Annotated in this window: 58 protein-coding genes and 1 pseudogene (2 of these 59 only partly in view); 30 read left to right on the top strand and 29 right to left on the bottom strand. The window is 66.0% G+C overall.

Annotated features, from left to right (window positions below):
- A protein-coding gene (locus tag ACO2Q5_RS07695; protein WP_423289590.1) for a sulfatase-like hydrolase/transferase crosses the window boundary here: on the top strand, positions 1–125 show its 3' end. Its footprint begins 2,230 nt before the window's first position; the window shows 125 of its 2,355 coding nt (coding positions 2,231–2,355); its start codon lies beyond the left edge, outside the window; it ends in the stop codon at positions 123–125.
- 36 nt (positions 126–161) lie between these two features.
- On the opposite strand, the gene lpdA is transcribed toward ACO2Q5_RS07695, so the two are convergent.
- The 13 genes and pseudogenes from lpdA to ACO2Q5_RS07630 form a co-directional block, all read right to left on the bottom strand.
- Entirely contained in the window at positions 162–1,550 is a 1,389-nt protein-coding gene (gene lpdA / locus ACO2Q5_RS07690; protein WP_423289588.1) for a dihydrolipoyl dehydrogenase, read from the bottom strand.
- An 80-nt stretch (positions 1,551–1,630) separates the two neighbouring features.
- Positions 1,631–2,026, bottom strand: a complete 396-nt coding sequence (locus ACO2Q5_RS07685) for an MAPEG family protein (RefSeq protein WP_423289586.1) — start codon at positions 2,024–2,026, stop codon at positions 1,631–1,633.
- On the bottom strand, positions 2,023–2,418 hold the full coding sequence (locus ACO2Q5_RS07680) for an MAPEG family protein (RefSeq protein ID WP_423289584.1): 396 nt from the start codon (positions 2,416–2,418) through the stop codon (positions 2,023–2,025). Before ACO2Q5_RS07680 ends, ACO2Q5_RS07685 begins: the two co-directional genes overlap by 4 nt.
- Position 2,419: 1 nt before the next feature.
- Entirely contained in the window at positions 2,420–2,659 is a 240-nt protein-coding gene (locus ACO2Q5_RS07675; RefSeq protein ID WP_423289582.1) for a hypothetical protein, read from the bottom strand.
- A gap of 95 nt (positions 2,660–2,754) precedes the next feature.
- A pseudogene (odhB, locus tag ACO2Q5_RS07670) lies at positions 2,755–3,975 on the bottom strand (2-oxoglutarate dehydrogenase complex dihydrolipoyllysine-residue succinyltransferase); the annotation flags it as partial.
- 60 nt (positions 3,976–4,035) lie between these two features.
- A complete protein-coding gene (locus ACO2Q5_RS07665) occupies positions 4,036–7,002 on the bottom strand; it encodes a 2-oxoglutarate dehydrogenase E1 component (protein WP_423289580.1) in 2,967 nt (988 codons plus the stop codon).
- Positions 7,003–7,114: 112 nt separating this feature from the next.
- Complete coding sequence (gene sucD / locus ACO2Q5_RS07660; protein WP_423289578.1) at positions 7,115–7,999, bottom strand: succinate--CoA ligase subunit alpha; 885 nt, start codon at positions 7,997–7,999, stop codon at positions 7,115–7,117.
- An 84-nt stretch (positions 8,000–8,083) separates the two neighbouring features.
- The gene (locus ACO2Q5_RS07655; protein WP_423289577.1) at positions 8,084–8,266 is read right to left on the bottom strand and encodes a hypothetical protein; all 183 of its coding nucleotides are present in this window, start codon (positions 8,264–8,266) and stop codon (positions 8,084–8,086) included.
- Positions 8,267–8,351: 85 nt separating this feature from the next.
- Complete coding sequence (gene sucC / locus ACO2Q5_RS07650) at positions 8,352–9,545, bottom strand: ADP-forming succinate--CoA ligase subunit beta (protein WP_423289575.1); 1,194 nt, start codon at positions 9,543–9,545, stop codon at positions 8,352–8,354.
- A gap of 220 nt (positions 9,546–9,765) precedes the next feature.
- Positions 9,766–10,962, bottom strand: a complete 1,197-nt coding sequence (locus ACO2Q5_RS07645) for a hypothetical protein (RefSeq protein WP_423289573.1) — start codon at positions 10,960–10,962, stop codon at positions 9,766–9,768.
- Between the two features lie 171 nt (positions 10,963–11,133).
- The gene (locus ACO2Q5_RS07640; RefSeq protein WP_423289571.1) at positions 11,134–11,802 is read right to left on the bottom strand and encodes a class I SAM-dependent methyltransferase; all 669 of its coding nucleotides are present in this window, start codon (positions 11,800–11,802) and stop codon (positions 11,134–11,136) included.
- A 70-nt stretch (positions 11,803–11,872) separates the two neighbouring features.
- Entirely contained in the window at positions 11,873–13,126 is a 1,254-nt protein-coding gene (gene pepT / locus ACO2Q5_RS07635) for a peptidase T (protein ID WP_423289569.1), read from the bottom strand.
- Positions 13,127–13,129: 3 nt separating this feature from the next.
- The gene (locus tag ACO2Q5_RS07630; RefSeq protein WP_423289567.1) at positions 13,130–13,294 is read right to left on the bottom strand and encodes a hypothetical protein; all 165 of its coding nucleotides are present in this window, start codon (positions 13,292–13,294) and stop codon (positions 13,130–13,132) included.
- A 129-nt stretch (positions 13,295–13,423) separates the two neighbouring features.
- On the opposite strand from ACO2Q5_RS07630, the gene ACO2Q5_RS07625 reads away from it, so the two are divergent.
- Positions 13,424–14,167: a 2-keto-4-pentenoate hydratase gene (locus ACO2Q5_RS07625; RefSeq protein WP_423289565.1), complete on the top strand. Its 744-nt coding sequence runs from the start codon at positions 13,424–13,426 to the stop codon at positions 14,165–14,167.
- 59 nt (positions 14,168–14,226) lie between these two features.
- Here the strand turns inward: ACO2Q5_RS07625 and mdh are convergent, their stop codons facing one another.
- Positions 14,227–15,189, bottom strand: coding sequence for a malate dehydrogenase (gene mdh, locus ACO2Q5_RS07620; protein ID WP_423289563.1), 963 nt, complete (start codon positions 15,187–15,189; stop codon positions 14,227–14,229).
- Positions 15,190–15,355: 166 nt separating this feature from the next.
- Between mdh and ACO2Q5_RS07615 the strand changes: the two genes are divergently transcribed.
- The 14 genes from ACO2Q5_RS07615 (at position 15,356) to ACO2Q5_RS07550 (ending at position 24,347) form a co-directional block, all read left to right on the top strand.
- A complete protein-coding gene (locus ACO2Q5_RS07615) occupies positions 15,356–16,111 on the top strand; it encodes a sulfite exporter TauE/SafE family protein (protein WP_423289561.1) in 756 nt (251 codons plus the stop codon).
- A gap of 92 nt (positions 16,112–16,203) precedes the next feature.
- Positions 16,204–17,064: an HpcH/HpaI aldolase/citrate lyase family protein gene (locus ACO2Q5_RS07610; RefSeq protein WP_423289559.1), complete on the top strand. Its 861-nt coding sequence runs from the start codon at positions 16,204–16,206 to the stop codon at positions 17,062–17,064.
- A gap of 38 nt (positions 17,065–17,102) precedes the next feature.
- Positions 17,103–17,648, top strand: a complete 546-nt coding sequence (locus ACO2Q5_RS07605; protein WP_423289557.1) for an NnrU family protein — start codon at positions 17,103–17,105, stop codon at positions 17,646–17,648.
- Positions 17,649–17,652: 4 nt separating this feature from the next.
- Entirely contained in the window at positions 17,653–17,856 is a 204-nt protein-coding gene (locus ACO2Q5_RS07600) for a DUF1737 domain-containing protein (RefSeq protein ID WP_423289555.1), read from the top strand.
- A 25-nt stretch (positions 17,857–17,881) separates the two neighbouring features.
- Positions 17,882–18,910, top strand: coding sequence for a MaoC family dehydratase (locus ACO2Q5_RS07595; RefSeq protein WP_423289553.1), 1,029 nt, complete (start codon positions 17,882–17,884; stop codon positions 18,908–18,910).
- A 333-nt stretch (positions 18,911–19,243) separates the two neighbouring features.
- A complete protein-coding gene (gene sdhC / locus ACO2Q5_RS07590; RefSeq protein WP_423289551.1) occupies positions 19,244–19,633 on the top strand; it encodes a succinate dehydrogenase, cytochrome b556 subunit in 390 nt (129 codons plus the stop codon).
- An 11-nt stretch (positions 19,634–19,644) separates the two neighbouring features.
- Entirely contained in the window at positions 19,645–20,016 is a 372-nt protein-coding gene (gene sdhD, locus ACO2Q5_RS07585; protein WP_423289549.1) for a succinate dehydrogenase, hydrophobic membrane anchor protein, read from the top strand.
- A gap of 46 nt (positions 20,017–20,062) precedes the next feature.
- Positions 20,063–21,868, top strand: coding sequence for a succinate dehydrogenase flavoprotein subunit (gene sdhA, locus ACO2Q5_RS07580; RefSeq protein WP_423289547.1), 1,806 nt, complete (start codon positions 20,063–20,065; stop codon positions 21,866–21,868).
- Entirely contained in the window at positions 21,868–22,278 is a 411-nt protein-coding gene (locus ACO2Q5_RS07575; protein WP_423289545.1) for a hypothetical protein, read from the top strand. The genes sdhA and ACO2Q5_RS07575 overlap by 1 nt, the downstream gene beginning before the upstream one ends.
- A complete protein-coding gene (locus tag ACO2Q5_RS07570; protein WP_423289543.1) occupies positions 22,259–22,612 on the top strand; it encodes a succinate dehydrogenase in 354 nt (117 codons plus the stop codon). Before ACO2Q5_RS07575 ends, ACO2Q5_RS07570 begins: the two co-directional genes overlap by 20 nt.
- Positions 22,612–22,929, top strand: a complete 318-nt coding sequence (locus ACO2Q5_RS07565) for a hypothetical protein (protein ID WP_423289541.1) — start codon at positions 22,612–22,614, stop codon at positions 22,927–22,929. The genes ACO2Q5_RS07570 and ACO2Q5_RS07565 overlap by 1 nt, the downstream gene beginning before the upstream one ends.
- A complete protein-coding gene (locus ACO2Q5_RS07560; protein ID WP_423289539.1) occupies positions 22,929–23,219 on the top strand; it encodes a hypothetical protein in 291 nt (96 codons plus the stop codon). The genes ACO2Q5_RS07565 and ACO2Q5_RS07560 overlap by 1 nt, the downstream gene beginning before the upstream one ends.
- A gap of 3 nt (positions 23,220–23,222) precedes the next feature.
- Positions 23,223–24,002 carry a succinate dehydrogenase iron-sulfur subunit gene (locus ACO2Q5_RS07555; protein ID WP_423289537.1) on the top strand — a complete coding sequence of 260 codons (780 nt, stop codon included), beginning with the start codon at positions 23,223–23,225 and terminating at the stop codon, positions 24,000–24,002.
- Between the two features lie 123 nt (positions 24,003–24,125).
- Positions 24,126–24,347: a hypothetical protein gene (locus tag ACO2Q5_RS07550; protein ID WP_423289535.1), complete on the top strand. Its 222-nt coding sequence runs from the start codon at positions 24,126–24,128 to the stop codon at positions 24,345–24,347.
- On the opposite strand, the gene ACO2Q5_RS07545 is transcribed toward ACO2Q5_RS07550, so the two are convergent.
- Entirely contained in the window at positions 24,322–25,290 is a 969-nt protein-coding gene (locus tag ACO2Q5_RS07545; RefSeq protein WP_423289533.1) for an aldo/keto reductase, read from the bottom strand. The genes ACO2Q5_RS07550 and ACO2Q5_RS07545 overlap by 26 nt on opposite strands.
- Positions 25,291–25,343: 53 nt before the next feature.
- Positions 25,344–26,663 (bottom strand): serine hydroxymethyltransferase, encoded by a 1,320-nt coding sequence (glyA, locus tag ACO2Q5_RS07540; protein ID WP_423289531.1) that lies wholly within the window; start codon positions 26,661–26,663, stop codon positions 25,344–25,346.
- Between the two features lie 100 nt (positions 26,664–26,763).
- On the opposite strand from glyA, the gene ACO2Q5_RS07535 reads away from it, so the two are divergent.
- Positions 26,764–27,633, top strand: a complete 870-nt coding sequence (locus ACO2Q5_RS07535; RefSeq protein WP_423289529.1) for a LysR family transcriptional regulator — start codon at positions 26,764–26,766, stop codon at positions 27,631–27,633.
- Between the two features lie 3 nt (positions 27,634–27,636).
- Here the strand turns inward: ACO2Q5_RS07535 and deoD are convergent, their stop codons facing one another.
- The gene (gene deoD, locus ACO2Q5_RS07530; RefSeq protein ID WP_423289528.1) at positions 27,637–28,338 is read right to left on the bottom strand and encodes a purine-nucleoside phosphorylase; all 702 of its coding nucleotides are present in this window, start codon (positions 28,336–28,338) and stop codon (positions 27,637–27,639) included.
- Positions 28,339–28,567: 229 nt separating this feature from the next.
- On the bottom strand, positions 28,568–29,014 hold the full coding sequence (locus ACO2Q5_RS07525; RefSeq protein WP_423289526.1) for a hypothetical protein: 447 nt from the start codon (positions 29,012–29,014) through the stop codon (positions 28,568–28,570).
- Positions 29,015–29,202: 188 nt separating this feature from the next.
- Here ACO2Q5_RS07525 and ACO2Q5_RS07520 point away from each other — a divergent pair, with 188 nt between their 5' ends.
- Positions 29,203–29,595: a RidA family protein gene (locus tag ACO2Q5_RS07520; RefSeq protein WP_423289524.1), complete on the top strand. Its 393-nt coding sequence runs from the start codon at positions 29,203–29,205 to the stop codon at positions 29,593–29,595.
- A complete protein-coding gene (nagB, locus tag ACO2Q5_RS07515) occupies positions 29,592–30,371 on the top strand; it encodes a glucosamine-6-phosphate deaminase (RefSeq protein WP_423289522.1) in 780 nt (259 codons plus the stop codon). Before ACO2Q5_RS07520 ends, nagB begins: the two co-directional genes overlap by 4 nt.
- Here nagB and ACO2Q5_RS07510 read toward each other — a convergent pair.
- The 6 genes from ACO2Q5_RS07510 to ACO2Q5_RS07485 all read right to left on the bottom strand — a co-directional run bounded on the left by ACO2Q5_RS07510 (position 30,341) and on the right by ACO2Q5_RS07485 (position 37,526).
- The gene (locus ACO2Q5_RS07510; RefSeq protein WP_423289520.1) at positions 30,341–31,081 is read right to left on the bottom strand and encodes a copper homeostasis protein CutC; all 741 of its coding nucleotides are present in this window, start codon (positions 31,079–31,081) and stop codon (positions 30,341–30,343) included. The genes nagB and ACO2Q5_RS07510 overlap by 31 nt on opposite strands.
- Positions 31,078–32,358, bottom strand: coding sequence for an MFS transporter (locus tag ACO2Q5_RS07505; RefSeq protein WP_423289518.1), 1,281 nt, complete (start codon positions 32,356–32,358; stop codon positions 31,078–31,080). The genes ACO2Q5_RS07510 and ACO2Q5_RS07505 overlap by 4 nt, the downstream gene beginning before the upstream one ends.
- A gap of 1 nt (position 32,359) precedes the next feature.
- Positions 32,360–33,793, bottom strand: coding sequence for a M81 family metallopeptidase (locus ACO2Q5_RS07500; protein ID WP_423289516.1), 1,434 nt, complete (start codon positions 33,791–33,793; stop codon positions 32,360–32,362).
- Positions 33,794–33,851: 58 nt separating this feature from the next.
- Positions 33,852–35,747: a beta-N-acetylhexosaminidase gene (locus ACO2Q5_RS07495; protein WP_423289514.1), complete on the bottom strand. Its 1,896-nt coding sequence runs from the start codon at positions 35,745–35,747 to the stop codon at positions 33,852–33,854.
- 7 nt (positions 35,748–35,754) lie between these two features.
- A complete protein-coding gene (locus tag ACO2Q5_RS07490; RefSeq protein ID WP_423289512.1) occupies positions 35,755–36,525 on the bottom strand; it encodes an SDR family oxidoreductase in 771 nt (256 codons plus the stop codon).
- 65 nt (positions 36,526–36,590) lie between these two features.
- Positions 36,591–37,526, bottom strand: coding sequence for a MurR/RpiR family transcriptional regulator (locus ACO2Q5_RS07485; RefSeq protein WP_423289510.1), 936 nt, complete (start codon positions 37,524–37,526; stop codon positions 36,591–36,593).
- A gap of 191 nt (positions 37,527–37,717) precedes the next feature.
- On the opposite strand from ACO2Q5_RS07485, the gene ACO2Q5_RS07480 reads away from it, so the two are divergent.
- From ACO2Q5_RS07480 to ACO2Q5_RS07435, 10 genes are all read left to right on the top strand, one after another.
- Entirely contained in the window at positions 37,718–38,224 is a 507-nt protein-coding gene (locus tag ACO2Q5_RS07480) for a hypothetical protein (RefSeq protein ID WP_423289508.1), read from the top strand.
- A gap of 2 nt (positions 38,225–38,226) precedes the next feature.
- Positions 38,227–39,738 carry a M81 family metallopeptidase gene (locus ACO2Q5_RS07475; RefSeq protein WP_423289506.1) on the top strand — a complete coding sequence of 504 codons (1,512 nt, stop codon included), beginning with the start codon at positions 38,227–38,229 and terminating at the stop codon, positions 39,736–39,738.
- Positions 39,735–40,823, top strand: coding sequence for a D-TA family PLP-dependent enzyme (locus ACO2Q5_RS07470; RefSeq protein ID WP_423289504.1), 1,089 nt, complete (start codon positions 39,735–39,737; stop codon positions 40,821–40,823). Before ACO2Q5_RS07475 ends, ACO2Q5_RS07470 begins: the two co-directional genes overlap by 4 nt.
- A 9-nt stretch (positions 40,824–40,832) precedes the next feature.
- Positions 40,833–41,951, top strand: coding sequence for an N-acetylglucosamine-6-phosphate deacetylase (gene nagA / locus ACO2Q5_RS07465; protein ID WP_423289502.1), 1,119 nt, complete (start codon positions 40,833–40,835; stop codon positions 41,949–41,951).
- Positions 41,948–42,862, top strand: a complete 915-nt coding sequence (locus tag ACO2Q5_RS07460; RefSeq protein ID WP_423289500.1) for an ROK family protein — start codon at positions 41,948–41,950, stop codon at positions 42,860–42,862. The genes nagA and ACO2Q5_RS07460 overlap by 4 nt, the downstream gene beginning before the upstream one ends.
- A gap of 152 nt (positions 42,863–43,014) precedes the next feature.
- Positions 43,015–44,172 carry a Gfo/Idh/MocA family protein gene (locus ACO2Q5_RS07455; protein WP_423289498.1) on the top strand — a complete coding sequence of 386 codons (1,158 nt, stop codon included), beginning with the start codon at positions 43,015–43,017 and terminating at the stop codon, positions 44,170–44,172.
- A gap of 3 nt (positions 44,173–44,175) precedes the next feature.
- On the top strand, positions 44,176–45,063 hold the full coding sequence (locus ACO2Q5_RS07450) for a carbohydrate ABC transporter permease (protein WP_423289496.1): 888 nt from the start codon (positions 44,176–44,178) through the stop codon (positions 45,061–45,063).
- Between the two features lie 11 nt (positions 45,064–45,074).
- The gene (locus tag ACO2Q5_RS07445) at positions 45,075–45,947 is read left to right on the top strand and encodes a carbohydrate ABC transporter permease (protein WP_423289494.1); all 873 of its coding nucleotides are present in this window, start codon (positions 45,075–45,077) and stop codon (positions 45,945–45,947) included.
- 27 nt (positions 45,948–45,974) lie between these two features.
- Entirely contained in the window at positions 45,975–47,192 is a 1,218-nt protein-coding gene (locus tag ACO2Q5_RS07440; RefSeq protein ID WP_423289492.1) for an ABC transporter substrate-binding protein, read from the top strand.
- 108 nt (positions 47,193–47,300) lie between these two features.
- Positions 47,301–48,422, top strand: coding sequence for an ABC transporter ATP-binding protein (locus tag ACO2Q5_RS07435; RefSeq protein WP_423289490.1), 1,122 nt, complete (start codon positions 47,301–47,303; stop codon positions 48,420–48,422).
- 68 nt (positions 48,423–48,490) lie between these two features.
- On the opposite strand, the gene ACO2Q5_RS07430 is transcribed toward ACO2Q5_RS07435, so the two are convergent.
- Both ACO2Q5_RS07430 and polA read right to left on the bottom strand, forming a co-directional pair.
- Complete coding sequence (locus ACO2Q5_RS07430; RefSeq protein ID WP_423289488.1) at positions 48,491–50,449, bottom strand: methylmalonyl-CoA mutase family protein; 1,959 nt, start codon at positions 50,447–50,449, stop codon at positions 48,491–48,493.
- A gap of 113 nt (positions 50,450–50,562) precedes the next feature.
- Positions 50,563–53,376, bottom strand: coding sequence for a DNA polymerase I (polA, locus tag ACO2Q5_RS07425; protein WP_423289486.1), 2,814 nt, complete (start codon positions 53,374–53,376; stop codon positions 50,563–50,565).
- A 78-nt stretch (positions 53,377–53,454) separates the two neighbouring features.
- Here polA and ACO2Q5_RS07420 point away from each other — a divergent pair, with 78 nt between their 5' ends.
- Positions 53,455–53,661: a hypothetical protein gene (locus ACO2Q5_RS07420; protein ID WP_423289484.1), complete on the top strand. Its 207-nt coding sequence runs from the start codon at positions 53,455–53,457 to the stop codon at positions 53,659–53,661.
- Positions 53,662–53,668: 7 nt separating this feature from the next.
- Here ACO2Q5_RS07420 and ACO2Q5_RS07415 read toward each other — a convergent pair whose 3' ends face one another.
- From ACO2Q5_RS07415 to ACO2Q5_RS07405, 3 genes are all read right to left on the bottom strand, one after another.
- Positions 53,669–54,343 (bottom strand): DUF2459 domain-containing protein, encoded by a 675-nt coding sequence (locus tag ACO2Q5_RS07415; RefSeq protein ID WP_423289482.1) that lies wholly within the window; start codon positions 54,341–54,343, stop codon positions 53,669–53,671.
- Between the two features lie 19 nt (positions 54,344–54,362).
- Complete coding sequence (locus ACO2Q5_RS07410; protein WP_423289480.1) at positions 54,363–54,548, bottom strand: zinc-finger domain-containing protein; 186 nt, start codon at positions 54,546–54,548, stop codon at positions 54,363–54,365.
- Between the two features lie 164 nt (positions 54,549–54,712).
- On the bottom strand, positions 54,713–55,140 hold the 3' portion of the coding sequence (locus ACO2Q5_RS07405) for a hydroxypyruvate isomerase family protein (protein WP_423289478.1). Its footprint extends 346 nt past the window's final position; the window shows 428 of its 774 coding nt (coding positions 347–774); the start codon falls outside the window, past its right edge; it ends in the stop codon at positions 54,713–54,715.

The raw sequence follows: 55,140 nt of genomic DNA, 5'->3' as shown, positions 1-55,140 counted from the left end.
CCGTGCTGTTGGAAGGGGTGGCGGATGCCGCTGCGGTGGCCGCGCGTGTGGCGCAGGGCAGTGCCAGCGACGCGGTGGAGCGCCCGGGCAAGCGCCGCAAAGCCATGGTCGAGGAAGACGAGTAGGGCCGGACCCCCCGGAAGGGACCGGCCCGAAGACGCTCAGGCGTGGATCGCGCCCAGACCGCAGGCAAGGGCGGCTTCGCGCACCGCCTCGGAATAGGTCGGGTGGGCGTGGCAGGTCAGCGCCAGATCCTGCGCGCTGGCGCCGAATTCCATTGCCACGCAGACCTCATGGATCAGGTCGCCCGCGCCCGGCCCGATGATGTGGCAGCCCAGAATGCGGTCGGTTTCCTTGTCGGCCAGCAGCTTGACGAAGCCGTCGGCCTGAAACACCGCCTTGGCGCGGGCATTGCCCATGAAGGGGAACTTGCCGACCTTGTAGGCGCGGCCTTCGTCCTTCAGCTGCTCTTCGGTCTTGCCGACGCTGGCCACCTCGGGCGTGGTGTAGACGACGCCGGGGATCACGTCATAATTCACATGGCCGTGCTTGCCCGCGATGACTTCGGCCACCGCCATGCCCTCATCCTCGGCCTTGTGGGCCAGCATCGGGCCGGGCACCGCATCGCCGATGGCATAGACGCCGGGCACGCTGGTCTGCCAGTGGCTGTCCACCTTGATCTGGCCGCGGGGCAGTATCTCGACGCCAAGCGCCTCCAGCCCCAGACCGGCGGTATAGGGCTTGCGGCCGGTGGCGACGAGGACGGCATCGGCGGTGATCTCGCCGGCGCTGTCGTCCTTGCGCAGCTTCCACGACACCTTGGCGGTGTCGCCCGTGCGTTCCACCGACTGGACCGCCGCGCCGAGCACGAAGGTGAAGCCCTGCTTGGTCAGGATCTTCTGGAAGGACTTCGCCACTTCGCCGTCCATGCCGGGGGTAATGGCGTCCAGATATTCCACCACGGTCACCTTTGTGCCGAGGCGGGCATAGACCGAGCCCATTTCCAGCCCGATGACGCCCGCGCCGATGACGACCAGCGTTTCCGGGATCTTGCCCAAGGCCAGCGCGCCGGTGGAGGTGATGACGACCTCCTCATCCACGGTGATGCCCGGCAGGACCGAGGGTTCCGAGCCGGTAGCGATGATGATATTCTTGGCGTTGTGGACCTCGTCCCCCACCTTGACCTGACCGGCGGCGGGGATCGAGCCCCAGCCCTTCAGCCAGGTCACCTTGTTCTTCTTGAACAGGAATTCGATGCCCTTGGTGTTGCCGTTCACCACATCCTGCTTGTAGGCCTGCATCTTCGTCCAGTCGACCGTGGGCGCGCCGCCCATCAGGCCCATCTTTTCAAAGTTCTCATGCACCTCATGCAGGTGGTGCGTGGCGTTCAATAGCGCCTTGGACGGGATGCAGCCGATGTTCAGGCAGGTGCCGCCCAGCGTCTCGCGCCCTTCGACGCAGGCGGTTTTCAGCCCCAGCTGGGCCGCATGGATGGCCGCGACATAGCCGCCGGGGCCGCCGCCAATCACGATCACGTCGAAGTCTGCCATGGTGGTCTCCTTTGGAACCGCAGGCCGGGGGCTTCGCGCCCCCGGACCCCCGCGGGATATTTATGAACAGATGAATGGAGTCAGAAGAGGGCTGACACCAGAAGCACAAGGGTTGCGGCAAAGCCCGCGGCCCAGATGGCAGACCGCCACGGGACCCAGGCAAAGGCATAGGCGGGCAGATAGAGGATGCGGGCCGCGACATAGACCCAAGCGGCCGTTGCGGTCAGCGTGGTGGATTGGCCCGAGACGGCGATGATCAGCGCGGCCGGGGCGAACATCGCCAGCCCTTCGAAGCCGTTCGTCACCGCGCGCATCAGCCGGCCCAGCCGTTTCGGGATCGGCGGCAGCGGGCCGTCGCGGGGACCGGCGGTGATGCGGGTGCCGAGGTGCAGGTTGGCAACAAGGGCCATGATGACCAGAGTGGCGATCTGCACCAGAACGGCGGCGGCAAGGGCGGTCAGTTCTGCTGTCATCATCCGAAAAGCCCCAGGAATAACAGCGCCAGCGTGGCGAAAAAGCCCGCGGACCAGATCAGGCTGCGCCCCGGCACCCAGGCGAAGGCATAGGCGGGCACATAAAGGATGCGGGCCACGACGTAGGCCCAGGCCAGCGCCGCGGTCAGAGCGGAGGTCTTTTCCGCCAGCACCACCACGACCACGGCGATGATGAAGGGGCCGATATTCTCGGTGAAATTGGCATTCGCCCGGCGCAGGCGCAGGGTGACGGGGGAAAGCCGCTCCTCCATCCCCTCGCGCGTGCCCATATTGCCGTCCCGTCCGATGTCGCGGGTCAGCGACCGTTGTGCCACCATCACGCTGGCGAAATGCACCAGCGCGGTGGCGGAGAGGGCGGCAAGTTCGGGCGTCATGTCAGGCGGTTTCCAGAAACAGCGGGCTGAGCGGATGGCCGAGGGCGGATTCCTTCGCCAGCCAGTCCTCGGCGCGCTTGCGGTTGACCACCTCGAACAGCACCAGGACGCGGCTGCCGTCGGCGGTCCAGATCTGCAGGGTGTTCAGCCCGGCGCTGTCGATATCTTCGGCCTTGGCGTCGAAGGTGGATTTCCAGGCAGTGAAGTCGGGGGCGGTGGTCTGGATCAGAAGCTGGGTCATGGCAAGGCTCCGGCCGGTTGCGGGGCGGGCAGGATTGCCCGACCTGCGGAAGGAGCGTCCGGCGCAGGGATATGGTTCCCTGCGCCGGTCCGGGATCACAGATCCATCAGCAGGCGGCGGGGGTCTTCCAGCGCTTCCTTGACGCGGACGAGGAAGGTCACGGCGCCTTTGCCGTCAACGATGCGGTGGTCGTAGCTGAGGGCGAGATACATCATCGGGCGGATGACGATCTGGCCGTTCACCACCACCGGGCGGTCCTGGATCTTGTGCATGCCAAGGATGCCCGACTGCGGCGGGTTCAGGATCGGCGAGGACATCAGCGAGCCATAGACGCCGCCGTTCGAGATGGTGAAGGAGCCGCCGGTCATTTCCTGCATGGTCAGCTTGCCGTCGCGGGCACGCAGGCCGTATTCGCCGATCTTCTTCTCGATCGCGGCAAAGGACATCTGGTCGGCGTCGCGCACCACCGGCACCACAAGGCCCGAGGGCGTGCCGACGGCCACGCCCATATGGACGTAGTTCTTGTAGACCACATCGGTGCCGTCGATCTCGGCATTGACCTCGGGCACTTCCTTCAGGGCATGCACGCAGGCCTTCACGAAGAAGGACATGAAGCCCAGCTTGACGCCATGCTTCTTCTCGAACTGGTCCTTGTAGGCGTTGCGCAGTTCCATGATGCCGGACATGTCCACCTCGTTATAGGTGGTCAGCATGGCTGCGGTGTTCTGCGCGTCCTTCAGGCGGCGGGCGATGGTCTGGCGCAGGCGCGTCATCTTCACGCGCTCTTCGCGGGCGGCGTCATCGGCCGGGACGGGCGCGCGCGGGATCGACACCGGGGCGGCAGGCGCCGCAGCCGCGGGGGCGGCGACCGCACGGGCCACGTCTTCCTTCATGACGCGGCCATCCTTGCCGGTGCCCTGCACGGCATCGCGCGACAGGCCGGCTTCGGCCATGGCCTTCTTGGCCGAGGGCGCGTCTTCGACATCCTTCGCGGCCGGAGCTGCGGCGGGGGCCGGGGCCGGGGCTGCTTCGGCCTTGGCGGCGGGGGCCGGGGCGGCGCCCACGGCGCCTTCGGTCACGATGGCCAGTCGGGCGTTCGCCGCGACCGTGGTGCCTTCGGGCGCCAGAATCTCGGCCAGAACACCGGCCACCGGCGAGGGCACTTCGACCGAGACCTTGTCGGTCTCCAGCTCGCACAGCATTTCGTCCTGCTTGACCGTATCGCCAACCTTCTTGAACCAGGTCGAGACGGTGGCTTCGGACACCGATTCACCCAGGGCGGGGACCATCACGTCAGTCATCTTTTCACTCCCAGCCCTTGGCGGGCGTCAGTCAGAAATTTCGGGTGCGCCCCCGGGGCAGGGGGCGCAAAGGGTTCAGATCGTCAGCGCGGCATCGACCAGTGCGGCCTGTTCGGCCTTGTGGCGGCTGGCCAGACCCGTGGCGGGCGAGGCCGAGGCGACACGACCGGCATAGCGGGCGCGGGTGGTGGCACCGCCGCGGGTCTTGGTCAGCAGGGTTTCCAGCTCCGGCTCGATGAAGGACCAGGCACCCTGGTTCTTCGGCTCCTCCTGGCACCAGACGAAATCGGCATTCGGGAAGCGCGACAGTTCCACTGTCAGCGAGACGGTCGGCACCGGATAGAGCTGTTCGACGCGCAGCAGGTAGACATCGTCCAGACCGCGGGCATCGCGTTCGGCCAGAAGGTCGTAGTAGACCTTGCCCGAGCACAGGACCACGCGGCGGATCTGATCGTCGGCCTTCAGCTTCAGCTCCGAATTGCCCTTCTGCGCATCGTCCCACAACACGCGGTGGAAGGTGGAGCCGTCAGTGAAATCCGCAGCCTCGGAGACACAGAGCGGATGACGCAGCAGCGACTTCGGCGTCATCAGGATCAGCGGCTTGCGGAAGTCGCGGTGCAGCTGGCGGCGCAGGATGTGGAAATAGTTCGCCGGGGTCGAGCAGTTGGCGACGATCCAGTTATCCTCGGCCGAGAGTTGCAGGAACCGTTCCAGACGCGCGGAGGAATGCTCTGGGCCCTGACCTTCGAACCCGTGCGGCAAGAGGACCACAAGGCCCGACATCCGCAGCCATTTCGATTCCGACGAGTTGATGAACTGGTCGAACATGATCTGCGCGCCATTGGCGAAATCGCCGAACTGGCCTTCCCACAGCGTCAGTGCATTGGGTTCGGACAGCGAATAGCCGTATTCGAAGCCCAGAACCGCATATTCCGACAGCATCGAGTCGATGACCTCATACCGCGCCTGGCCGGGACGGATGTGGTTCAGCGGATAGTAACGCTCTTCGGTGTTCTGTTCGACAAAGGCGGAATGGCGCTGGCTGAAGGTGCCGCGGGTGCAGTCCTGACCGGACAGCCGCACCGGGAACCCTTCGACCTGAAGCGAACCGAAGGCCAAAGCCTCGGCCGTGGCCCAGTCAAAGCCTTTGCCGGATTCGAACATCTTCTTCTTGGCTTCCAGCTGACGGGCCACCGTCTTATGGATTTCGAACCCGTCGGGCACGCGGGTCAGCGCGCCGCCGATTTCGGCCAAAGTCTCCGGCTTGATCCAGGTTTCGCCACGCTGATAGTTGTCGGCGCCCTGCGGTTGCAGCGACTTCCACCGCCCGTCCAGCCAGTCGGCCTTGTTCGGCTTGAAGTTCTTCCCGGCCTCGAACTCTTCGTTCAGGCGGGCCTGGAAGGCGGCCTTCATATCCTCGATCTCGCCCTCGGGGATCAGGCCGTCCTTGACCAGACGTTCGGTGTAAAGCTGAAGCGTGGTCTTCTGCTTGCGGATGTGCTGATACATCACCGGGTTGGTGAACATCGGCTCATCGCCTTCGTTGTGACCGAAGCGGCGGTAGCAGAAGATGTCCAGCACCACATCCTTGTGGAACTTCTGGCGGAATTCGGTCGCCACGCGGGCGGCATGGACCACCGCCTCGGGGTCGTCGCCGTTGACGTGGAAGATCGGCGCCTCGACCATCAGGGCGATGTCGGTCGGATAGGGCGACGTGCGGCTGAAGTGCGGCGCGGTCGTGAAACCGATCTGGTTGTTCACAATGATATGGATGCAGCCGCCGGTGCGGTGCCCCTTGATGCCCGAAAGCTGCAGGCATTCCGCCACCACGCCCTGACCGGCAAAGGCCGCGTCGCCGTGCAGCAGGATGGGCAGAACGGCGACACGTTCAGCCGCGTCATTGTACTGGTCCTGCTTGGCGCGGACTTTACCCAGAACAACCGGGTTCACCGCCTCAAGGTGGCTGGGGTTCGCGGTCAGCGACAGGTGGACCGTCTGGCCGTCGAAGGTGCGGTCCGACGAGGCGCCGAGGTGATACTTCACATCGCCCGAGCCTTCGACTTCATCCGGTTTGTAGCTGCCGCCCTGGAATTCGTTGAAGATCGCCTTGTAGGGCTTGGCCATCACATTGGCCAGAATGTTCAGGCGGCCGCGGTGTGGCATGCCGATGACGATTTCCTTCACGCCAAGCGCGCCGCCGCGCTTGATGATCTGTTCCATCGCCGGGATCAGTGCCTCGCCGCCGTCCAGACCGAAGCGCTTGGTCCCCATGTATTTCACATGCAGGAACTTCTCATAGCCCTCCGCCTCGACCAGCTTGTTCAGGATGGCGCGGCGGCCTTCGCGGGTGAAGGCGATTTCCTTGCCGTAACCCTCGATCCGTTCCTTCAGCCAGGCGGCCTGTTCCGGGTCCGAGATATGCATGTATTGCAGCGCGAAGGTGCCGCAATAGGTGCGCTTCAGGATGTCGATGATCTGGCGCATCGACGCATGGGTCAGTCCCAGAACGTTGTCGATGAAGATCGGCCGGTCCATGTCGGCTTCGGCAAAACCGTAGGAGGCGGGGTCCAGTTCCGGGTGCGCGGCCTCGTCCCGCATCTTCAGCGGGTCGAGATCGGCCGCCAGATGGCCGCGGATCCGGTAGGCGCGGATGATCATCAGCGCGCGGATGCTGTCGATCACGGCGCGTTGCAGCTGCGCCTCGGTCAGGGCGACGCCCGCATCGGCGGCCTTGTCGGCGATCTTCTTCGCCGCGGCCTTGGTCTCTTTCACCGGGGCGGCGGGCCATTCGCCCGTCAGCGCGCCGGTCAGATCGTCCGAGGGCACGGGCGGCCAGTCGGCCCGGGCCCAGCTGGGACCGGCGGCGGCCTTCTTCGCATCGGTTTCAGCCTCGCCCAGGGCGCGGAAGAACTCTGCCCATTGCGCATCGACGCTGGCCGGGTCCGCGGCATAGCGCGCCTGCAGCTGATCGATGTAATCGGCATTGGCCCCATCCATGAAGGACGAGGCGTTGAAAGCGGCGTTGGGGCTCTGATCGGTCATCTTTGCCTTCCCAGACGGGAGCGGGTTTCATGTCGGAAAGGCGCGGCCTCCCGTCCGCGCCCTTCGGGAGGTAGGAACCGGACCTGTGAAGGCCCGGTTAAAGCATGGGCGTTCAGCCCTTGATCGCCTTCAGCACGGCTTCGCCAAGGCCCGCCGGGCTGTCGGCCACGACGATGCCTGCGGATTTCATCGCTTCGATCTTCGACCCGGCATCGCCCTTGCCGCCGGCCACGATGGCACCGGCATGGCCCATGCGGCGGCCCGGAGGGGCAGTGCGGCCCGCGATGAAACCGGCGGTCGGCTTCCAGCGGCCGCGCTTCTTCTCATCGGCCAGGAACTGCGCGGCTTCCTCTTCGGCCGAGCCGCCGATTTCGCCGATCATGATGATCGAATGGGTTTCCGGATCGGCCAGGAACATCTCCAGCACGTCCAGATGCTCGGTCCCTTTGATCGGGTCGCCGCCGATGCCCACGGCCGAAGACTGGCCCAGACCCACGTCGGTGGTCTGCTTCACGGCTTCATAGGTCAGCGTGCCCGAACGCGACACCACACCCACCGACCCCGGAGAGAAGATGGAGCCCGGCATGATGCCGATCTTGCACTGGTTCGGGGTCATGACGCCCGGGCAGTTCGGCCCGATGAGCCGCGACTTCGAATTGATGAGGGCGCGCTTGACCTTCATCATGTCCAGAACCGGGATGCCTTCGGTGATGCAGACGATCAGCGGGATTTCCGCATCGATCGCCTCAAGGATCGAGTCGGCCGCAAAGGGCGGCGGCACATAGATGACGCTGGCATCGGCGCCGGTCTTTGCCACCGCGTCATGGACGCTGTCGAACACCGGCAGGCCCAGATGCTCGGACCCGCCCTTGCCCGGGGTCACGCCGCCGACCATCTGGGTGCCGTAGGCAATGGCCTGTTCGGTGTGGAAGGTGCCCTGGCTGCCGGTGATGCCCTGGCAGATCACCTTGGTTTGCTTGTCAACGAGAACGGCCATCCGGGCCTCCTTGCAGAATGTTCTGTTCAACCGGCGGTGCGGATGCGCGGGCCGCCGTCAGGTTTCGGTCGGGTCATCCGCCCCTTACGGGCAGATGATGCGGATTTCGCGCCCGTCGCTGCGGCCCTGGGTGGCCAGCGCGGATTGCTCGGCGCAGACGGCGGGGATTTGCGGAACATTGCCCGGATGGGCCGTCAGCAGATCCGCGCCGCAGCCCGACAGGGCAAGGGCCATCAGAAGGGCAGGAACGGTGAGTGTCAGGCGCATGAGGAGCTTTCCTTGTCTGCGATGACGGAACGAAATCAGCTGTCGGCGGGGCGGGCCAACCCGCCGCCGCCCCGTATAGTGCGGATCAGCCCTTGACCGCCTTGACGATCTTCTGTGCCGCATCCGACAGGTCGTCGGCGGCGATCACGTTCAGACCGCTGTCATTGATGATCTTCTTGCCCAGATCGACATTGGTGCCTTCCAGACGGACGACCAGAGGAACCTTCAGGCCGACTTCCTTCACCGCGGCCAGCACGCCTTCGGCGATGATGTCGCAGCGCATGATCCCGCCGAAGATGTTGACCAGAATGCCTTTGACGTTCGGGTCCGAGGTGATGATCTTGAACGCCTCGGTCACCTTCTCTTTCGTCGCGCCGCCGCCCACGTCCAGGAAGTTGGCCGGTTCCGCACCGTAAAGCTTGATGATGTCCATGGTGGCCATCGCCAGACCGGCGCCGTTCACCATGCAGCCGATCTCGCCGTCCAGCGCGATATAGTTCAGGTCGAACTTCGACGCTTCCAGTTCCTTGGCATCCTCCTCGGTCTCGTCGCGCAGGGCGGCGATGTCGGGATGGCGGTAGATGGCGTTGCCGTCAAAGCCCATCTTGGCGTCGAGCAGCTTCAGGTTGCCGTCGGTCATCACCACGAAGGGGTTGATTTCCAGCATGTCCATGTCTTTGTCGATGAACAGCTGATACAGCTTCTTGACGATGGACACGCATTGCTTGACCTGCGCGCCCTTCAGGCCAAGCGCAAAGGCCACGCGGCGGCCATGGAAATCCTGCAGGCCGGTGGCCGGATCGACGGTGATCGTCAGGATCTTTTCGGGGGTCGAATGGGCGACCTCTTCAATGTCCATCCCGCCCTCGGTCGAGGCGACAATCGAGATGCGGCTGGTCTTGCGGTCGATCAGCAGCGCCAGATACAGCTCGCGCTCGATGTCCGAACCGTCTTCGATATAGATGCGGTTCACCTGCTTGCCGGCCGGGCCGGTCTGGATGGTGACCAGCGTGCGGCCCAGCATCTGGCGGGCGAATTCGGCGGCTTCCTCGACCGACCGGGCCAGACGGACACCGCCCTTTTCGCCGGCTTCCGGCTCGACGAACTTGCCCTTGCCGCGGCCGCCAGCATGGATCTGCGATTTCACGACCCAGAGCGGCCCGTCCATCTCGCCCGCGGCGGTCTTGGCCTCTTCGGCCTTCAGCACGACGCGGCCGTCCGACACCGGAACCCCGTAGGACCGGAGCAGCGCCTTGGCCTGATATTCGTGAATGTTCATCTGAGCGTCCCGTATTCGGTGATGAATTTGCGGGCTTTCTGGCATGGAACCGCCTCCGCGACAAACTCAATCGCCCAGCTGCACAGCAATGGCGGCAAAAATCCGCGCTTTGTGATCACAGGTTTTCAGGGTGTGATCACAGTTCGGAATCCTGTGATCACCTGTCCGTGGAAACCGGCTGCGGCTTGTTTGCGCCAACATGATTCGCCGCATCGCGGCATCAGTTCAGCAGCACCGCGAACAGCATCGCATCGCCCTGCACCAGCCGCGAAAACTCGTTCCACGACAGGGGCGAGGCGAGGAGGCCCTTCCGCGCATAGGGCAGCAGCGCCGCCCCCTGCACCACGCCCACCAGATCCACCCGTGGCGGGTTTTCGAACAGAAGCCGCAGGTCGATTCCCGCCTCTGCGCCATAGCGCCAGTGCGGGATCAGCAATTCCCCCTTCAGCATCTTTTCGGCATCGGCCAGCACCGCCTGCCAGCGTTCGCCCAGACCCGGCGGCATGGCGATGCCCAGCCCCGAGATTTGCCGGTCGTTCGGAATCCACTCCCGCTCATTGTCGGTTTCGGCCTCCACCAATGCCCAGAACCGGCGGTTTTCCTCGACCATGGCCAGAAGATGGGCATGGGCGCTGCGGGTCCGCTCGGGGTCGGGCTGCTGGGCCAGCGCATTCAGCACCATCGCCACCCGGTCCACCTGCCGCCCGAACATGAAATCCCAAGCGTTGGACGGCGGTGTCTCGCCCCAGAGGTCATACATCGCCGCCGAAGAGGCCATTACTCCGTCCACGGCCGGGGCCGGATCATAGGCCAGCGCCAGTTCGGCAAAGGCCGACAGGAAATGGGTATAGGCCGACAGCCAGGCCGCATCGGCGGTGTCAAAGCGGATGACGGGCGAGGCCACATCCGCCCCGGTCATGCCCCGCCCGCCAAGCGCAAGCCCGGCGACCTCGGCCAAAGACTCCCCCGGATCGCGCGCGGCATTGGCATTGATGTCGAACCACAGGTCATCCACCGCGATTTCCAGCACAAAGTCGCGCGGCCCCAACTGGTTCAGCGCCACCTGTGCGGCGGTCATGTCCACCGCAAGGCCGGTCAGCAAGGCCTCCAGATCGGCGCCGGAAAACGGTCGCGGCGCGGGGTTCTCCGGGATGGGCAACCGCAGCACCGGCAATTCCGACCAGTCCGACCGGGCGCCGGTCTGCCAGCGCAGCTGCAGCGCCGCCTCGATCCCGGTCAGGAACCGCAAGCCCGCCAGCGCGAAAAGATCCGGCGGCGCGGGGTCGGTCAGCGCCGCCAGCCGCGCCTCGGTCGCAGACAGGCCCTGCGCGGCAATCTCCGCCGAAAGGGGCGCAGGATCGGCCAGAAGGGGCAGGGGCATCAGGGCTAAAGCGGCAGCAAAAACAGCGTGGCGCATGGAAACCTCCCAAGCTTTTCCCGGACTACGCGCCTTCCGGGCGGAGAGGTCAAGTCCGGCCAGCCTTTTCCAGTTTGCCCAAATATCCCCGCCGGAGGCACGGTCCGAGGCGGTTGGCCGCAGGCCAGAGCCGAGAAACAAGCGTGCAGCCGCCCTTGCGGCTGCTCCGCTTTACAGCGGCTGCATCCGGGCCAGACGCTGGCCGCGGGGAAGTCGCGCCTCGGGCCAGTCGATCTGCCAGCCGGCGGCCCGCGCATCGGCCTCAACCGCGGCAGCCGGACGGTGCCAGGGCGTGCGGTCGGGATGGGTCACCACGCCATCGGGCTGGCGCAGCGGGCCCTGATGCCCCTCGGGTACCAGAAACACCGTGACCAGCAGCATCTCCAGCCGGGGGAATTGCCGCAGCCGCGCCAGCGCCGGGCGCAGCGGTGCCGCGGGCAGATGGGTGAAGACGCCCCAGGCGATGGCATGGGTGATGTCGTCGGGCACGTCCGGAAAGGCGAAATCCGCATCCTCGATCAGCTGGCTCAGCGGCAGGCGGCTGCGGTCGGCGTCGGTCAGCTCCACCTCCCATCCGCGCCGCATCAGCCCGGCCGAGGCATCGGTGCCCCAGTAATGCCCGGGGTTCAGATAGGGCACCGCCATATAGCCCAGCCGCAGACAGCCGCAGCCGATATCCAGAAGCCGGTGATGCGGCTGAAGCCCCGCCTTGTGCAGGACATCCATCTGCGCCAGCGCGGTTTCCTCCCAGCGTCCGCCCACGATGTCACGGTGTTTGCCCTGTGACAGCGCGGTCTCATAAAAGCCGGGGATCAGATAGGGGGAGGCATGTCGTGTCATTCAGCGCGGACCTGGGGTTTCACACCCCCGGACCCCCGTGGGATATTTTCAGACAGAAAATGACCACGATTCAGGTCCTTGCGGCTCGTGCAGCCACCCGCAGCATCAGCTGGGCCGCGCGTTCCATATCCTGTACCGAGATCCATTCCAGAGGCCCATGGATTTCCTGCATCCCGGTAAAGAGGTTGGGGCAGGGCACGCCCATTTCCGTCAGGCGGGAGCCGTCGGTGCCGCCGCGGATCGGGACGGAGACCGGCTCGATCCCCAGATCGCGGGCCGCATCGCGGGCCAGATCGACAGGCGTCATGTCCTGTTCCAGCCAATAGCGCATATTGCGGTATTGCGGGCGGATGGCACAGGTGATCTCGGCCCGCGGCTCGCCCGCCTGAACGGCCGCGCAGACGGCGCGCAGGATCTCTCCCTTCTGCGCCAGCCCGTCGCGTTCGAAATCGCGCAGGATGAATTTGATCTGCATCTCCGACGATCCGCCGGTCATCTCGGTCGCGTGGATGAAGCCGTCGCGTCCATCGGTCACTTCGGGCTGCATCGTGGATTGCGGCAGAGCGGCGATGATCTTTGCGGCAAGGGTGATCGCATTGACCATCTTGCCCTTGGCGGTGCCGGGATGGATCGACACGCCCTTGACCGTGACCACCGCGCCATCGGCGGAAAAGCTTTCGTATTCGATCTCGCCCACGGCGCCACCGTCGAAGGTGTAGGCGAAATCGGCGCCCAGATCCTTGGGCAGGCGCGGATCGACGCCGCGGCCGATCTCTTCATCCGGGGTAAAGGCCAGCCGCAGGGTGGGGCGGGGGGCGCCGCTTTCGATCAGCCGTCGCGCGGCGGTCAGGATGACGGCGATCCCGGCCTTGTCATCGGCGCCCAGAAGCGTGGTGCCGGAGGCGGTGATGATGTCATGCCCCCGCTTTTCCGCCAGATGCGGGGCGGTGTCCGGCGACAACACCAGTGCGGGATTGTCCGGGAAGGTGATGGCCCCGCCGTTGTAGCCGCGGATCACCCGCGGTTTGACCCCTGTCGCATTGAACTGAGGGGCGGTGTCCATATGAGCCAGAAAGCCCACCACCGGCCCCGGTGCCGTGCCCGGAATGGTGGCCAGCACCGCGCCGTAATCGGTCAGCCGCACATCCGCGGCGCCGATCGCCTCCAGCTCGCTGACCAGCAGCCGGGCCAGATCCAGCTGGATCGCGGTCGAGGGGCTGGAGGGGCTGTCCTCGTCTGACTGGCTGTCGATGGCGCAATAGCGCAGGAGCCGCGCCGTCAGCTCTTCGTGCAGTTCGGGATCGGGCCGGGGGGCTTCGGACATGCCTCAGTCCTTTTTCTTCGCTTCGGCCGCGGCCTTCATCCGGGCCAGCAGCGCCGCCTTCTTCTCCTCCGCCGCCGACTTGTCCTTGGGCGCGCCGCGGCGGGGCAGGTCCAGCGCGTGATGGCTGTCCTTGGCGTTCTTGGGATTGCCGGATTTCGAATAGTCCATGGCGACCTCCTGTTCTGTCCGCTTTGGGATGCCGGAAGCGCGGTCCGGGGGCAAGGGGGTTCTCGGGAGGGGTTGCAATCGCGGCCCCGGCAGATAGGCCTTGCCGGGCCTGCAGGAAAGGAAGCTGCAATGACCCGACCGACAAAGATTGCCGATGCGCTGCGCGCCGCTTGGACCACCGGCCCGGTGCCGGGTCTGCCCGCCGATCTGACCCCCGCGGATGAGGCAGAGGCCTATGCCGTGCAGCTGGCCATGCTGGAGGGCGCGCCGGTGGCAGGCTGGAAGGTGACGCCGAAGGCGCCCTATACCGGCGCGCTGCTGGCGCAGGCGCGGCTGGTGGCCGATGGCGACCGCCTGCCGGGGGATATGCCTGCGCCCGAGGTTGAGGTCGAGATTGCGGTCATCTTCGCCCGCGATCTGCCGCCCCGGGCCACGCCTTATGCCGAGGCCGAGGTGCTGGCCGCCTGCGGCGGCCTGCGCGCCGCGTTCGAGATCGTCCAGTCGCGTTTTGTGGACCGCAAGGCGATGCCGCCGCTGGCGGTGCTGGCGGACGCCATGTCGAACGGAGCTTTCGGACTGGGCACCGGCACCGGGGCTGCCGCCGCGGACTGGACCGGCACCGAACTGGGGGAGGCCACGGCCACCCTGTCGCGCAACGGCCAGCTGCTGGAGGAAAAGGCGGGCGGTTTCACCACGGCGCAGGTGGTGGGACAGCTGGTCTGGCTGGCGAACCACGCCTCGTCACAGGGCCTTGGGCTGAAAGCCGGGCAGGCGCTGATCACCGGCGCGCGGATCGGTCCGCGGCTGCTGACCGAAGGCGGCCGCTACACGGTATCGATCTCGGGCGTGGGTGAGGCGTCCTTCGTCCTCTGATCCGCCAAAGAAAAAGGGCGCGCACAGCGGCGCGCCCTTTCGCGAAAGCTCTGACCCGATCAGGCCAGCGAGGAGTCGATGCCCTTGCAGGCGGCGACAAGGCCCTTCACCGCGTCGATCGACTTGTCCAGCATGGCCTTTTCGTCGGCGTTCAGCTTGATCTCGACGACCTTTTCGATGCCGTCCTTGCCGATGATCGTCGGCACGCCGACATACATGCCGTCCAGCCCATAGGCGCCGTCCACATAGGCCGCGCAGGGCAGCAAGCGCTTCTGGTCCTTGAGGTAGGCTTCGGCCATTTCGATGGCCGAAGTGGCGGGCGCATAGAAGGCCGAGCCGGTCTTCAGCAGGCCCACGATTTCGGCGCCGCCGTCACGGGTGCGTTGGACGATGGCGTCCAGCTTTTCCTGCGTGGTCCAGCCCATTTCCACCAGATCCGGCAGCGGGATGCCCGCGACGGTGGAGTAACGGGTCAGCGGGACCATCGTGTCGCCGTGGCCGCCCAGAACGAAGGCGGTGACGTCCTTCATCGAGACGTTGAATTCCAGCGACAGGAAGTGACGGAAGCGGCCCGCGTCCAGCACGCCCGCCATGCCGACAACCTTTTCCGGCGGCAGGCCCGAGAATTGCTGCAGCGCCCAGACCATGGCGTCCAGCGGGTTGGTGATGCAGATCACAAAGGCGTTCGGGGCATATTGCTTGATGCCTTCGCCGACCGACTTCATCACCTTCAGGTTGATGCCCAGAAGGTCATCGCGCGACATGCCCGGCTTGCGCGGCACACCGGCGGTGACGATGCAGACATCGGCGCCCGCGATATCGGCGTAGGAGTTGGTCCCCTTCAGGGCGGCGTCAAAGCCTTCGACCGGGCCGCATTGCGCCAGATCCAGCGCCTTGCCCTGAGGCGTGCCTTCCGCGATGTCGAACAGGACGACATCGCCCAGTTCCTTGGTTGCCACCAGATGGGCGAGCGTGCCGCCGATCTGGCCCGCGCCGATGAGGGCAATCTTGGGTCGTGCCATGGGGGTCTCCCTTTCGCATTGAGTCGCGCGATGGCTACCCCCTTGACGGGATTCTGTCCAGCGTGGCGAATTGGTTCGGTATGCCATTGCATGCAGAAAATCGCCCTTTCGGCGGCTGCCGCACGGGTTTAGCGGTAACGCGCCGAGATGCCGGAAAGGATGCGGGATGGAGATGCTGGGTTTCTGGGCGGCGGCGGTGATCGCGGCCGTTCTGGTGGGCATGGCAAAGGGCGGGATTCCGGTGATCGGCATGCTGTCGGTGCCGGTCCTGTCGCTGGTGATTTCTCCGGTGACGGCGGCGGGGCTTTTGCTGCCGGTCTATATCGTGTCCGACATGTTCGGCCTCTGGGCCTACCGGCGGTCCTATGACCGGAGGGTTCTGGCGATCATCGTGCCCGCGGCCATGGTGGGCATCTTCATCGGCTGGCTGCTGGTGCGCATCGTGCCGGAACAGGCGCTGGCGCTGGTCATCGGGACGGTGGGTGCGGCTTTCGCGCTGAACCTGATGCTGCGCCGCCCCGCGGGTGGGCCACCGCGGCAGCCGAAACTGGCGCCGGGCCTGTTCTGGGGCGCGGCCACCGGCTTCACCAGCTTTGTCAGCCATTCCGGCGCGCCGCCCTATCAGATTTATGTCCTGCCGCTGCGGCTGGAGAAGGCGGCCTATGCGGGCACGGCAACCATCGCCTTCGCCTTCATCAACGCGGCCAAGCTGATCCCCTACTGGCAGCTGGGGCAGGTCAATCTGGAGAACCTGCAGACCGCGCTGATTCTGGCCATTCCCGCCTCGGCCGCGGTGTTCCTTGGTGTCTGGTTGGTCAAGGTCATGCCCACACATGTGTTTTTTCGCTTCATCGTCTGGTCGCTGCTTCTGGTCTCGCTCAAGCTGATCTGGGATGGGGTTCACGGTCTGGGCTGGGTCTGACCGCAAAATTTCTGCGTTGCGGCAGAAGGGGTCTTGCCGAAAGTGCCAATCTTGTGCTTCCTCGCGCAAGATTGTTTCACGGAGACTCGCCCATGGCTTGCCCCTACCGCTCGGTCCTCTATATCCCCGGCTCGAAAGAGCGGGCGCTGGAAAAGGCGCGCGATCTGGCTTGTGACGCCATCATCTTCGATCTGGAAGATGCTGTCGCGCCTGACGAGAAGCCCGCGGCGCGCGACCTGCTGGCGCGGGTGCTGCGCGATGTCGACTATGGCGGCCGGGCGCGGATCGTGCGGATCAACGGGTTCGACACCGAATGGGGCGCAAAGGATGCCTGGGCGATGGCGGATGCCATCGGCGCGGGCGCGCGGATTGATGCGGTGCTGGTGCCCAAGGTGAACAGCCCGGCCGATCTGGATGTGGTGGCCGCGGCGGTGCCGAATGCCGACCTGTGGGCGATGATGGAGACCTGCATCGGCATGCTGAACGCTGCCGCCATCGCCGCACACCCGCGGCTGAAGGGCATGGTGATGGGCACCAATGACCTTGCCAAGGAGCTGAACAGCCGCTTCCGCCCCGACCGTCTGCCGATGCAGGCGGGGCTGGGCCTGTGCCTTCTGGCCGCCAAGGCGCATGGCAAGGTGATCGTCGATGGCGTCTACAACGCCTTCAAAGATGACGACGGCTTGCGCGCCGAATGCGATCAGGGCCGCGACATGGGCTTTGACGGCAAGACGCTGATCCACCCCGCGCAGCTGGAGGTGGCGAACGCCGCCTTTGCGCCCTCGGATGCCGAGATCGACCTGGCCCGCCGCCAGATCGCCGCCTTTGACGAGGTGACGGCCAAGGGCGGCGGCGTGGCCGTGGTGGATGGCAAGATCGTGGAAAACCTCCATATCGTCACCGCGCGGGCCACGCTGGACAAGGCGGCGGCCATTGCAGCGCTGGCGCAATGATGGGAATGTGATCCGCATTCACATTTTCGGAGCCAGCCATGTTCCTGCTCGCCCTTGGGGTCTTTCTCTGGATCGCCGCGCATCTGTTCCGCCGCCTTGCCCCTGAGCTGCGGGCCAGGATGGGGGACCGGGGGAGGGGCGCCGTCGCGCTGGTGCTGTTCCTGTCCGTCGTCCTGATGGTGATCGGCTACCGTCAGGCGGATGGCGCCGTCTATTGGGGGCCGATGCCCGCCATGGTGCATCTGAACAACCTTTTGATGCTGGGGTCGGTCTATCTGTTCGCGGCTTCAGGGATGAAGACCTCGCTCGCGCGGGATGTGCGGCACCCGATGCTGTGGGGCGTGGTGGTCTGGTCGGTGGCGCATCTTCTGGTGAACGGCGATGTGCCGTCCTTCCTGTTGTTCGGCAGCCTTGGCCTTTGGGCGCTGGTCGAGATGGTGGTGATCAACCGGGCCGAGCCGGTTTGGACCCCGCCCCCGGTCAAGCCGAAGAAAACCGAGGTCTTTGCCCTGATCGGCACCTTTGCCGTGTTCATCGCCGCCGTCGCGGTGCACATGGTGCTGGGCTATTCGGTCATAGGGTGACGACATGAAACTTTACCGTTTTCTCAGCGACGACGACACCAGCGCGTTTTGCCACAAGGTCTCGGCCGCGCTGTCCAAAGGCTGGGCGCTTTACGGCGACCCGACCTATGCCTTCGACGCCGCCCATGGCGTGATGCGCTGTGGTCAGGCGGTCACCAAAGAGGTGCCCGGCGACTATTCGCCCGATCTGAAGCTGGGCGAGCAATAGGCGGGGCCATCCCGCGGGAGGGGATATGAAGACCAACGCAGGCCGGTTTTTCGAGGATTACCGCATTGGCGAGGTGATCGCCCATGCGGTGCCGCGCACCCTCTCGGGCGGGGAGCGGGCGCTCTATCACGCGCTCTATCCGGCACGGGGGGCGCTTTACTCCTCGGACGCATTTGCCCAGTCCTGCGGTCTGGCGGCCAGCCCGCTGGATGATCTGATCGCCTTCCATACCGTCTTTGGCAAGACGGTGCCCGATATCAGCCTGAATGCAGTGGCGAACCTTGGCTATGCCGAGGGGCGCTGGCTGGGCCTCGTCTGGCCGGGCGACACCCTGCGCGCGGAATCCGAGGTTATAGGGCTGAAGGAAAACTCCAACGGCAAATCCGGCGTGGTCTATGTCCGCACCCGCGGGCTGAATCAGCACGAACAGCCGGTGCTGGAATACGTCCGCTGGGTGATGGTGCGGAAGAACCGCGCCACCCCCACGCCCGATCCGGTGGTGCCCGTGCTGAAACCCGCGCTGGCGGCGGCCGATCTGGTGGTGCCTGCGGGGCTGGATTTCACCCGCTACGACTTCACCCTTGCCGGAGAGACGCACCGCTGGGGCGATTATGCGGTGGGCGAAAAGATCGACCATGTCGACGGCGTCACCATCGAAGAGGCCGAGCATATGCTGGCCACCCGCCTGTGGCAGAACACGGCGAAGGTGCATTTCGACGCCACCTTCCGCGAGGATGGCAAGCGGCTGATCTATGGCGGTCATGTGATCTCGCTGGCGCGGGCCTTGTCCTTCAACGGGCTGGCCAATGCGCAGATGATCGTGGCGCTGAACGGCGGGGCGCATGCGAACCCCTGTTTCGCGGGCGATACGGTCAAGGTCTGGTCCGAGGTGCTGGACCGCGCCGAGACGGCGGCGCCGGGCGTGGGTGCGTTGCGGCTGCGGCTGGTGGCGGTCAAACAGGGTGCTGCACCCTTCGCGTTGAAAGGCGCGGACGGGAAGTATCTGCCCGAGGTGCTGCTGGATCTGGATTACTGGGTGCTGGTTCCGGTCTGATCTGTCGCGGCGGGGGCCAGGCCCCGCAGAGCATCGGTTCAGGGAACCGATGCTCTTTCCCCCGGGATATTTATGAACAGATGAATGCAGCTTTCTGATGAAAATAATCGGAAATCGGGCGCCCCCTGACTGTGATCACACGCTGGAAAATTGTGATCACGTCATCCCGAAAAAAGCGCCCGTTAGCGGGAACAGGCTGCAATTGCGGCATGAGCCCCCGTGACTCGGCCAAAAAAGACGCTATGACGAAACCGTATCGAAGCGCGCTCTGCCCGGATGGCCGCCTCTGGCGCTGAGGGACGGGGCAAGCCAGCGACGAAGGGACACGAAGCCATGTCTGCACCGAAGCGGGTCGAACGACCCCTCTCCCCGTTCATGATCGGCCCCTATTACCGGCCGCAGATGACCTCGATCTCGTCCATCATGGTGCGGATCACCGGCATCGCCACGCTGGGGACGGTCTTTCTTGTGGTGGCCTGGCTTCTGGCCGCGGCCACCTCGGCCGATGCCTTTGCCGTGGTGAACGGGCTTTTGACCAGCATCGTCGGCGACATTCTGATGACGGCCGCCGCCTGGGCCATCTGGTATCACGTTCTGGGCCGGCTGCGGCACCTGATCTGGGATCTGGGCTATGGCGTGAACGTCAAGGCGAACGAGACGATGGGCATGATCATGTTCATCGGCGCCACTGTCCTGACCGTCGTCACCGTGCTTGTGGTGTAAGGAGAACTTCCATGCGTTTCATCACTGACCGCAAACGCGCCGAGGGGCTGGGTTCGGCCCGGGCCGGGACGCATCACCACTGGAAGATGATGATCAGCTCGGCCGCGCTGGTCGTGCTGGTGCCGCTGTTCGTCTTCACCTTCGGGCTGGGACTGGGTGGCAGCCATGCGGAGGTTCTGGCCTATTTCGCCCGGCCCTTCCCGGCCATCGTCACCGCGCTTACCCTGATCGCCGTCACCCTGCATTGCAAGGCAGAGGCGGATGAAGCGATCATCGACTATGTTCACGGGGTGAAGGGCAAGCTTCTGCTGGTCGCGGTGACGGTGCTCGCCTGGGTGATGATCGCGGCGGGGCTGTTCGCCCTTGTCAAACTGGCCCTCTGATCTGGCCGGCGCCAGTTCGCAATACGCGCGATAAGGATAAACGGAAATGACTGCTGCATACGCATACGAGACGCATGACTATGACGTGGTCGTCGTCGGCGCGGGCGGCGCGGGTCTGCGCGCCACGCTGGGCATGGCCGAACAGGGCCTGCGCACCGCCTGCATCACAAAGGTGTTCCCCACCCGCAGCCACACCGTGGCCGCGCAGGGCGGCATCGCGGCCAGCCTTGGCAACATGGGGCCCGACAGCTGGCAGTGGCACATGTATGACACGGTGAAGGGCTCGGACTGGCTGGGCGACACCGATGCGATGGAATACCTTGCGCGGGAAGCGCCGAAGGCCGTCTATGAGCTGGAGCATTACGGCGTTCCGTTCAGCCGCACCGAAGAGGGCAAGATCTACCAGCGCCCCTTCGGCGGCCATACCACCGAATTCGGCGAAGGCCCGCCCGTGCAGCGCACCTGCGCCGCGGCGGACCGCACCGGCCACGCCATCCTGCACACCCTGTACGGTCAGTCGCTGAAGCAGCGGGCCGAGTTCTACATCGAATATTTCGCCATCGACCTGATCATCACCGACGGCGCCTGCACCGGCGTGGTGGCGTGGAAGCTGGATGACGGCACGATCCATGTCTTCAATGCGAAGATGGTGGTGCTGGCGACCGGCGGCTATGGCCGCGCCTATTTCAGCGCGACCAGCGCCCATACCTGCACCGGCGACGGCGGTGGCATGGTGGCCCGCGCGGGCCTGCCGCTGCAGGATATGGAATTCGTGCAGTTCCACCCGACCGGCATCTATGGCTCGGGCTGCCTGATCACCGAAGGCGCCCGCGGCGAGGGCGGCTATCTGACCAACGCGAACGGCGAACGGTTCATGGAGCGCTATGCGCCCCATTACAAGGATTTGGCCCCGCGCGACTATGTCAGCCGCTGCATGACGCTGGAGATCCGCGAAGGCCGCGGCGTGGGGGCGCACAAGGACCACATCCACCTGCACCTGAACCACCTGCCGCGCGAAACGCTGGAGGCGCGTCTGCCCGGCATCACCGAAAGCGCGCGCATCTTCGCGGGAGTGGACCTGCACAAGGACCCGATCCCGGTGCTGCCGACCGTGCATTACAACATGGGCGGCATCCCCACGAACTATTGGGGCGAGGTGCTGAACCCGACCGCCGACAATCCCGACGCTATCTTCCCGGGCCTGATGGCCGTGGGCGAGGCGGGTTGCGCCAGCGTGCACGGGGCGAACCGCCTCGGCTCGAACTCGCTGATCGACCTCGTGGTATTCGGCCGCGCCGCTGCGATCCGCGCGGGGCAGATCGTCGATCCGAAGACCGCGGTTCCCGCGACCAACAAGGTTGAGGTGGACAAGGCGCTTGGCCGGTTCGACGGGCTGCGCCATGCCTCGGGCGCCACGCCGACGGCAGAGTTGCGGCTGGAGATGCAGCGCACCATGCAGCGCGACGCTGCCGTGTTCCGCACCGAAAAGACGCTGGCCGAGGGCGAGCGCGCGATGACCGAGATTGCCGGCAAGATGGGCGACATCAAGGTCACCGACCGCAGTCTGGTCTGGAACAGCGATCTGATGGAGACGCTGGAACTGACCAACCTGATGCCCAATGCGCTGGCCACGATCTACGGCGCCCATGCCCGCACCGAAAGCCGCGGCGCCCATGCGCATGAGGATCACCCGAACCGCGACGATGCCAACTGGCGCAAGCACACCCTTGCCTGGGTCGACGGCGACAAATGCACGCTCGGCTACCGCGCGGTCCATGTGGACCCCCTGACCACCGAGGCCGAAGGCGGCATCAGCCTGAAGAAGATCGCCCCGGCGGAGCGGAAGTTCTGATGCCTCTGCGGTTGGTGCTGGTGATGTCCCTTGTTGCTTTGGCAGGCTGCGGTGAGCAGGCGGTGCTGAGCTATCAGGGCCGCCCGGCGCAGACCGCACAGGAATGTCAGGCCGCCTATCAGGAGGCGAAGGCGCGTCCCGTTGCCACCGATTATTCCAGCCGCGGGGCCATGATCGGCTCCGCCCTCGGCAAGGGCATTGCCGAGGGGATGATCGACCAGCACTATCAGACCTGCCTTGCGCGGGTCGGTAGCGCGTCCGGTGCTGCGGCGCGTCCGGCTGTGGCTTCGGCTCCGAAAGTGACGGCGGACCCGTTTGCTGTGGCATCCGCACGGACGGGGTATGGTGGTGTGCCTTCTTGTGGGCTGAAGATGGTGGGAGGAAGCGGTTATGCCTGTGCAGATCGTTAAGGCCGCACTTCTTTGCCTTGCGCTTTCCGGCTGCGTGGCCGGTCAGTCGGTGATGCAGGAAACCACCCGCAGCCTTGCGCGCAATGCGGTGGATGCCGCGGCCGCGCGCTATGTGCCGGGCGTCAACGTCACCCCCTATACGGACTGCATCATCAACAATGCCACCACGGCCGAGCTTCTGGATCTGGCGAAGGTCGCCGGGGCCGGGGCTGCGCAGGATGTGGCCAACCGGGCTTGGCCCGTGGTGCGCGGCATTGCGGGTCGCCCCGAAGCCGCCGAATGTCTTGTGGCCGCCGTATCGGCGGGCGGGATGTTTGCGGCAGGAGGGCTGTGATGCTGCGTCTGGGAATGGCTTTGGCTTCGGTTCTGGCACTGTCGGCCTGCGATCCGCAGGCGCTGGCGGACAAGACCGCGCGCAACATGGCGCAGGATGTCGTGCTGCGTGTGGTGTCGATCGACCTGCAGGGTCCGACGGCGCAGGCCGCGACCGAATGCATCCTGAATGCCGCCGACATGCCCGAAGTGCGCATGCTGGCCCGCGATTACGGGGTCGAGGCGGGCAGCCAGACCAAGGAAAATATCCGCAATATCGCCCTGCGTCCGGCGGCGCAAAGCTGCTTTGCCGGGCGTGGCGTGCCGCAGGTGCGATGATGAAACGCGCCGCTGCCCTTTTCCTTCTGCTGGCCGCCTGCGGTCCGATGACTCTGGAACGGGCCGAACAGGAATGCTTTGAGCGCGCCCGGCTGGCCGCGGGTCCCCGCGGTGAAATCGGCATCGGCATGGCCAGCAATGGCAAGGCCCACGGCAGCGTGGAACTGGGCATTTCCTCCGACTGGATCGGCGGCAAGGACCCGGCCGCGGTCTACGACACCTGCGTTATGGCAAAATCCGGCGAGGCGCCCCGGCGTCCGCTTTATGACAGACCCGACTGGAAAGGCTGATCCATGGTTCAGTTCTCGCTGCCCAAGAATTCCACGGTCCGCACCGGCAAGACCTGGCCCCGGCCCGCGGATGCCAAGAATGTGCGCGCCTTCCGCATCTACCGCTGGAACCCCGATGACGGGAAGAATCCGCAGGTGGATACCTATTTTCTGGACATGGACAAATGCGGTCCCATGGTTCTGGACGCGCTGATCAAGATCAAGAACGAGATCGACCCGACGCTGACCTTCCGCCGGTCGTGCCGCGAAGGGATCTGCGGCTCCTGCGCGATGAACATCGACGGGATCAACACGCTGGCCTGCATCTACGGGCTGGATGAGATCAAGGGTGATGTGAAGATTTATCCTCTGCCGCATATGGCGGTGGTGAAGGATCTGATCCCGGATCTGACGCATTTCTACGCCCAGCATGCCAGCATCATGCCCTGGCTGGAGACGAAGACCAACACCCCGGCCAAGGAATGGCGGCAGTCGATTGAGGACCGCAAGAAGCTGGACGGTCTTTATGAATGCGTGATGTGCGCGTCCTGCAGCACCTCCTGCCCCAGCTACTGGTGGAACAGCGACAAATACCTTGGCCCGGCGGCGCTGCTGCATGCCTATCGCTGGATCATCGACAGCCGGGACGAGGCGACGGGCGAGCGTCTGGACGAGCTGGAAGACCCGTTCAAGCTCTATCGCTGCCACACGATCATGAACTGCGCCAAGACCTGCCCGAAAGGGTTGAACCCGGCGAAGGCGATTGCCGAGATCAAGAACATGATGGTCGAACGCGCGGTCTGATCCGCAACCGGGCGGGGGCGCTGCCCCCGTCCTTCGGACTCCCCCGGGATATTTGGACAAAGTGGAACGGGGTTTTTCGCGGGCTGCGGCTGATGGTGCGCCGCCACGGCGGGGACTTTGGCGGTGATCCTTCTCTATCCGCTTGGCCTGCTGCTGCTGTTTCTGGGCCTTTGGTATTACCGGCGCGGGTCCACGTTGACGCGCGCCTGCCGCTGGCGCGAGGATCGCGCGGCGGGAGAGGGGCACTGGCGTTGCGCGGCCTGCGGGGCAGAGATGGTGTTGCCCGCCCGGCAGGAGCCGCGCGCCTGCCACCGTCCGCTCAGCAATAACGCTCCACCCCGATGAGCTGATCATCGCCGTAGCGGTCGCCATAGGCCCAGCCGGGCGGCAGCAGCCGGTCGATTTCGGCAAGGTCTTCGGGCGTGAAGCGGATGGTTTCGGCACCCAGCCATTCCCGCAGATTGCCGGCAAAGCGGGTGCCGGGGATCGGCAGCAGATGGTCACCCTGCGCCAGGACCCAGGCCAGCGCGGTGGCGGATGTCGTCCAGCCGCGGCTGTGGCAGAAGCTGCGGAACGCAGCCACCTGTGCCTGATTGCGGGTGAAGTTCTGACCGGTGAAGCGGGGGTTGCGGCTGCGGAACCCGTCCTGCGGCGGGGCTAGCGGCACATCGCCCAGCATCCCGCGCGCAAGCGGCGAGAAGGGCACGAAGGTCACGCCCAGTTCGGCGCAGCTGCGGATCAGCCCCAGCTCGGGCAGCCGGGTCCAGAGCGAATATTCGTTCTGGACCGCCATACAGGGCAGCATTTCATGCGCCAGCCGCAGCGTCGAAGGCGCGACTTCGGACAGGCCATAGCCGCCGATCTTGCCCTCTTCGATCAGGCGCGAGATCGTTTCGATCACCTCTTCCAGCGGGCGGTCCTGTTCGCGGCGGTGGATGTAGAACAGGTCCACATGATCGCGGCCAAGGCGGCGGAGCGAGGCTTCAAGCTCACCCCGCAGATAGGCCGCGGAATTGTTGACCGCCCGGGGCGGGCCGGGCACGATGCCGGCTTTGGTGGCAATCACCGGCCGGTGGCCGCGCAGCCGCAGCCATGACCCGATCACCTCTTCCGCGACGCCCATGCCATAGATGTTGGCCACATCGAAATGGGTCATCCCGGCGTCCCATGCGGCATCCAGCGCGGCATGGCCGGTGGCTTCATCGGTGACGCCGAAGGCACCGCCGATGGACATGGCGCCAAAGCCGATGGCCCCCACGCGGTGAGGTCCGAGGTGTCTGATCTGCATGGGGGGCTCCTGTCGCAAGGCGGGGGCCATACGACAGGAGCGAATCGGATCGTTCAAGGGGTCATGTAATGCAGGCCGGTGAATTTCTGCCGCAGCGCAGCGGTGCGCGGTGCCACCGTCTCGGGCGCGTTTGACCGCAACCCATCGGCGATAAGGGCGGCAAGGGCTGGGGCATCGACGGGGGTCACCCCACGGCGCACCAGTTCCGGCGTGCCGATGCGCAGCCCGTTCAGGTCGCCCGGCACCTCGGCGATTGGCAGGCCGATGCCGCAGGCCAGAAAGCCCGCCTTGCGCAGCGTCTTGGACGCCGCCTGCCCGCCGCCGAAACCCGCCGCCTCGATGGCGAATTGATGCGATTGCGTCATGCCGCGGGCGGCGCCGAAGACCGGCAGACCCAGATCGGCCAAGGCGCGGGCCAGCGCCTGCGACAGGTCCACCATGGCCTGCGCATAGGCCCGGCCATGGTCGCGCCAGTCCAAGAGGGTCAGTGCCAGCCCGGCGGATTTCGCGGCATCGAAATTGGCCGTCAGCCCGGGAAAGGCGATCCGGTCCAGCCGTTCGGCAATCGCGGCATCGTTCGTCACGATCAGCCCGCCCGCCGGGCCGCCCAGCGATTTATAGGTACTCATCGTCATCAGATGCGCGCCCTCGGTCAGCGGATTGGCCCAGACCCCGCCCGCGATGATGCCGCATTGATGGGCGGCGTCGAACAGGACATGGGCGCCCACCTCATCGGCAATCGCCCGGATCTCGCGCACGGGATGGGGGAACAGGTTCAGGCTGCCGCCGATGCTGATGATCTTCGGCTGCACCCGATGGGCCAGATCGCGCAGCGCGGGCAGGTCGACGGTATAGCCGTCGGCATTCACCGGCGCGGGATGGGTCACCAGCCCGTAAAGGCCGGCGCAGCCCGCGGCATGGTGGGTGACATGGCCGCCCACGGTGCCGGGCGGGGCAATGATCGCATCGCCGGGTTTGGCCAGCGCCATGAAGCCGTAAAGATTGGCCAGCGCGCCCGAGGCAACGCGGATTTCCGCATGGTTGGCGCCGAAGACTTCGGCCGCCAGTTCGGCGGCGATCACCTCGATTTCCTCGATCGCCTCCAGCCCCATTTCATATTTGTCGCCCGGATAGCCAAGGCTCGGGCGCGAGCCGAGGCCACGGGCCAGCACCGCCTCGGCCCGCGGGTTCATGATGTTGGTGGCGGGGTTCAGGTTGAAACAATCGCGGTCGTGGATGTCCAGATTGCGCTGAACCAGCGCCTCGATCCGGCTGGCGACATTGGACGAAGGCGCGGCGGTCTCGGCGGCCAGCGTCTGGATATAGGTTTCACATTGGGCGGGGACCCAGGGGCGGGGGGCAAGATGGGGCATGGCAGTCTCCTTTGCGGCCAGACTGCGGTCCGCGGGCCTTGCGCGCAAATCAGTTCTGCGAAAAATGAGGGTCAGGAAAATTGACCCTCAAGGCCGCTCCATGCCCGTCGCCCCGCCCCCCGCGAAATCCTTGCCTCTGGGCGCCCTGCGCGCGTTTGAGGCGGCGGCCCGGCTGGGCGGGTTCAAGGCGGCGGCGCTTGAACTTGGCGTCAGCCCCGGCGCAGTGACCGCCCATATCAAGACGCTGGAGGCGGAACTGGGCGCACCGCTGTTCGAACGCACGGCGCGCGGGGTGCAGCTGACGGCGCTTGGGGCCGGGGCGGCGCCGGGATTCATCGCCGCCTTCGATGCGCTGGCGCAGGCGGCGGCCAGCTTGCGGGCACAGGCCGCGCCGCAGGTGGTGCATATCGCCACCCTGCCGGCCATTGCGCAGCTGTGGCTGTCGCCGCGCCTGCCGGTGCTGCGCGCCGCGGCGCCGGAAATTGCCGTGTCCATCACTGCGCTGGAGGCGCCGCCGAACCTGAAGCGCGCGCCCTTTGACCTGAGCCTGTTTCCCTCCGAAAGGGGCGGCATCCTTGTGGCCGAGGACATGATATTCCCGGTCTGCACCCCGGCACTGGCGGCGCGGCTGATGCGGCCCGAGGATCTTGGGTCCGTGGCCTGCCTGTCCGATGCCAGTTGGCAGGACGACTGGCCCCGCTGGCTGCGTGCTGCGGGGGTTGATCTGCCGCTGCGCGGGCCGGTCTATTCGCTGTATGCGCTGGCGGTGGAAGAGGCGGTGAATGGCGCGGGCGTGCTGATGGGGCACGGCCCCCTTGTGGCGGGGCATCTGGCGCGGGGCACGCTGGTCGCGCCCTTTGCCCTGCGGGTGCCGCTGGCCGCGGGGCTGCGGCTGTGGTCGGCCCGCCCCATGGTCCGGGGCGGGGCGGTGGCGCGGGTGGCGGCGTTTCTGGCCAGCCCGCCTGGCTGAGCCTCAGGCGAAAGCCGCTTCCAGCGCGATCTCCACCATGGCGCCGAAGCTGCGTTCGCGCTGGTCGGCGGGCAGCGCCTCCTGCGTCAGGATATGGTCCGAGATGGTCAGCACCGCCAGCGCGCGGGCACCGTAGCGCGCGGCCAGCGTGTAAAGCTCTGCCGCCTCCATCTCCACCGCCAGACAGCCATGGCGTTGCAGCGCATCGGACAGGTCCTGCCGTTCGTCATAGAACGTGTCCGAGGAATAGATCATCCCCACATGCACCGGCGCCTTGCCCTGTGCCGCGGCATGGGCGGCGGCCAGCAGGCCGAAATCGGCGGTCGGGGCATAGTTCAACTCGCGCAGGATGCTGCGCGAGGGCGAGCCGAGGGTCGAGGCCGCCATGCCCAGCACCACGTCGCGCACCTTGATATGGGGTTGCAACGCGCCTGCGCTGCCGATGCGGATCAGGGTTTTTGCGCCATAGTCCCGGATCAGCTCATTCGCGTAGATCGACATGGACGGCATGCCCATGCCGGTGCCGTGGATGGTCACGCGATGGCCGCGCCATGTGCCGGTATAGCCCAGCATGCCGCGCACCTCATTCACCAGAACGGGGCTTCCAAGGAAGTTTTCCGCAGCCCAGCGGGCACGGTAGGGATCGCCGGGCAGAAGAACGGTTTCTGCAATATCGCCCGCACGGGCACCAATATGAAAGGTCATGGATCTCTCTTCCTGCAATTTCGGGATGTCCCGTCCTGCGGAGCCTTCAAGGTTCCTTTGTCCTGCCGTTCCGTCCGTCCCGTCGGCCTGTCCTTCGGGAAGGGCAAAACAGCAGCGTTGCCAAAGCGCCGCGCTTTATGGCGGCTGCACATCGAATAATTTTACCGTATGGTCAAGTATCGTGGCCCCGGTCAGGTTCCGGTGTGCCGTAACGTCACTTGGCATGCAATCAGGGTTGGGTGTTCCAGCGTCCCTGAAACCACACCATCGCCCGCACGCAGGGGGCGGCATCGGCCTGGCCGCAATCTGCGCCGCCCACATCGACCAGCAGCACCGGGCCGAACCGGCTGGCAACCACCTCCCAGCCATAGCCGAAGATATCGGTGGTGACCCCGTCCACCAGCAGCGTACTGCTGCACCCGCCCGAGCCGCAGAAATAGGCGGCATCCGATGAGCATTGCAGACCGGACTCGTCCAGAATCCAGTCCGGGGTGCCATCGCCGTTCAGATCCGGACGCGACACGGCCTGATCGGTCACCGTCAGCTTGCCCCCGTCCAGTGAAGCGCAATTCTTGGCGGACTTTTCCACCACCGCCTGCAGCTCGGGCGGCAGGGCGGTTTCGGCGCGTGCAAGCGCGGGAAGCAGCGTCAGGGCAAGGATCAGGACAAAGCGCATGGGGGTGCCTTTCCGTTGGACGTCCCCTTGCCTAGCGGGCTCAGGCCCTGTGCGGCAAGTGCAGAATATCCTCTGTATGATGGTGAAACTGAATTACAATACACTGACAATTACCGGCTGTAATTCTTGTGATCGGCATTAAAAATGCAGTATGATGAAATCAATTTTCCTGACTCCGAGGTTCTTCCATGGCTGAGTCCCGCCTGATCCGCTATGATACCGCCGATCCGCAGGCTGGCGGCCAGAAACGCCCCTTTGCCAAGGCGGTGCGGGCCGGGGATTACGTCCATGTCTCCGGTCAGGTGCCCACGGTCGGCGGAGAGGTGGTGCAGGGCGGCATCGTCGCGCAGACCGAGCAGGTGATCGAGAACATCAAGGCGGTGCTGGCCTTGGCCGGCTGCGGGCTGGAGGATGTGATCAAGGTCACCTGCTGGCTGGATGATCCGCGCGATTTCTCCAGCTTCAACGCGGTATTTGAACGGCATTTCAGCGCCCATCCGCCCGCGCGGTCCACCGTGCAGTCGCGGCTGATGGTGGATGCCAAGGTCGAGATCGACGCCATCGCGTGGAAGCCGCTGTGAGGGTTCTGATCCTGCCCGATGCCGCCGCCGCCGCCGACCGGGTGGCCGGGCTGATCGCGGCCCGGCTGCGGGCCGATCCTGCGGTGGTGCTGGGCCTTGCCACCGGGGGCACGATGGAGGCGGTCTATGCCCGGCTGATCGCCGCGCACCGTGCGGGGCAGGCCAGTTTCGCGCAGGCGACCTCGTTCAATCTGGACGAATATGTCGGGCTGGCACCGGACCACGCCTGTTCCTACTGGCGCTATATGCGCGAACATCTGTTTTCGCAGGTGGACATGCGTGCGGAAGCTGCCCATCTGCCCCGGGGCGATGCCCCCGACCCCGAGGCCGAGGCCGATCGCTATGAGGCGGCGATTGCCGCGGCGGGGGATATCGGCCTGCAACTCCTTGGCCTTGGCGCGAACGGGCATATCGGCTTCAACGAACCGACCTCCAGCCTGTCCTCGCTGACGCGGATCAAGACGCTGACCCGCTCCACGCGTGACGCGAATGCGCGGTTCTTTGACCGGGCCGAGGATGTGCCGCGGCTGGCCATCACCATGGGTATCGGCACCATCCTCCGGGCGCGTGAGGTGCTGCTCTTGGCCTATGGTGCGGGCAAGGCCGATGCGGCGGCGGCGATGATCGAAGGCGCGCTGTCGGCGGCCTGCCCGGCCAGCGCGCTGCAGCTGCACCGCAAGGTGACGGTGGTGCTGGATGAGGCGGCCGCGGCCAAGCTGACGCTGCGCGATTATTTCGACTGCGTTCACCCCGGCGGGCGCGACGCGGAAATCTGATCCAGAGCGTGGCGCAGTGCCCGGACCTTTGCGGCATCGGTGCCGCGGGCGCCCGGCGGCTGAAACCCGAACTCCCGCACCTGCCGCAGCGCGGGCGGTGGCAGCGGGCTGGAGCAGGAGGCATGCACCTCTGTCAGCGGGATCTCCGCGGCCAGAGCGGCGATGTTGTCCGCCGTGATCCCGCCGCCGGGCATGACCGTGGCGCCATGGCCCTGCATCTGCCGCAGGCGGCTTGCCCCGTCCAGTGCCGTGGCTGCCCCGCCCGAGGACAGCACGCGGCGGAGGCCAAGGCGGGCGCAAAGGTCCATCGCCTCTGCCGGGTCCGGTGTCAGGTCCACCGCGCGATGCAGCGTCACCTCCATACCTTCTGCCGCCCGCATCAGCCGGGCCAACACGTCACCATCCAGCCGCCCGTCGGGGCGGGAGGCGCCGATCACCACCCCCGCCAGCCCGAAGTTGCGGGTGGCGGCGATCTCGGCCTCCATCGCCTCCACCTCGTCCGGGGACCAGACGAAATCCCCCGCCCGCGGCCGGATCATCGCCAGTGCGGGTAACGGCCCCCGTGCCGCCAGCGCCATCAACCCGGCCGAGGGCGTCAGCCCGCCAAGCGCCAGCGCGGCGCAAAGCTCGATCCGGTCCGCGCCACCCTCCGCCGCTGCGGCGATTCCGGCGGCATCATCGACGCAAACCTCCAGCAGAATACGGCTCATTCCGGTTTCCTTTCCTGCACCACCAGAAGCACGGCCCCAAGGACTCCCGCGACCCCGGACAGCAATGCCGCCGCCGGATAGCCGCCGACCGAAGTGCCAAGCCCGAAGACCGCCGCCCCGATCGACCCGCCCAGAAACATGTTCACCGCGATCAGCGAGGCGGAAAGGCCGGGCCGGTCGCGGATCAGGTCCAAGAGGTAAGAGATCGGCAGCGAGATGATCCCGGCGGCGGCAAAGCCCGCCACAAGGCTGGCGGCATAAATCTGCCAGACCGCGCCCGAGGCGGCGATGGCGGCCAGATAGACCAGATACAGGGCCGAGGTGATCAGAAGCGCCCGCGTCAGCGAGACGAAGCGCAGCGCCCATGTCCAGAAGAACATGAACACCACCTCCAGCCCGGCGACCATCCCCATGATGAACCCGATCTGTTCGGCCTTGCCGCCCGCCTGTCCGGTCACGATCAGTGGCAGCACGGCGGAATTGACATGCAGCACCTGCGAGATCAGCGCCACGCCAAGGATACGCCACAGGATCGACGGGGCCAGCACCTGCCCCAGATCGCCGAAGGACGGGGGCGCCAGCCGCACCTGCGCGGGCCGGTCGGTGCGGCCGGTGGTGGGGGCGACGCGGGCGGTGCCGGTTCCGCCCTCACAATCGCCTGTGGGCGGGGTGCTGTCGGCCGGGGGCGCGTCCGGCTCCATCCAGAAGATCACGGTCAGAAGGCAGGCGCCCGCGATGACGGCGGCGATCAGATAGGCGCCCATCATGCTGGGCTGGCCCACCAGCATCAGCCCCACCACCCCGGGTACCAGCACCCAGGACAGGGAAATCATCATTCGCATCAGCGCGTTGACGATCCCCGCCTCCTCGGGCGAGAAGGCGGCCGATTGGGCGCGGACATTGCCGAACAGCATGGAGTTGGTGGCGTGAAATAGCGCCAGCGGCCCCACGGTGGACAGGGCGAACACCACGGGCGAGGGCCAGACCCAGATCAGCCCGTAGCCCACGACGCCAAAGGCCGCCACCACGATCAGCGGGCGGCGATAGCTGTTGAACCGGTCGGACAACAGCCCGATGGCGATGGCCAGCACGACATTGGCGATTGAGGCCGCCAGGGCGATCAGCGCATATTCCCGGTCGCTGAGGTCCAGTTCCCGGATGCCGATGACCGACTGATAGGGCGAGGTTGCGGCGCCGGAAAAGCCGTAAAGAAAGATCGCCGCGGCAGAGGCGCGGACGACCCGGTGACGGCGCAGGGGGGACAGCCAGACCCGCATCTTACCCCGCGAACCGGGCCGAGGGCTGCGCCTGCGGGCGGTAGCCGGGGTTTTCGTCCCAGGGCAGCGTGCCCTTTGCCCGGTGCAGGTTCGCCAGACGTGGAATGTCCTGATTGACCACCCCATCGGTCAGCGCCATCAGGTTCGGATTGGCCAAGGGCGCCAGCTCGGGCGAAAGATAGCCCGATTTCACCACCAGAAGCCGGACCTTGGCCGGGTCCAGCCCCAGCCGGGTGAAATCCGCGATGTTGTGATAGGGCCTGCGCCGCGCGGCCAGCACCACGGTGACGCTGCCCGTCTGCACCACCGCCTGCCGGTCGGCGGGGGTGTCGCCTTCGTCCAGCCGCAGGACGGTGACCGGCGCGGTGACCGAGATGCCAGCGGGATCAAGGCTGGCCCCGATCCGCAGCACCAGATCGGCCCCTTCGCCCGCGGCAAAGCAGGCCTCGGTTGCGGGGCGGTCGGTGATCCCGGCCACCAGCGCGTCCTGCCAGTTGCGCGCGATCAGCGCGGCCAGCACATCGGCCCGGTCGCCCACGCCACCGCCGGTGGGGTTGTCGCCCGAGTCGGCCAGAATGACCGGGGCGGTCTCAGCCGCGGCGGCAAGGTCCAGCATCTGGTCCAGCGGGCCGGTGACGGGGCCGAAGCGGAATTCATCGCGCGCGGCCCAGAACGCCGCGGCGATCCGTTCGCCCGCGGCACTGGCGGCGGCGCGGTCGGTGCCGGTCACCACGGCGCAGGCGGTGGCGCGCGGCTCATCCGCCCAGACATAGCCGATCATCAGATCGGTGCGCCAGACGCCCGCCCCCTCATGCGCGGGCAGCCCCGCATAGAGGCGGTCGGCGGGGGCATCTTCGGTCGAGGACCGCTCACCCGGTAGCAGAAGCGGCACCGGCACCCGCACCACGCCGGGCCGTTCGCCCGTCCGCAGCGCCCGCAGCAGCATGGAATAGGCGGCCTCCATCGTCTCGGGCGTGTCGATATGCGGGGCGGTGCGGTAGGCGGCGAAGATGTCCAGCCCGTCCACCACCCGTTGTGAGACATTGCCGTGCAGATCATAGCTGGCTGCGATCAGCATTTCCGGCCCCACGGCCGCGCGCACGGCGGAAATCCAGTCGCCCTCGGCATCCCAGATGCCTTCGACCTTCATCGCGCCATGCATCGCCAGATAGACCGCGTCAAAGGGCTTTGCCGCCGCCAGCAGCGCCAGAAACTCGGCCTTGAATGCCTCATAGGTCTCCCGCGCCACAGGGCCGCCGGGCACGGCACGCGCGTGCAAAAGCGGCGCCACCTCGGCCGGGTGGTTCTGCAGAAAGGCGAAGTAGTCATGGCCGGTCAGCCCGTCCCCCCGCAGCACGCGGAAATCCGCGGCGCTCATCAGCACGGGGGAATAGGTCGAACATTCGGTGTGGATGCCGCCGACGGCAATACGCATGGGTCGTGTCCTTGAAAGGGAAGGGGGCGCCGCAGCGCCCGCCCCTGGTCAGAGCGTGTCAGAGTGTGGGGTGCAGCCGCACCTGCCGTGCGAACCGCAGCCAGTCTTTCTGGGCCTTCTGGGTCCACGCCGCCTCGGCCACGGCAGAAAGCCGCGGGAAGACCAGATCGTTGAACCAGTTCTTGGTGGTGAAATGCTCGCACCAGATACAGGCCTGAATGCCGCGCATGTGCTTTTGCAGATGGGCGGGGAAATCGCCCTCGGCCTCGTAGGCATAGGTCTGCGCGGGCGGCACCGGCCCGGCCCATCCGGCGCCGTTTTCCAGCCAGTCTGGCCCCTGCACCATGTCCAGATAATAGGCCTGACCGGGGGTCATCACCACGTCATAACCCATCTCGGCCAGTTCGATCCCCACCTCCGGCTTTTCCCATGCCATCAGCAGCGTATCGTCTGGCGGGACGCCACCGCCATGGGCCACCTCGTTCCAGCCGACCAGAACCTTGCCGCGCGCGGTCAGCATGTCCTTGATCCGCTTCAGGAACCAGCTTTGCAGCTCGAACGTGCCGGACAGGCCTTCGCGCTGCATCATGATGCGGGCCTTCGGGCTTTGCAGCCATGCGTTGCGGGCCACCTCATCCCCGCCGATGTGGAAATGGCGGGAGGGGAAGATCTGGCACAGCTCATCGATGATCTGCTCCAGCACGGTGAAGGTTTCCGGCACGCCGGGGTTCCACGAATTGTTCGGATAGCCCTGCACCGGGTAGTAACTGTTCGGCGTCTCGTCCGGGTCCACAAGGAAGGGCAGCGCGGCGACCACGCAGGCGGCATGGCCGGGCGTCTCGATCTCGGGCATGACCTCGATGCCCAGACCGGCGGCATGGGCCACAAGGGCGCGCATCTGGTCCTGCGTATAGAACCCGCCCTGCCGCGCCGGACCATCGCCCAGTTGCGGCAGCATGGCATCGGTTTCGGCACTGCGGTGGGCGCCCGCGTCGGTCAGCTGGGGGTAGGCCTTGATCTCGGCCCGCCAGCCTTCGTCATCGGTCAGGTGCCAGTGGAACAGGTTCAGCTTGTGCCACGCCAGCAGGTCCACCACCCGCTTCACCTCCTCAAAGCTCCAGAAATGGCGGGAGCAGTCGAGGTGACAGCCGCGCCAGCCATAGCGGGGGGCGTCTTCGATGGTCCCGGTGGCGGGGAATTTGAACGCCGGATCGGTGAATGCGCCGTGCAGCATCTGCGCCAGCGTCAGCAGGCCATAGCGGCGCCCGGCCTCGGCGCTGGATTGCAGCGTGATCGTGTCGCCGAAGGTCAGGCGATAGGCCTCCGGCGGCAGGCTGTCATCGGTCGCAAAGGCCAGCGCACGGCTGCCCGGCGCGGGCGACAGCTGGAACAGCCGCCGCGCCGCCGGGAAGAGGCGGGTGTGCAGCGCATCCACCGACAGGGCCAGCCGCTTGTCCGCCGCCGATGCGCCCTCCAGATGCAGCAGCACCGGCGCCTCGCCCGGCACGGCGTCTATGGCATTGGGCCAGGGGATCAGCGCGAAGGGCAGGGTCAGCCGCCCCTCGGGCAGGCGGGGCGGCGGCAGGACCGGCGCGCCGGACCCCTGCACCAGATCGCCTACCTGCACCGGCAGGCGCTGGCCGTCCACCGTCACCCATGCCGTCTTGGCCGCATCATTGCGATGGAATGGAGAGCGGAACAGCCCCTCGGCCCGGAACCGCCATGTGCCGCCCGCGGGCAGGCTGGCGCCTTTGGGCATGGCGAATTCATGGTAATTCGCGGTGCGGCGCAGGAAGCGGGCGCCTTCCACGAAATGCTCGGGCATGATGCGGGTGATCGTGGTCACCGACAGGGTGAAGTCGCGCAAGACTTCGTCCGAAAGGTTGTGCAGCACGATTTCCCACGTCCCCTCGGGGGCGGGGGCGGCATGCCAGGTGTTTTCCAGAAACAGCATTTCGGCCTCAGTAATCAGCGGATTGCGAGAAGGTGCGGGCCAGCGCCGGGATCCCGGCGGTCAGCCCGCAATCGACCGGCAGGGTCACCCCGGTGATGGCCGCCGCAAGGGGCGAGGCGAGGAAGCCCACGGCCTCGGCCACATCTTCGGCCCGGGCGATCCGGCCAAGCGCGTAATGGGCGGCGGCCTCGCGGAACACATCGGGGTTCGCGGCGGCGCGCGCCTCCCATGCCTGCGTGCGGACGGTGCCCGGGGCCACCGCATTGGCGCGGATGCCGAACTTGCCGTATTCCACGGCGATCAGCCGGGTCAGGTGGATCATCCCCGCCTTGGCTGCGGAATAGGCCGGGTGACCGTAGACGCCGAACCCGTTGACCGAGGCGATGTTCACGACTGCGCCTTGCGTGGCCTTCAGCTGGTCGGCCAGCGCCGAGAACAGGTAGAACACCGCATCCAGATTCAGCGCCCGGTCCATGGCCCATTGCGCGGCGGCGGTGGATTGCAGGCTTTCGGCCTGAACCCCGCCCGCATTGTTCACCAGCGTCTGCAGCGCGCCCATCCCGGCGACGCGGGCAGCAAAGGCATCGCAGGCGGCGGGGTCGGTCACGTCCAGCGCCATGGGCACAAAGTCCGGTCCGAGCGCCGCCGCGGCGCGTTCGGCGGCGGCAAGGTCGCGGTCGGCCAAGACGACGATGTCATGATCCCGGGCCAGCCTTGCGCTGATGGCCCGGCCGATGTCGCCCGCGGCGCCCGTGACGACGGCGATGGTTGCCCCCATGGCATCCCCCTGCGCGGCATGTGGAAACCGGGGAACGGGGCGGCCGCCTGCGCCCCGGCCGGGGGTCAGTCGCCCAGAAGCTGGCGGTCGTCGCCGTCCCGATGGCGGATCAGCTGTTCCTTGATCCCGCGCAGAATGCGGGCAGAGCGTGGTTTGTCGGCATAGGCCACCAGATTGGCGATGATATCGACCACCGCCAGCATGGCGAACCGGGTCGAGGAGGCGCGGAAGATGTTCTGCCCCTCGGGCAGGTCGACCGAGACCACCACATCCGCGGCCTCGGCCACGGGCGAATTGCTTTGCGTCAGCGCGATGGTCGGAATGCCGCGTTCGCGCAGCATGGCGAAGCAGCGCACCAGTTCCTGATTGCGCCCGGTGAAGGACGATCCGAAGACCACCGTGCCCGGCTCTGCCGCGGCCGAGATCATCAGGTTCATGCCATGATCGTTCGAGGCGGCGACCCGGCAGCCCAGCCGGAACAGCCGGTTCTGGAACTCGTTCACGATCATGCTGGAATTGCCGCCCGATCCGAAGGCATGGATCATCTGCGCCCCCGCCAGCAGGCGCACCGCCTCTTCCACGGCGGGCAGGTTCAGGCCGCGGTGCATCTCGAACAGGGCATTCTGTGCCTTGGTCACAATATCCTCGGCCACCTCGCTGGCGGTGGAGGTGACCGATTCCGGCTTCAGATAGCGCAGGCCGACATAGGCGCTTTTGGCCAGCTGCACCTTGAAATCCGAGAAGGAGGCGCAGCCCAGACGGCGGCAGAACCGTGTCACCGTGGGCGGCGACACACCCGCCCGCGCCGCGATTTCCGTGATCGAGGCATTGGTGGCATAATTCACATCGGCCAGCACTGTCGCGGCCAGCTTCCGCTCCAGCACCGAAAGCCTGCCCTCCTCATCGGTCAGCGCGGCGATCAGGTCCGGGGCCGAGATGGAGCCCGGCGCAATCGGGGCCTCGGGCAGGGCGTCGGCGTCGGATTCTGGCAGATCTGTCATGGTGTTCCCGGTCGGCAAGGGGCTACGGTGCGGAGCGTCTCCATCCCAAACCCCGTGATGATCGCCCGGTCAAGCATGCGCTGGAATCCAGAAATTCATTTTCGTTCCACCTTGACATTTAGCCATGATAACACCGATTGTTCCAGTGAATATGCAAGATGTCTGAAAATATTTTCACAAGGCGGCGTGAAATGACGGCAGAACGTGATCCGTTCCAGAATCCCTTCGCTGCGGAGGATTCTGATCGCCGCACTATCTGGGAGATGCTGGTCCCGCGCGATATCGAGGCCTGGGCCAGCGCCGACTGGTCGATGGTGGCGGATGACTTCATCGCGGCGGGGTTCACCGGAATCTCGGGCAATTTCCAGCCGGATCCGCAGGGCTACACGCTGGCCTTTCCGACGCTGGAGGCCTATCGCGACAGCTGGCTGGCCGACGCCAAGGGGTTTCTGGCGGACGAGGCGGCGGGCAAATATGCGGGCGACCCGCGGCCCCATATCTATGCCGCCACCCGGCTGGAGGAGATCGAGATCACCGGCGATGCAGCGCTGGTGCGCAAGAAATTCGACGGCCGCCTGCCGCGGGCCGATGGCGGGGCGGACCGGATGAACTGGCAGACGCTGTATATCTGCCGCCGCGACGGCGGGCGCTGGAAGATCGCGGGCTTTGTGGGCTATCTGCCCCATATCAAGGAGTGATCATGGGCGAGCCGACCCCCGGGCCGAAGCGCATCTTCGTGGCGGCACTGGCCACCGAGACGAACACCTTTTCGCCCATCGTGATCGACCGTCGGGGGTTCGAAGGCTCGCTCTATGCGCCGCCGGGGCAGCATCCGGCCACGCCCACTTTGTGTACCGCGCCCATTCCGGTGGGCCGCCGGGTCTGCGCGGAAAAGGGCTGGACCCTGATCGAAGGCACCGCCGCCTGGGCCGATCCGGCGGGGCTGGTGTCGCGCAGCGCCTATGAGGGGCTGCGGGACGAAATTCTGGACCAGCTGCGCGCGGCGATGCCGGTGGATGCGGTGGTCCTTGGCTTGCATGGTGCGATGGTCGCGCAGGGCTATCTGGATCCGGAGGGCGATTTTCTGGACCGCATCCGCGCGATCACCGGCCCCGATGTGCTGATCTGCGCCGAGATGGACCCGCATTCCCATCTGACGGCCCGCCGGGTGGCCGCGCTGGATTTCTTTGTGCTGTTCAAGGAATTCCCCCACACGGATTTTGTCGAGCGGGCCGAGGACCTGTGGCGCATCGCCGTGGATACGCTGGAGGGGCGGGTGCGCCCGGTCGTCGCGGTCCATGACTGCCGGATGATCGACGTCTTCCCCACCTCGCGCCAGCCGATGCGCGGCTTTGTCGACCGCATGCTGGAGATCGAGCGGACCGATCCGCGGGTTCTGTCGCTGTCGGCGGTGCATGGTTTCATGGCGGGCGATGTGCCCGAGATGGGGACAAAGACCGTGGCGGTCACGGATGGCGACCCGGCGCTGGCCGCGGACCTTGCCGCGCGGCTGGGGCAGGAGCTTTATGCCAACCGCGGCCGCCATATGATGCCGCAGCTGGACGAACATCAGGCGGTGGCGCAGGCGATGGCCGCCACGGCGCATCCGGTGGTGATCGCCGATATGTGGGACAATCCGGGCGGCGGCACCGCGGGCGATGCGACGGTGGTGTTGAAGGAGCTGCTGGCGCAAGGCGCGCGCGGTGTGGCCCTTGGCACGATCTGGGACCCGATTGCCGTGCAGCTGTGCTTTGTAGCCGGTGAAGGCGCCGAGATGCCGCTGCGCTTTGGCGGCAAATCCGCGCCGCTGACGGGCGATCCTTGCGATGCGCTGGTGCGCGTGCTGCGGCTGAACGAGACGGCCGAGATGGCCTTTGGCGAAAGCGTGGTGCCCTTCGGCCCTGCGGCGCGGATCGCGCTTCTGGATGGGCAGGGGCGGGAGACCGGGATCGAGGTCATCCTGAACACGATCCGCGCGCAAAGCTATGACCCCTCGCTGTTCTCGGCACTTGGCATCAACCCGCTGGCGCAGAAGATACTGGTGATCAAATCCACCAACCACTTTTACGCGGCCTTTGCCCCGATCGCGGCCGAAATCCTCTATTGCAGTGCCGGAAAGCCCTATCCTAACGATCCGGCGACCAATCCCTACCGGCTGGTGCGGCCCGACATCTGGCCGCGGATGGATGACCCGTTCAAGGAGGCACCATGAGCTTTCCCTGGCCTGAACCCGGCACACCCTTGGCCGATGTGATCACGCCCATGCCGGTGATCGACGAAGACCGTCTGGCCGCCAATATCGCCCGCGCACAGGCCTATATGCTGGCCCATGGCAAGGCGTTTCGGCCCCATATCAAGACGCACAAGATCCTGTCGGTGGCGCGCGCGCAGATGGATGCGGGCGCCGTGGGGATCAACTGCCAGAAGCTGACCGAGGCGGAGGTCTTTGCCGAGGGCGGCTTTCAGGACATCCTGATCACCTACAACCTTCTGGGTGCGGCGCGGCTGACGCGGTTGCGCGCGCTGAACGACCGGGTGGCACGGCTGAGCGTGGTGGCGGACAGTGCCGTCACCGTTGCGGGCTATGCGGCGGCCTTTGCCGGGAGCAAGCCCCTGTCGGTGCTGGTCGAATGCGACACCGGCGGCGGGCGCGTGGGGGTGCAGACGCCTGCCGCAGCGGTTGCACTGGCTGAAACCATCGCCGCGGCCCCGGGCCTGATCTTTGCGGGCCTTCTGACCTATCCCGCCCCCGGCGGTGCCGCGCGGGTGGAGGCGTTTCTGGCAGAAACCATGGCGCTGCTGGCGGCGAAAGGCATTGACTGCCCCGTCCGCTCCAACGGTGGCAGCCCGGATCTGTGGCAGGCGCATCTGGTGCCCTCGGCCACCGAACACCGGGCCGGAACCTATGTCTACAACGACCGCAGCATGCTGCGGGCGGGCGAATGCGGGCCGGAGGATCTGGCGATGCACGTCCTTGCCACCGTCGTCTCGCGCCCGACGGACACGCGCGCGGTGCTGGATGCGGGGTCCAAGGCGCTGACCTCCGACCTCCTTGGCTTCACCGATTATGGCGAGATCGCCGGCCTGCCCGGCGCGCGCATCACCGGCCTTTCCGAGGAACATGCCGTGGTGGACCTCTCGGCCTGCACCGCGGACTTGCCGCAGGTGGGCGATCAGGTCAGGGTGATCCCGAACCATACCTGCGTGGTGTCGAACCTGTTCGACCGGATGGTGTTTCACCGCGGCGGCGTGGTCACACGGGTCGAGGATGTCGCCGCGCGCGGCACGGTGTGGTAAGAGGTGGGCATGCCGCAGGGCGTGGTTCAGGCAGAGCGGATCTTTGACGGCACACGCTGGCATTCCGATGCTGCGCTGGTGGTGGAAGACGGACGCGTGGCCGCGATCCGCCCCGCGGGGCCGGGCCCGCGGCTGACGGGCGCGCTGGTGCCGGGGCTGATAGACCTGCAGGTGAACGGCGGCGGTGGGGTTCTGTTCAACAACGACCCCACGCCCGCGGGGATTGCCACGATCTGCGCCGCCCATGCCCGGCTGGGCACCACCGCGACCATGGTGACGCTGATCACCGACCGGCCGCAGGTGACCGCGCAGGCGGTGGCGGCGGCGGAGACCGCTGACGCCCCCGGCCTGTTGGGGCTGCATCTGGAGGGGCCGCATCTGGCCCTGTCGCGCAAGGGCACCCATGATCCGGCGCTGATCCGCCCGATGGAGGCGGCTGACCTTCAGCTTCTGACCGCGGCCGCAGCGCGGCTGCCGCATCTGATCTGCACCGTGGCGCCGGAATCGGTGACGCCTGCGCAGATCGCTGCACTGGCGGCGGCGGGGACGGTGGTCAGTCTGGGCCATACCGATTGCGACGCCGCCACCGCGCGGGATGCCGTGCAGGCGGGCGCCCGGATGGTGACGCATCTGTTCAATGCGATGAGCCAGCTGCAGCACCGCGCGCCCGGTCTGGTGGGCACCGCGCTGGACGATCCGCGGCTCTGGTCCGGGCTGATCGCCGACGGGTTCCATGTCGAGGACGCGGCGCTGCGGGTGGCCCTGCGGGCGGGGGGAGAGCGGATTTTCCTTGTGTCAGACGCGATGAGCACGATTGGCACCGACCTGCCCGGTTTCACCCTGAACGGACGGCAGATTTTCCGCGCGGGCGGGCGGCTGACCCTGGCCGACGGCACGCTGGCGGGGGCCGACATTGCGCTGATCGACGCCGTTCGCCATGTGCACCGTGCGCTCGGATGGCCGTTGGAGCAGGCGCTGCGGCTGGCCTCGGCCCATCCGGCGGCGGCCTTGGGGCTGACGGACCGCGGCCATCTGCGGCCCGGCGCGCGGGCGGATTTCCTGTGCCTGACGGATGATATCACGGCGGGGGGCGTCTGGATCGGCGGCACCCCGGTGGAGACGACATGATCCTGTGTTTCGACATCGGCGGCACCGCCATCAAGACGGCCGAGGCCTTTGCCCCCGACGACATCCGCCCCAAGGGCCGGGTGCCCACGCCGACTGACGATTACCCGGCCTTCGCCGCAACCCTGCGCGCGGCGATCCGGGACGCCAGCCAGCACCCCGAGCGGGTGGCCATCTCCATCGCCGGGGTGATCGACCCCGACACGGGCCGCGCCACGGTGGCGAACATTCCCTGCCTGACCGGGCGTCCGCTGGTGGCCGATCTGACGGCGGATCTGGGCCTGCCGGTGGACCTTGCCAATGACGCCGATTGCTTTGCGCTGGCCGAGGCCGCCGTGGGCGCGGGCCGCGGGCATGAGGTGGTGTTCGGCATCATCCTTGGCACCGGCGTGGGTGGCGGCGTGGTGGTGCGCGGCCAGCTGATCAACCAGAGCGGCGGCTTTGCCGGGGAATGGGGACACGGTCCGGTGGCGCAGCGGATCATCGGTGAGACGGTACTGCCCGCCTTTCCCTGCGGCTGCGGGCAGGTGGGCTGTCTGGACGCAGTCTGCTCGGCCCGCGGGATGGAGCGGCTGCACGCCCATCTGCACGGGGCGGAGATGGACAGCCTGACCATCGTTTCCGGTTGGGAGGAGGGAGAGCCGCAGGCCGCGCGGACCATCGCCCTGTGGGTGGAGCTTTTGGCCGGGCCTTTGGCCGTGGTGGAAAACATGCTGGGGGCGGGGATCATGGCCGTGGGCGGCGGGCTGTCAAACAGCCGCGCTTTGGTGGCCGCGCTGGACGGGGCGGTGCGGGCGCGTATCCTGCGCCGTTTCGACCGGCCGCTGATCGTGCCCGCGGAATGTGGGATCGAGCCCGGGCTGATCGGCGCCGCGATCCTTGGACTGTCGCGCCGGACCGCCCGCGCGGCGTGACAGCCGCGCCTTCAGGCAGGTTGCCCGCGAAACGGGCGCTCTTGTCATGAAAACAAATTACAAGAATATCGGCTGTATTGTGAAAAATCGTTGACGAGCCCCTGTGATCTGCGCAATCTGTAGAAAAAGAATTTCTCCGCAGGGAGCGTAGAATGCGAGTCGCGATCATCGGGCTGGGCTTCCGGCTCGGTTACCTTGGGTATGTGTTCAGCGAGATGGACCCCGATTTTCAGATCGTGGGCTATTACGATCCCGCGCCCGCGGGGATGGACACGCTGCGTGAGCACAACATCCCGGCGGGCCGGCAATTTGCCTCGGCCGAGGAGCTGGTGGCGGCGGGCGGCTTCGATCTTCTGATGATCGGTTCTCCCAATCATTTCCATCTGGACCAGATCCGGCTGGGGCTGGAGGCGGGGGTGAAGGTCTTCACCGAAAAACCCATCGTCTCGACCATCGAGCAGACCTATGAGCTGGCGGCGCTTTTGGGGAAATACGGGCCCGAGAACCTGATGGTCGGCTTGGTGCTGCGCTATGCGCCGCTTTACCGCGACCTCTTGGCCGCGCGCGACAGCGGACAGCTGGGCCAGATCGTCTCGATCGAGGCGGCGGAACATATCTATCCCTATCATGGCGCGTTCTTCATGCGCGACTGGCGGCGCTATGAGAAATGGTCCGGCAGCTTCATGCTGGAAAAATGCTGCCACGATCTGGACCTCTATAACGGCCTGATCGGCGCCCGGCCGGAACGGGTGGCCAGCTTCGGCGGGCGCAAGACCTTTGTTCCCGCGAACGACCCCCGCACATATGGCGTCAACGACCTGAGCCTGTTCCACAAGAAACCCTCAGGCTGGAACGGGTCGGACAAGGTGTTCGATACCGATGCCGATATCATCGACTATCAGGTGGCCATCGTCGAATATGCGAACGGCGTTGGGATGAATTTCCACACCAACCTGAACGCGCCCGACCAGTTCCGCCGCTTTGCCGTCTTCGGCACCAAGGCGCAGGCCGAGGGCGATTTCATCCGCGCCTTCTTCAAGGTCACCGATGTGCTGTCGGAAAAGGCGCTGACCGACAAGACCTATCAGGCCACCGCCTTGTCGCAGCACTATGGCGCGGATGAGGAAATGGCCTCGGGCATCGTGGCCCATGTGATGAAGGGCGGCCCGCTGCCTGTGTCGCCCTTGGACGCGCTGGAGGCCGGGATTCTGGCGCTGGCGATGGATGACGCCCGCCGGACGAAACAGGTGGTGGACCTGCGCCCGGTCTGGGACCGCTATGACAATGCACTTCTGAGGAAGGCGGCCTGAGGCATGGTCAATTCGCGCTCTGCATGGATCTTTGCCTGGGCGCTGCTGACGCCGGCCATTCTGTATATCCTTGTGATCGTCGCCTGGCCGCTGGTCGAGACGTTCCGGCTTTCGTTCACCAACACCAGCCTGCGCAAGACATGGGACTATGTGGGCTGGGCCAATTACGACAAGATTTTCAACGACACTTTCGGCACGGTCATCTGGCGGACCTTCACCTGGACGTTCTTTTCCGTCCTGTTCAAGATGATCATCGGCACCTTCGGGGCCGTCCTTCTGAACGCCGCCGTACCGGGCCGCCACCTGTTCCGCATCCTGACCATGCCGCCATGGATCGTGCCCATGGCCATCGGCATCTTCATGTGGGGCTGGATGTACAACGGCCAGTTCGGCATGATCTCGGGCCTGTTGCAGCGCTTTGGTCTGGTCAATGGGCCGGTGGCTTTTCTGGCGCATGGCGACACCGCCTATTGGGCCACCGTCATCACCGATGTCTGGATCGGCGTGCCGATGGTGACGATCTATTTTCTGGCCGCCATCCAGTCGATCCCGAAAGACCTGTATGAGGCCGCCTGGACCGATGGCGCCAGCCGCTGGACCCGGTTCCGCCGCATCACCCTGCCGCTGATGATGCCTGCCGTCATCACCATGTCGATGCTGTCCTTGATCGCCACGTTCAACAGCTTTGACATCATCTGGATCCTGACGCAGGGCGGGCCCTCCGGTTCGACCACCACGATGATCATCGACACCTACAACACCGCCATCGGGTCCAAGAAATACGGCGAAGGCGCGGCGCGGGCGGTGGTGATCTGCATTTTCCTGTCGCTGTTCTGCCTGGCCTATTTCCGCGTGACGCGGCGGCTGCAGACCGTGGGCACCAAGGATTGAGGGGGGACGCGATGGCATTCCTGAAAGATGACAGCACGCCGATGATCGACCGCTACCGCTGGTGGGAGGTGATCGGCATCTATGCGGGGATCTTCGTCTTCCTCTTCTTCTGCCTTGCCCCGTTCATCGAAGGCTTTCTGGTCAGCCTGCGCCCGCTGTCGCAGCTGTTTTCCTCGCCCTATACCTTCTTCCCGGAAAACGGCAGCTTCGATGCCTATGTCATGGTGTTCGAACGGCTGCCGAACTTCTGGCGCTATGTGATCAACTCTTTCATCATCGCAATCGCCGCCACCGTCATCGTCCTGCTTCTGGTGGTGCCCGCGGCCTATGCCTTTGCCCGGTTCAGCTTTCGCGGCATGGGGCCGGTGCTGGGGGCCTTCCTTGCGGTCAGCATGTTCTCGGGCGCGGTGCTGTTGATCCCACTCTTCCGGGTGATGCGGTCAATGGGGATGCTGAACACCTATTGGGCGATGATCATTCCCGGCGCGGCCTTCCTGATCCCTTCGGCCATCTGGCTCTTGCGGACCTATATGATGCGTATCCCGCTGGAGCTGAACGAGGCCGCCTATATGGACGGCGCCAGCCAGTTCTACACCTTCCGTCGGGTGATCCTGCCGATTGCGCGGCCGGGCATCGTGGTCGTGGCGATCATGACCTTCATCGGCGCCTATTCGCAGCAGTTCATCTATGCGCTGACCTTCAACTCAAAGACCGAATTCATGCCGCTGCCGATCGGGCTTTTCGCCTTCTTCGGCAAGCAGGAGGTCATCTGGAACGAGCTGATGGCCGCGGCCTTCATGGGCATCGCCCCGGCCGTCATCATCATCTTCTTCCTGCAACGCTATCTCGTCGGCGGGCTGACCGCGGGCGCGGTGAAACAATAATCGCAAACACAACCGGGAGTATCTGAAGTGACAACCCTGTTTCGCAAAGGCCTGATCGCGACCGTTCTGGCCGGCACGACCGCGTTGCCCGCCATGGCCGAGGAAATCAGCTGGATCTATTGCGGCGATACCGTCGATCCGGTCCATACCAAGGCCATCGAGGATTGGCAGGCCGCCAATGAAGGCTGGACCGTGGCCGTCGATCTGGTCGGCTGGGGCCAGTGTCAGGACAAGGCCACCACGCTGGCGGCCGCCGGTTCACCCGTGGCCATGGCCTATGTCGGATCGCGCACGCTGAAGGAATTCGCGCTGAACGAGCTGATCGTCCCGGTGCCGATGACCGATGAGGAGAAGGCCGCCTATTATCCGCATATCGTGGATACCGTGACCTTCGAAGGCACCCAGTGGGGCGTGCCGATCGCCTTCTCGACCAAGGCCCTCTACTGGAACAAGGACCTGTTCAAGGAGGCCGGTCTCGACCCGGAAGTGCCGCCGAAGACCTGGGCGGAAGAGATCGAATTCGCCAAGATCATCAAGGAAAAGACCGGCAAGGCCGGCTATGGCCTGCCGGCCAAAACCTTTGACAATACGATGCACCAGTTCCTGCACTGGGTTTATACCAACAACGGCACGGTGATCGACGCCGACGGCAATGTCACCATCGACAGCCCGCAGGTTCTGGCCGCACTTCAGGCCTACAAGGACATCACCCCGTGGTCGGTCGAAGGCGCCACCGCCTATGAGCAGAATGAGATCCGGGCGATCTTCCTTGACGGTCAGGTCGGCATGATCCAGGCCGCCGTGGGTGCCGCCTTCCGTCTGGAAGACACCAAGATCAACTGGGGCGTGGCGGACCTGCCGCTGGGGCCGGATGCCAAGGGCAAGGGCACGCTGCTGATCACCGACAGCCTTGCGATCTTCTCCGGCTCGGGCGTCGAGGACAAGGCGATCGAATTCGCCAAATACATCACCTCGCCCGCCATTCAGGAAGCCTATGAAGGCGGTGGTGCCGCGGGCCTGACGCCCTTGCGCCCGGGTCCGGCGGTGGATGCGATGGTCGCGGGCGCGCCCTATTGGAAACCCTTCATCGACGGGATCGAATTTGGCGGCCCGGAACCTTTGTTCACCGATTACAAGGGCTTCCAGAATGCGATGATCGAGATGGTGCAATCCGTGGTCACCGGCGCGGCAGAGCCGCAGGCCGCCCTGACCAAGGCCGCGGCCCAGCTTGAGGAATACAAGTAATCCTGTCCGGGGCCTGCCGCTTCCTCCGCGGCGGGCCCCGGTTCCAGCGGCGGCCCCCGGGGATCGGGGCCGCCGCCTTTTCCCGCAAGACCCGGACAGGAGACCGCCTTGGGCCAGCTTTCCCTGAAGAACGTGATCAAGACCTTCGGCCAGTTCGAGGTGGTGAAGGGCGTGTCACTTGACGTGAACGAGGGAGAGTTCATCGTCTTCGTCGGCCCCTCGGGCTGCGGCAAGTCCACGCTTTTGCGGATGATCGCCGGGCTGGAGCATACGACCGGCGGCGATATCGTCATCGACGGCAAGCGGGTGAACGACCTGCCGCCGGTGAAGCGCGGCATCGCCATGGTGTTCCAGTCCTATGCGCTTTACCCGCATATGACCGTGTTCGAGAACATCGCCTTCCCGCTGCGGGTGGAAAAGGCGCCGGAATCCGTCATCCGCGAAAAGGTGGAGGCGGCGGCAAAGATCCTGCATCTGGACAGCCGCCTGAAGCAGAAGCCGGGCATGCTGTCGGGCGGGCAGCGGCAGCGCGTGGCCATTGGCCGTGCCATCGTGCGCGAGCCGGAGATCTTCCTGTTCGACGAGCCCTTGTCCAATCTGGACGCCGCCCTGCGCGCCGATATGCGCATCGAACTCACCCGCCTGCACAAGCAGCTGGGCGCCACGATGATCTATGTGACCCATGATCAGGTGGAGGCCATGACCATGGCCGACCGCATCGTGGTGCTGAACGCGGGCTATATCGCACAGGTCGGCGCACCGCTGGAGCTGTATCACAAGCCGCAGAATACCTTTGTGGCAGGCTTCATCGGCAATCCGCGGATGAACTTCCTGCCCGTCACCTGCACCGGCCTGAATGAGGGCGGGGTCGAGGTGGTCTATGAGGGGCAGAAGCTGACGGTCCCCGTTGCCGCGCGCAGCGGTCTGGCAGGGGAACGGCTGATGCTGGGCATCCGGCCCGAGCATATCACCCTTGGTGCGGGTGAGGTGACGCTGGATATCGCCCCCACGGTGGTAGAGCAGCTGGGCCAGCAGACCATCGGCTACGCAGCCCTGCCCGGACTTGAGGCGAATTTCTGCGTGGTCCTGCCCGGCGATCAGGCGCTGGAGGCGGATATTCCCGTCACCGTGGGCTTCCGCGCCGACGATTGCCATCTGTTCGACGGTGAAGGTCAGGCGCTGGAACGCCATATCACGCTGGCCAGCCAGTCGCCCTTGCCTGCGGCCTGATCATTTTCTGTCTGAAAATATCCCGGGGGAGTCCCTGAAAGGGACGGGGGCAGCGCCCCCTTCCGCGCTCAGGCCGCCACCGCCTCCGGGTCCACCAGCGCGACGATGTCCAGCATGATCCGGTTCAGCTCGAAATCCTTGGGCGTATAGACCGCGGCCACGCCCAGCGTGCGCAGCTGCGCCGCGTCGTCCTCGGGGATGATGCCCCCCACCACCACCGGGATATGCGACAGGCCCGCGGCGCGCATCCGCTCCATCGTTTCGGTGATCAGCGGCAGGTGGCTGCCCGACAGGATCGACAGGCCCACGACATGAACGTCCTGATCGGCGGCGGCGGCCACGATCTCGGACGGGGTCAGGCGGATGCCTTCGTAATGGATTTCCATCCCGCAGTCGCGCGCGCGGGCGGCGATCTGTTCGGCACCGTTGGAATGGCCGTCCAGCCCGGGCTTGCCCACAAGGAACGACAGCTGCCGCCCGAGCCGCGACGACACCGCCGACACCGCCTCGCGGATGGGTTCCAGCCCCTCGGTCCGGTTGGAGCGGTTCTTGGACACGCCGGTCGGGCCGCGATACTGGCCGAATGCCTTGCGGATCGCCTCGCCCCATTCCCCCGTCGTCACGCCCGCTTTCGCCGCGGCGATAGAGGGCGGCATGATATTGGCGCCGCTCCGCGCCGCCTCGCGCAAAGCCTCCAGCGCGGCGGCCACGCGGGCCGGGTCGCGGGTCGCGCGCCAGTCGGCCAGACGGGCCAGCTGATCCGCCTCGGCCCCGGGGTCCGAGACCATGATCGCGCCATCGCCGGTGGTCAGGGGCGAAGGTTCGGTCGTGGTGAATTTGTTCACGCCGACCACGATGGTGTCCTGCGTCTCGATCCGGGCGATGCGTTCGGCATTCGCCTCGACCAGCCGGGATTTCATATATTCGATGCTGGCCACTGCGCCGCCCATGGCGTCGATCTGCGCCAGTTCCTGCCGGGCGCCTTCCTTCAGCGCCTCCACCTTGCGGTCCACCGCCGGGTTGCCGTCGAACAGGTCTTCGTATTCCAGAAGATCGGTTTCATAGGCCAGAATCTGCTGCATCCGCAGCGACCATTGCTGATCCCAGGGGCGCGGCAGGCCAAGCGCCTCATTCCATGCGGGCAGCTGCACCGCCCGGGCGCGGGCCTTCTTGGACAGCGTGACGGCCAGCATTTCCAGCAGAATGCGGTAGACGTTGTTTTCCGGCTGCGGTTCGGTCAGGCCAAGGCTGTTCACCTGCACGCCATAGCGGAAGCGGGTGTATTTCGGATCGGTCATGCCGTAGCGCTGGCCGAGGATTTCTTCCCACAGATCCACAAAGGCGCGCATCTTGCACATCTCGGTGATGAAGCGGATGCCCGCGTTCACGAAGAACGAGATGCGGCCCACCATCTTGGGGAAATCCGCCTCCGGCACCTTGCCCTTCAGATCGTCCAGCACCGCCACGGCGGTGGCCAGCGCGAAGGCCAGTTCCTGCTCCGGCGTCGCCCCCGCCTCCTGCAGGTGGTAGGAACAGACGTTCATCGGGTTCCATTTGGGCAGATGCTTGCCCGTATAGGCCGCCACATCGGTGATCAGCCGCAGGCTGGGCTTCGGCGGGCAGATATAGGTCCCGCGGGAAAGGTATTCCTTGATGATGTCGTTCTGCACGGTGCCCTGCAGCTTGGTCACATCGGCGCCCTGTTCCTCGGCCACGGCGATATAGAGCGACAACAGCCACGGCGCGGTGGCGTTGATCGTCATCGAGGTGTTCATCTGCTCCAGCGGGATATCCGCGAAGAGGGCACGCATGTCGCCCAGATGGTTCACCGGCACGCCGACCTTGCCCACCTCGCCGCGGCTCAGCTCATGGTCGCTGTCATAGCCGGTCTGTGTGGGCAGGTCGAAGGCGACCGACAGGCCGGTCTGCCCCTTGGCCAGATTGCCGCGATAGAGCGCGTTTGACGCGGCGGCCGTGGAATGGCCCGCATAGGTGCGGAACAGCCAGGGGGTATCTTTCTGGGTCATCACAGCCTCAGGGCGCGATTCTTTTGCGCAATAAAGTTTCGTCAATATCGAGATAGACGTTACTTTATGGCGTTGTCAATCGCTGCATTGCGGCAGATGCGCCGCAGCGCAGCCTAATGCGCCTCGGCCCAGTTGCGCCCGCGTCCCGCTTCGACATCTAGCCGCACGGCCAAAGCGACGGCGGGCAGGTTGGCATCCTCCATCACATCCTTGGCCACCGCGATCAGCCGGTCCACCTGATCTTCGGCCACTTCGAACAGCAGTTCGTCATGGACCTGCAACAGCATCTTGGCGTCGATCCCGGCAATGGCCGCGGGCATGCGGATCATCGCACGGCGGATCACATCGGCGGCGGTGCCCTGAATGGGCGCGTTGATCGCGGCGCGGCGCGCGAACCCTGCGCCGGGGCCCTTGGCGTTGATCTCGGGCGTGTTGATCCGGCGGCCGAACAGCGTCTGCACGAAGCCGTTCGCCTTTGCGAAGGCAATCGTGTTGTCCATATAGGCGCGGATGCCGGGGAAGCGTTCGAAGTAGCGGTCGATGAAGCCCTGCGCCTCGGCCCGGGGAATGCGCAGGTTGCGGGCAAGGCCAAAGCCGGAAATCCCGTAGATCACCCCGAAGTTGATGGCCTTGGCCCGGCGGCGCACCTCGCTGGTCATCTGGTCCAAGGGCACGTTGAACATTTCCGATGCCGTCATGGCATGGATGTCCAGCCCGTCGCGGAACGCCTGTTTCAGCGCGGGAATGTCGGCGATATGGGCCAGGATGCGCAGTTCGATCTGGCTGTAGTCCAGCGACACCAGCATCCGGCCCGGCGGCGCCACAAAAGCCTCGCGGATGCGGCGGCCCTCTTCGGTGCGCACGGGAATGTTCTGAAGGTTCGGATCGGTCGAGGCCAGCCGCCCGGTGTTCGCCCCGGCGATGGAATAGGAAGTGTGGACGCGGCCCGTGTCCGGGTTGATCGCGGTCTGCAGCGCATCGGTGTAGGTGGATTTCAGCTTGGCCACCTGCCGCCAGTCCAGCACCTTGGCCGCCAGAAGCGCGGCCTGCGGGTGGCTGTCCTCCATTGTAGTGATGTCTTCCAGCACATCGGCCCCGGTGCCATAGGCCCCGGTCTTGCCCTTTTCGCCGCCGGGCACGCCCATGCGGTCGAACAGCACCTCACCCAGTTGCTTGGGGCTGCCGATGTTGAACTTCTCGCCCGCGATCTCCTGAATCTCATCCTCGAACTGGGCGAGGCGTTGGGCAAAGGCATTGGACATCCGCGACAGCACATCGCGGTCGACCCGGATGCCCTCCATCTCCATTCCGGCCAGCACGGGCACCAGCGGACGCTCCAGCGTCTCGTAAACGGTTGTCACACGGGCACGGTGCAGCTGCGGCTTGAACGTCTGCCACAGGCGCAGCGTGATGTCGGCATCTTCGGCGGCATATTTCACCGCATCCTCGATGCCCACCCGGTCAAAGGTGATCTGCGATTTGCCGGTGCCGATCAGCTCCTTGATCGGGATGGGCCGGTGGCCCAGGTATTTCTCCGACAGCTCATCCATGCCGTGGTTGTTCAGCCCGGCATACATGGCATAGCTCATCAGCATCGTGTCATCGAAGGGCGCGATGCGGATGCCGTGGCGGGCGAGGATCTTCCAGTCGTATTTCAGGTTCTGGCCGATCTTCAGGATCGCCGGGTCTTCCAGCACGGGTTTCAGCGCGGCCAGAACGGTTTCGGTGTCCAGCTGCCCTTCGACCAGTTCTGTCGATCCGAACAGATCGCCGCCGCCCTGCCGGTGGGTCAGCGGGATATAGGCGGCCTTTCCGGCGTCAACGCAGAGCGAGATGCCGACCAGCTCGGCCTGCATTTCGTCCAGGCTGGTGGTTTCGGTATCCACCGCGACATGGCCGATCTCGGTGATCCTGTCGATCCAGCGCTGCAGCGCCGCCATATCGCGGATCGCCTCATATCCGGCGTGGTCGAACGCAAGCCGGACCTCCTCCTGCGCCTGCGGCTTGTCGTCGTGGGCGGGCGCCTCGATCACCGGGGCCGCCACCTTCAGCCGTTCCGACACCCGCCGCGCCAGCCCGCGGAATTCCATCTCGGTCAGGAATTTCAGCAGGCCCTCGGCATCGGGCTTGCGGCATTCCAGATCGTCCAGTGTCACATCCAGCGCGACCTGATCGTCCAGCGAGACCAGACGTTTGGAGATCCGGATCAGATCGGCATTCTCTTCAAGCGAGGCGCGGCGCTTGGGCTGCTTGATCTCGGCCGTGCGGTCCAGAAGCGCCTCAAGGCTGCCGAACTCGTTGATGAGCAGGGCCGCCGTCTTCAGCCCGATTCCCGGCGCGCCGGGCACGTTGTCGACGGAATCGCCCGCCAGCGCCTGCACATCGACCACCCGGTCAGGCGCGACGCCGAATTTCTCGAACACCTCATCGGGGCCGATGGGACGGTTCTTCATCGGGTCCAGCATGTCGATGCCGGGGCGGACCAACTGCATCAGGTCCTTGTCCGAGGAGATGATGGTGCAGGACCCGCCCGCCTCAACCGCCTGACGGGCCAGCGTGGCGATGATGTCATCCGCCTCATATCCCGGCGTTTCAAGGCAGGAGACGTTGAAGGCGCGGGTGGCATCGCGCGTCAGCGGGAACTGCGGGCGCAGGTCCTCGGGCGGTTCGGGCCGGTTGGCCTTGTAAAGATCGTAGATCTCGTTGCGGAAGGTTTTCGAGGAATAGTCGAAGACGACCGCAATATGGGTGGCCGCGCCTGAGGACCGTTCGCGGGTCAGCTCGCTCCACAGGATGTTGGAAAACCCCGACACGGCGCCGACTGGCGTGCCGTCCGACCGGGTCAGCGGCGGCAGGGCGTGATAGGCCCGGAAGATATAGGCCGAGCCGTCGATGAGATGGAGGTGACAGCCCTTGCCGAATGCCATGATCGTTGCCCCTTCGCGCGTTCCCGGCGACTATAGCCGCGAAGCGGGGCCGGGTGCCACCCCGCCGGGGAGGTCGCGATGCGGATGATCCTGTGGGCTGTGGCGGGGGCGGCCTTGGGCGCCGCGCTGGTCATTCTGGTGGCGGGCGTGATCGTGCCGTCACTTACGACCGTGTCGCAGGCCGAAGGCGCCTATGCCATGGGGGTAATCTTCGTCATGGCCCCCGCCGGGGCCATTCTGGGGGCGATTGCCGGGATCGTGGCCGCCATGGTCCGGCGGCGCTGAGCGGCGGTCAGCCCGGCAGATCGTCCAGCCTCAGGCGCAAGGATTGCGGGCTGGGCGTCCAGATGCCGAGTGGCACACCCGCATCGCGCAAGGCCTCTCCCACCCATGCGTTGCAGGTGTAAAGCCCGTTGAACGGGGTCGAGGCGCGAAAGAACGCATCCCGGCTGGTCAGCCCCGGGGCCTGCACCAGTTCGGGCGTGCCAAGTTCGCTAAGGATCCCGTCTATCAGCGCCTCATAGCCCTTGGCCGACAGCATCAGGCTGCGGGTCTGCGCGAAATCGGCCAGGGGACGGTTCTCCCAAGCCTCCAGCCGCAGGACCGAACGGTCGCCGGTGATGGCCCTGGCCACGGCCCATGCCGGAATGTCGGAATAGCGGCCCGCGCTGGTGTAGAAGCCTTCGGCCCCCCAGCCGACCAGCAGCCACCCGGCCGCGGGGTTGCCGATGTCCACACCGGCCGCCGCGGCAAAGCCGAACCTGGCGCGCAGGTCATCATCCAGCGGCAGCAGAAGGTCGTAATGGATGGGGGTCGCGACCAGCCCGATCTGCACCGCGGGCGGTCCGGGCTGCGGGGCGGTCGGGCCGGGGATCAGGCCCCCCAGAAGCCCGGCCAGCATCCACAGCAGGGGTAGGGCGGCCACAACCAGCACCAGCCCGGTCAGCGTCCTGAGCGCGCGACGCACGGGGGCGCCGCAGCGCGGATCAGTGGTCGTCGTGGGCGTGTTCGCGGTCGATCACGAAGCGGCGGTCGCAATAGCCGCATTCGACGAATCCGGTGTCCTGCGGGATGGTCAGCCAGACGCGGGGATGGCCAAGCGCGCCTTCGCCGCCGTCGCAGGCCACTTTCCAGTGGGTGACGACCGTGGTTTCGGGGGCGGGAAGGGTCATGGCTTTCGTCCTGAGGAATGGCTGTTCCCGCAATCATACGCCGCAGCGCCGCAAGGGGGCAAGGGTATGCCGCCGGTTGGCTGGGGGATCCCGGCCCGGCTGCGACCGATGCGCAGCCCGAATGCGGGCTTTGCCCTGCGGGTCATGCCGGAAAGCCGGTCTTGTCAGGCGCCGATCAGGGTGCCGCGCGACTTCAGCGCCTGAAGCCACAGCAGGCCCTGCGCCGTGCCCTTGGCCGGGCGGTATTCGGCAGCGATCCAGACCGCCTCCATCCCGTCCACCGCGTCGCAGAGGGCGGGCAGGGAGAATCCGCCGCCGCCCGGCTCATTCCGTGAGGGAAAGCCCGCGATCTGCACATGGTTGATCCGGTGGCGATGCGCAGCCCAGACCACCCCCGCATCGCCATGCAGCCGGGCGGCATGCCACAGGTCGAACTGCAGCCCGATCCGGGGATGGTTCAGATCGTCCAGAATCCGCGCGGCCTGATCATAGTCGTTCAGGAAATAGCCCGGCATATCCTCGGGGTTCAGCGGCTCGACCGAAAGGCGCAGCGCGGGCGCCTGATCGGCGGCCCACGCCAGGTTTTCGGCAT

The organism is Neotabrizicola sp. VNH66 (genome assembly GCF_049445895.1).
Taxonomy (GTDB): Bacteria; Pseudomonadota; Alphaproteobacteria; order Rhodobacterales; family Rhodobacteraceae; genus Pseudogemmobacter.
The sequence above is the reverse complement of the archived record's forward strand: the minus strand, read 5'-3'. Positions and strand labels throughout refer to the sequence as shown.

Bases quoted from the DNA above. Each gene is read 5' to 3' on its own strand.
- ACO2Q5_RS07630 (WP_423289567.1), bottom strand. From the start codon at position 13,294: ATGGACTATTCGAAATCCGGCAATCCCAAGAACGCCAAGGACAGCCAT.
- ACO2Q5_RS07525 (WP_423289526.1), bottom strand. From the start codon at position 29,014: ATGCGCTTTGTCCTGATCCTTGCCCTGACGCTGCTTCCCGCGCTTGCA.
- ACO2Q5_RS07420 (WP_423289484.1), top strand. From the start codon at position 53,455: ATGCGGATGATCCTGTGGGCTGTGGCGGGGGCGGCCTTGGGCGCCGCG.
- sdhD (WP_423289549.1), top strand. From the start codon at position 19,645: ATGCGTTTCATCACTGACCGCAAACGCGCCGAGGGGCTGGGTTCGGCC.
- ACO2Q5_RS07655 (WP_423289577.1), bottom strand. From the start codon at position 8,266: ATGCGCCTGACACTCACCGTTCCTGCCCTTCTGATGGCCCTTGCCCTG.
- ACO2Q5_RS07675 (WP_423289582.1), bottom strand. From the start codon at position 2,659: ATGACCCAGCTTCTGATCCAGACCACCGCCCCCGACTTCACTGCCTGG.
- nagA (WP_423289502.1), top strand. From the start codon at position 40,833: ATGCCGCAGGGCGTGGTTCAGGCAGAGCGGATCTTTGACGGCACACGC.
- glyA (WP_423289531.1), bottom strand. From the start codon at position 26,663: ATGCCCCATCTTGCCCCCCGCCCCTGGGTCCCCGCCCAATGTGAAACC.
- ACO2Q5_RS07475 (WP_423289506.1), top strand. From the start codon at position 38,227: ATGGGCGAGCCGACCCCCGGGCCGAAGCGCATCTTCGTGGCGGCACTG.
- ACO2Q5_RS07510 (WP_423289520.1), bottom strand. From the start codon at position 31,081: ATGAGCCGTATTCTGCTGGAGGTTTGCGTCGATGATGCCGCCGGAATC.
- ACO2Q5_RS07450 (WP_423289496.1), top strand. From the start codon at position 44,176: ATGGTCAATTCGCGCTCTGCATGGATCTTTGCCTGGGCGCTGCTGACG.
- ACO2Q5_RS07480 (WP_423289508.1), top strand. From the start codon at position 37,718: ATGACGGCAGAACGTGATCCGTTCCAGAATCCCTTCGCTGCGGAGGAT.
- ACO2Q5_RS07605 (WP_423289557.1), top strand. From the start codon at position 17,103: ATGTTCCTGCTCGCCCTTGGGGTCTTTCTCTGGATCGCCGCGCATCTG.
- ACO2Q5_RS07460 (WP_423289500.1), top strand. From the start codon at position 41,948: ATGATCCTGTGTTTCGACATCGGCGGCACCGCCATCAAGACGGCCGAG.
- ACO2Q5_RS07615 (WP_423289561.1), top strand. From the start codon at position 15,356: ATGGAGATGCTGGGTTTCTGGGCGGCGGCGGTGATCGCGGCCGTTCTG.
- ACO2Q5_RS07495 (WP_423289514.1), bottom strand. From the start codon at position 35,747: ATGCTGTTTCTGGAAAACACCTGGCATGCCGCCCCCGCCCCCGAGGGG.
- ACO2Q5_RS07560 (WP_423289539.1), top strand. From the start codon at position 22,929: ATGAAACGCGCCGCTGCCCTTTTCCTTCTGCTGGCCGCCTGCGGTCCG.
- ACO2Q5_RS07610 (WP_423289559.1), top strand. From the start codon at position 16,204: ATGGCTTGCCCCTACCGCTCGGTCCTCTATATCCCCGGCTCGAAAGAG.
- ACO2Q5_RS07625 (WP_423289565.1), top strand. From the start codon at position 13,424: ATGACCCGACCGACAAAGATTGCCGATGCGCTGCGCGCCGCTTGGACC.
- ACO2Q5_RS07685 (WP_423289586.1), bottom strand. From the start codon at position 2,026: ATGATGACAGCAGAACTGACCGCCCTTGCCGCCGCCGTTCTGGTGCAG.
- sdhC (WP_423289551.1), top strand. From the start codon at position 19,244: ATGTCTGCACCGAAGCGGGTCGAACGACCCCTCTCCCCGTTCATGATC.
- ACO2Q5_RS07500 (WP_423289516.1), bottom strand. From the start codon at position 33,793: ATGCGTATTGCCGTCGGCGGCATCCACACCGAATGTTCGACCTATTCC.
- ACO2Q5_RS07505 (WP_423289518.1), bottom strand. From the start codon at position 32,358: ATGCGGGTCTGGCTGTCCCCCCTGCGCCGTCACCGGGTCGTCCGCGCC.
- pepT (WP_423289569.1), bottom strand. From the start codon at position 13,126: ATGTCCGAAGCCCCCCGGCCCGATCCCGAACTGCACGAAGAGCTGACG.
- ACO2Q5_RS07555 (WP_423289537.1), top strand. From the start codon at position 23,223: ATGGTTCAGTTCTCGCTGCCCAAGAATTCCACGGTCCGCACCGGCAAG.
- ACO2Q5_RS07575 (WP_423289545.1), top strand. From the start codon at position 21,868: ATGCCTCTGCGGTTGGTGCTGGTGATGTCCCTTGTTGCTTTGGCAGGC.
- ACO2Q5_RS07485 (WP_423289510.1), bottom strand. From the start codon at position 37,526: ATGACAGATCTGCCAGAATCCGACGCCGACGCCCTGCCCGAGGCCCCG.
- deoD (WP_423289528.1), bottom strand. From the start codon at position 28,338: ATGACCTTTCATATTGGTGCCCGTGCGGGCGATATTGCAGAAACCGTT.
- ACO2Q5_RS07490 (WP_423289512.1), bottom strand. From the start codon at position 36,525: ATGGGGGCAACCATCGCCGTCGTCACGGGCGCCGCGGGCGACATCGGC.
- ACO2Q5_RS07570 (WP_423289543.1), top strand. From the start codon at position 22,259: ATGCCTGTGCAGATCGTTAAGGCCGCACTTCTTTGCCTTGCGCTTTCC.
- sucD (WP_423289578.1), bottom strand. From the start codon at position 7,999: ATGGCCGTTCTCGTTGACAAGCAAACCAAGGTGATCTGCCAGGGCATC.
- ACO2Q5_RS07430 (WP_423289488.1), bottom strand. From the start codon at position 50,449: ATGACCCAGAAAGATACCCCCTGGCTGTTCCGCACCTATGCGGGCCAT.
- ACO2Q5_RS07545 (WP_423289533.1), bottom strand. From the start codon at position 25,290: ATGCAGATCAGACACCTCGGACCTCACCGCGTGGGGGCCATCGGCTTT.
- ACO2Q5_RS07665 (WP_423289580.1), bottom strand. From the start codon at position 7,002: ATGACCGATCAGAGCCCCAACGCCGCTTTCAACGCCTCGTCCTTCATG.
- mdh (WP_423289563.1), bottom strand. From the start codon at position 15,189: ATGGCACGACCCAAGATTGCCCTCATCGGCGCGGGCCAGATCGGCGGC.
- ACO2Q5_RS07535 (WP_423289529.1), top strand. From the start codon at position 26,764: ATGCCCGTCGCCCCGCCCCCCGCGAAATCCTTGCCTCTGGGCGCCCTG.
- ACO2Q5_RS07455 (WP_423289498.1), top strand. From the start codon at position 43,015: ATGCGAGTCGCGATCATCGGGCTGGGCTTCCGGCTCGGTTACCTTGGG.
- ACO2Q5_RS07645 (WP_423289573.1), bottom strand. From the start codon at position 10,962: ATGCGCCACGCTGTTTTTGCTGCCGCTTTAGCCCTGATGCCCCTGCCC.
- ACO2Q5_RS07600 (WP_423289555.1), top strand. From the start codon at position 17,653: ATGAAACTTTACCGTTTTCTCAGCGACGACGACACCAGCGCGTTTTGC.
- ACO2Q5_RS07445 (WP_423289494.1), top strand. From the start codon at position 45,075: ATGGCATTCCTGAAAGATGACAGCACGCCGATGATCGACCGCTACCGC.
- sdhA (WP_423289547.1), top strand. From the start codon at position 20,063: ATGACTGCTGCATACGCATACGAGACGCATGACTATGACGTGGTCGTC.
- ACO2Q5_RS07640 (WP_423289571.1), bottom strand. From the start codon at position 11,802: ATGACACGACATGCCTCCCCCTATCTGATCCCCGGCTTTTATGAGACC.
- ACO2Q5_RS07565 (WP_423289541.1), top strand. From the start codon at position 22,612: ATGCTGCGTCTGGGAATGGCTTTGGCTTCGGTTCTGGCACTGTCGGCC.
- lpdA (WP_423289588.1), bottom strand. From the start codon at position 1,550: ATGGCAGACTTCGACGTGATCGTGATTGGCGGCGGCCCCGGCGGCTAT.
- polA (WP_423289486.1), bottom strand. From the start codon at position 53,376: ATGGCATTCGGCAAGGGCTGTCACCTCCATCTCATCGACGGCTCGGCC.
- ACO2Q5_RS07470 (WP_423289504.1), top strand. From the start codon at position 39,735: ATGAGCTTTCCCTGGCCTGAACCCGGCACACCCTTGGCCGATGTGATC.
- ACO2Q5_RS07410 (WP_423289480.1), bottom strand. From the start codon at position 54,548: ATGACCCTTCCCGCCCCCGAAACCACGGTCGTCACCCACTGGAAAGTG.
- ACO2Q5_RS07595 (WP_423289553.1), top strand. From the start codon at position 17,882: ATGAAGACCAACGCAGGCCGGTTTTTCGAGGATTACCGCATTGGCGAG.
- ACO2Q5_RS07520 (WP_423289524.1), top strand. From the start codon at position 29,203: ATGGCTGAGTCCCGCCTGATCCGCTATGATACCGCCGATCCGCAGGCT.
- ACO2Q5_RS07680 (WP_423289584.1), bottom strand. From the start codon at position 2,418: ATGACGCCCGAACTTGCCGCCCTCTCCGCCACCGCGCTGGTGCATTTC.
- sucC (WP_423289575.1), bottom strand. From the start codon at position 9,545: ATGAACATTCACGAATATCAGGCCAAGGCGCTGCTCCGGTCCTACGGG.